Below are 54,893 nucleotides of genomic sequence, written 5' to 3' on the forward strand. Positions count from 1 at the left end.
GCTTAAAAATAAGCTGCTCATGGTACCATCGTGTTCCAGATTAAGTTCTTCAATTGCACTGTCATCATTCGTCATCTTGTCAGGCCGTCCGAGCTGGCATATATCATTTTTGAAAAAACTTTTAGCAGCTTAGTGCCGACCTGCAATACAGTTAGCTTACCAGGCTAAAATATAGAGTTTGGAGGGTATACCAGAGGTGTCTTTATACATTTTGTATCTCGGTAACTAAGTGGTAGTAATACATCAATTGCAATACAACACATCAAGGAAAGTGACAACCTTTGAAGCGTTGATTAGGACTCATAGTGACTACAAAACACCCTTGATATCGGAAGAAATATCATTCTAAACTAAACTTTGTAACAGAGCCTCTGTGGTTGGTTACTTCTACTTTAATTTCCTTATTTTTCTTTAAAAATCAGTAAAATTCCCTTCAACTTGTTGCTTACTTTACGGCAATATCGACATGATTTATTGTCTTTCAGTAACGCTGCTGAATGATTATGAATCATTGGCAAACAGCTCTCGTAAAATAGCTATTATGAATAGTGTTTCACACAGCATAACTGCAATTTAAAAGGAAAAATAAAATGTTTACTAAAAACAAAAATGGTTTACTTAATAAGCTTCAAAAGCTAACGTACTCTTTACTCATCGTACTAGGTAGTACACTTATAATATCGCCAAGCTATGCATCTAATACGAGAAATGTTGAAGAAGATTATCAGATAAAAGATCCGAGATATATTGATAGTGAATGGTTTTTATTTTCCAACGCTCAATGTGAGGATAAATTAACAAGTATGACTGGCATGAATAATTTGAAATACGTTTTACCGTTAGAAGTACGAGCTAACGGGTATTGGAACTGGTGGAAATACATGCCGACTTTAGAATGGAATGGTTGGATAATTCTGCTAGACCAAGCTGTATACGCACCCAATGGGAAGTCATTTACAATTATGGTAGCTGCTGGCGCATCAGGGTGGTTACAAGAAGGTAATAACGCAGGCCGTTTTCAGTTTCGCGAAATGGGAACGGGCAGCTATTTTACATGCGATAATAGATAGTACTTGGTTTAGTTTAGCTAATTGAATATAATGTAACGCAATGCTCAACTTTTTAGCCTATTAATTTAGCCCATTGAAGTTGAGCATTGCCTTGGTTCCTATTAAATAATACACATAAACTATATGATAATAACTTTCGGGTAATTCGATTAGTCAAGCTCTATATCGTTCTGCCTTTGGTTTGCTGAATATTAAACCTTTCTACAAGTTAACCAATGGTTGTCTCAACTCGTCGTCGTAACCGATTAAGCTGGCTCCTCCAGTATTTGAGTAAAGGATCAACCATATTACCTTTAACAGGTGTTTCTAGCTGAAGCGCTTTTAACTCAAGCAAGTCAGCTTTAAATTCAGCTCCTAAATACCCTTTATCTCCTAACAACATACCTGACGATATGTCTTCTATTAACTCCCATACAGCTTCCCTTTCGTTTTCACTTGCTGGGATTAATGTAAATCCTGCGATGGCTCCATGAAAATCAAGAATAAGGTGCCCTTCAAAACCATAATAAGTTTATCCTTTGGATGCACAATAGCCATACTCATCCTCTTCTTTAAAGCGGCTACAATTTTTTGCACGCTTAAAATGGCTTACAGATAAAGGAAAACCATCGACAATATGTATAGGGGCATTGATCGTACCCAGTTCGGTTGTCACTTGTTTTTGCAACTGTTGCTTTATTGCCCACAAATTAGCGGCTTGTTTCGCAAACTGGCTTCTCGACCCTATGCTTGGAAAATAAGCTTTCAAATGCTCTTTGAAATATTTCCAGATCGCTGTATCGGCATCAAAGTCCTGAAACTCACCAATCAACTCTATGGTAATCATTTCCGCACCGGACAATAATGAAGACTTAATTCTTCGCTAACGTAATCGCTGTTGCTTTAATAAATCACTTAAAACATCATCGACCGAGCAAAAAGCTGTTATGATAAACTCTTCCAATGACATACCCTTTCCTTTATATCCCTGTTTTCGCAAAACTTAGGATTAGATTAGGGTTTGTCTTTTCAAGTTAATAAAAGTCGAGCATCTCGTTAATGTATGTATTTATCGTTTTAAAGATCGCTCCTTTTGTTTGACTGATAGTAAGGGTAACAATAAAATTTCTATGGTGCCGTATGAAATATTTACAGATCATAACGAGTTGAATGGCTAATATCTAATCAACTATTCTTGATGGCTTACTCCATCAAAATAGCCGATAACCCTGCGAATCGGCTATTTTCACTCAGGGGCGGATGGATCAAAATTCATTATCCTAACGGATAAATTAAATGAACCGCCCTGTGCGGACCAGCATGCTGGGTGGTGTGGGGAGAGCTGGGTAGATACCAGCTCTTACCCGATTAGTCGAACCAATTTAAACATTATCCGCTTTGCTTGAAGGGTTCATCAATCTGTAAAGATAAGGTTTATTATTCATTATGCTTTCCCTTACGTGTGACACCTGCCATAAACAGACGGTCTTATCTTCGCTAATTCCAATAAGCCTTGTATGTAACGAGTGTATTCCAAAAGTAGCCGTAAGATCGCGATATTCTTCGCTAAACTCTATTTTATCAACAGATTTATATTTATCCTTCAAGCCCGTATCTTCATAGCTATTGGTGAGCGATAGAACACCTTCGATTTCAGATACGACCTTTTCTAACTCTTCAACACCACCACATATCAACAGATAAGCGTCGGATTTTAAGACCTTTGAATAAATTAACAGCTTGGCAATATCTTGAAGTATTTTCTTTGATTGATAATCAATTAACTTGCTTGCTTTTTTAATCTCAATCATCACCCGGGGATTGTTTGACTCTGGCTCGAATACAACTAAGTCACACTTTTTTTCACTTCCTGATTTATGAATACCAAGACGTTTCGAAACTTTGAATTCACTTTTAAATAGATCTTTAGCAGGAAAAGATATACTAAATATTTCCTCTATCAAACCTTGGATCTGTAACTCCCATAAATCTTCATCATTTTCTCGTCCTGAGGCAAATTTCGCCGTACGAATCTTTGAAGGCAATACATTTAAAATGTCTTGAGTCCAACGGACAGGACGATTTACGTGATTTGAGGCAATATTTTTAGCATCGTCTATTTCTGCAATATTCTTTTGCACTTCTTTTAAATCTATTACCTCCGGGTCTGCAAAGAGGTCAGAAAAATCAAATCCAGTGTTTTCCTGTATAAAGCTTTCAGTTGGCCTACCGTGCCAACTAGGATCTTCATAATCACCCATACTTACAAGTTCGAGATCGTCTTCATCATTCCAAAACCCCGCGCCTGCTGGGTATCTCTCTATCCAAAGTATTTCGTTGAAAATTTTCGGAATATCTAGATACGTATTCTTAAACCTTTTTTTATATTTCTTAGGTTTTAGTTCTACAAGCAGCTTATCTATCCAAGAAACATCATCGTGCCATCTTTCATAAGTCGGTTCTATTGGTAACGTAACATCTTTTATTGTTCCATTAACCACATCATAGAAAAATTTCTTAGCTATTAATTCCACTGCATTTGTCGGTGAAGTACCGTAATAATTTTTATACTGTGAACATACAACAACCATTTTTGAATCAGGTGTTTTTTGAGCAATCCTCAAATGGCAATACCCATCCGACCCATGAAAGCCTACAAAATTAAAATGCAAATCTCTAATCACACTATCTATATCCTATTGCAATACTCGAAGAATGGGCGGTTAACTACTAATGAACGTCACTCTGACGCAAACCTAACCCCATTGTAGGCCTTATGGTTAGCGGCATCCAGCGGGTAGATACCAGCTCTTACCTGATTAGCATGTTAAGCTTTTTTTTACTTTTGCAATCGTTGTTCTTGAGCACTTAACCGTCCGTATGATTTGACTATAAGATAACCCCTTGGTTAAAAGTCGCTCAATGTTTTCTTGCAGCTCTTTATCTTGTGGCCGTCCCTTGTATTTACCCTCAAGCTTCGCTCTCTGTACCCCCTGTGATTGCCTCCGCTGCCTGTCTTCATAGTCCTTACGAGCTACTGCAGCTAACATATCAAGCATCATGCCGTTGAGCGCTGACAACATCCGCTCTGTAAACTCGTCGGAGCTATTCATAAATTGGTGGCTAGTGGGCAGGTCAAGAGAAACTACTTTAATTCCCTTGCTTGTGATGGTCTGTTTCAACTGTTGCCAATCTTCAGAATTTAGGCGGCTGATACGGTCTACTTGCTCTACTAATAAAATATCTCCTGGCTGGGCAATCTCGATAAGCCTAAATAGCTCTGGCCTTTTGAGTCTTGCCCCTGATTCATGCTCAACAAACCAGTAAGCGACAGTTAAGTTATTTCTAGCAGCAAACTCTTCTAGCTCATTTTTTGCACGACTAGCGTCTTGCTCATTAGTTGATGCTCTTAAGTAGCCATAAACACGCATACAACCCCTAAATAGTCCATTATACATTGGTACACATATAATGGTCCATTATACATAGTATCTTGCTATTTAGTGTACTGGCTTATAGGTAGTCCATTTTAGGTATACCCTAAGTGCACCAGAATTTAAGGAAGATGAAAGAAACTGCGAGCTGAAGTTTCCTTTGTTAGAGGGGGTTGAAGCCCAATGGAACGAAAACGTACGCTAAGCTCCAACTATCTGATATATCAAGAGTTTGTAGATGGATGAATCAAGCGGCTTGGCTGTGTTTACTAAATCGTTTTTAGCTAATTGGTAGACAGTAGTGTCTCCAAATCGATTTTTTAGACACCAAAAGAGGGGCTAACCTTTCTTAACGTACACTTTTGTACTGTTGGACTTCAAACCCCTTAGATATCTCAGTTCAATAATAGGGCTAAAAACCGTTTTAATGATTTTTTAGTCCTATTGTTATGGGTTAAGCCGTTGCAGTAATTCGTTTTCAACAATTAGTTTTCGTAGTGACAATCTATATATGCATTTTATAATGAATAGCCTGTTCCTCTTTTCTTTTTTTCTTATTATTCGTGGTTCTGACTTTGTCCTTCAAATATGCTTGATCGCTTCCGTATGTTGTAGATTGATTTTTGTTTTTTTGACCACTAGCGTTTGTTCTTGTATTTTCATCTTTTCCTCTTCCTTCAATCCATCTTGCTACTATACTAATATCTGTGTCAGGATAATCATTTTTAATATTATCCTTCCATCGCTTGAGAGCTTCCTGACAGTCCTCGCAAGTCGCTCGTGGCCCTAGTAATTCTATCCTTATACTTATTCTGCTTTTTTTAATTCCTAATTTAGTTAAATACTCCCTTAAATCCTTATTAAGCGTCTCTAATAATCGTATTTCCCCATCACTACTAGTTAAATTTAAATCGTTTTTCCCATGATTAGCTCTAACCTTCTTTTCAGAATCTTTATTAGCTCTCACTAATCCATACTCATAAGCTTTATCTTTTGGTGCTTGGTTAATATTAAGTCTATCTTCTCCTCTCGCGCCAAGTTCAATTATTCCTAATGACTCTGGAGTATAAGTTCCTATAAGTCCATCTAAAGAAGAATACACATTACAAGAAATTAGCGCAGCATTGGCCCAAGTATAATGTGAATGATTGAGATTTTTACGTAGCTTATTGATTGACTTAATAGTTAATGCTTTTCTTACATTATATTTTGTTTTGCTTTCATTTTGTTTTTTATTATCAATAGTAACTTCCACCAGTTTATCGCCAGAAGCTAATCTTAACTCTTTTTCATCTCTCCCTTTTTGTCTATCTCTTTTTCTTTTACGAGCCAGTTGTATACTTTTATTCTCTTTTGGCTTTTTTACTCGTTCATACATATCTCAAACCTTTTAAATTTGTCTTTATTCGACAGTATAGGCTGTGTTTCATTGCCTATAACATATTCATTAAATGACCTTTAAGTTTTAATGGTGGCTGATAATTTCCTTATTTGGTGAGATATAGGCCACTTTTATAAAATAGTAATTTAGATATATTTACTTCAAGGTTTTTCTTAATTATTACTACAATATACAACTATAATCCTTTATTTATCCATATTAACCAGTTTTTCAGTTAGATAAACGATTAAGTTATTTAGGCCATTAAAAGCCTATAGACGGTTGAAGTTAGCCAATATCTTATTTCTAAGCTGATATACCATGTAAAAACTATAGACCACTTAAAAAAATATAAATTTTTAAAATGCTAATAAATCATTATAACGAGGTAACAACAATGGCATATTTGCTGTGAATTTTTTATTTAAGCTGTTATGCCTGAAAGGTGGGTTGCAGATGAGACATTCTAAATGTGTGGGTGGTGCATTATAGGTGTACCCTAAATAGACCACCCAACCTCCTTCGATGTAGCTCTACGTAACCCTTTGTATTCGTGCGGTCTTTCTCACATCACTAACTAAGCGTCAGTGCTAACATTAGTCATCACTGAAAGAAAGGAGACGTGATGAAGCGCTTTATATTTGGGTTGGCTCTAGTCTCTATGACAGCCATGTCATGGGCTGGGCAAGCTGAAACGATTACACCTCAAGACCTGTGTACCGAAGATGTATGCAATAGTATCGTGACTGAATCAGATTGGAAGTTTCCTGAAGCCAAGAAAGGCGGTGTTATATATGGTACTATGTCATACACTTTTCGATTGAATAATACACCTGTAGCAGTTCGTAGCTCGTTTGGCGTTGATGGTGGTGTTACTGTATTAAAGCTCAATAATGGCTACATTGGCTTTACACGCCTTTTCAAGGATGGAATTGACGATATCCAAGCCCCTTTTTTATATGCATTTAAAACTCCAGTAAAAAAGCTGCCTAAAAAACTACCTTTTGATAACAACGCCCTTGTATATAGCTACATGTCAAAAGGTATGCAAGAAAAAAACACAACATTAAAAGTATATAAACAGAAAAACCTAGCTGTGATAGTTGGGAATAATAAGGAAAAAACTAACATATATGTGTTAGACCCTCTAATGCCTGACAGTATATTACACATAGTGCTAGCTAAAGAAGGGGTTAAGTATTTAGATCAGATTTTAGGCACCATTAATCACGACATTAAGAATTAAGGAATGTGACATACTCCCACCACTAAACGACTGTCGTCGCTCTAGTGGGGGCTTCTTGTGACCCAGATGGTACTGATACCACCCCTTTCGCTGTAGCACCTACGCTGATAGGTATTGCTACAGGGGAACTCTTTACACAAGCGCTATGTCCTAGCGCATCAGCTAAAGCAAACTGTTTTATCATGATGGCGGCGTTATGGTCTCTATCGTGTATAGCTCCACACTCACACTGCCATTCACGTATTTTCAAAGGCATTTTTTCTTGCTTCAGACCGCAACTGCTGCATGTCTTAGAGCTAGGCGCGAAGCGGTCTATAGTCAATAGATTTTTACCATTCCATTCGCACTTGTAACGTAAGGTTGTGATGAACATACCCCAACCACAGTCGCTTATTGCTCTGGATAGCTTACGGTTTTTTACCATGCCTTTGATATTGAGGTTTTCTACAGCAAAGCTCGTTGCGTGGTTTTTGTCAGCCAGTTTTGCTGTTGCTTGATGAATAAAGTCATAACGTTGGTTAGCTATTTTTTCATGCACGATAGCCACACAACGTTTTTGTTTTACTCTATTATTTGAGCCTTTCTTTTTCCTCGCTAATATTTTCTGTTCGATAGCAAGGCGGGGTAATGAGTGTTTTTGATAATGTGGGTTATCTGTTTTATTACCCTCACTATCAATAATAAAATGACTAATTCCTACGTCCAAACCAAGTGTTTTATCGTCTTCAATAACGGTAGGGATGGGTGCTACAAAGTTATTATCAACCAAAACACTAACAGTATATTTACCTGAAGGTGAACGCTTTACCGTAACGGTTTTTATTTTGCCTTCAAAGCATCTATGAAGCTTGATTTTGATGCCTTTTAGCTTGGGTAAATTGATTTTATTGCTCTCAAAATCAATCGTGACGTGCTGAGGACACTGGAAAGACTGCCAGCCAGAGTACTTTGATTTGAACTTAGGGAATTTTGCACGCCCCTTGAAGAAGTTGCCAAAGGCCGTTTCCAGGTTCAAAAGTGATGCCAGTAAGGTTTGGCTATTGACCTCACCAAGCCAGGGCTTATCCGCTTTTTTACTCGCGACAATACGTTTTTGCAATTCACTTTTAGAGAGACTTTTGCCTGTCTCCTTATAGTGCTTGTCTTTTTCCGCTAAAGCCCAGTTGTAGATATGACGAGCGCAACCAAAGTGCTTATCAATCAGCCCCTTCTGTTCCTTGTCTGGGTAAATTCTGTATTTGTACGCTCTCATGTCGTATATCTTGCCGAACTCTACTTGCAGACTGCCCGCTATCCATCTCCACCCAAACGGCAAAGCGATGCAATGCCGCTATGGATGGAGAATTCCACGGGTTTTGTTAAAAGATCCTTTGCAGGGCTTCTCTGGCTCAACACCTTGAGCTTTGCAGTCTTCTAAGTAGTCGTCAACTGCCTCCTTAAATGCTTCCTGAAGCTCTTTAACGGTTTCCCCTTCATAATTAACCAGAGGGCTAATAAAAAGCACTTTGCCGAATAAAATATTATCTTCTGTGCTGATCTCTACAGAGCCGTGGTAGCCTTTATAGCTTAAAGTGTTCATTGTTAGCACCCCTGCGGTTTATTATTAGTTTTTTTGCACTTTCAGAAGCTTATTAATTTTCACAAACTCTGCAGCTAACCTGTCGTATTCTTTCTTCACCGCAGGGTTTTTAAGCGCTTTTTTCTTCAGTTTATTAAGACTGTTCGTCATCACTTTACCAGCCTCGAATCAAACTCAAATTTTACAATCTTGCCTATTTGAAGCTTATCAAAATCGGGGTGCTCAGGGTTTAAAAGATAGTTTGATTCTTCAGGAATAATAACACTTGGCACCTTAAGCAGCAGAGATAGCTTGTTTTGCACCCAATAGTCTCCTGTAGCTTGGGTTTCTGGCTCCATCTCATAAGACTGCCAGTTCGATGGCAAGCTGTCAGTGTCCAAGTCCATCACTAATGAGCTATCAAACGACACTGGTAGCTTGTGATAACGTTTGAGTATGTCTGACTGCTTAAGATGTACTAATAACTCCATTGAAGCTAGGGCTAAGCTCTCAGCGAGATATACGACGCGTGTTCCTTTTGAGTTCCAGCGACCTCCAAATAAGTACGCTCCTTCGCCGGAAAGCATTTCATGAGGTGTTTTTGCATAATCGGGTGCTGCTATTCTCCAACCTTTCTGCATTAACTAAACACCCCATGCCGAATACGTCCGATCAAGTCCTCTACTTCCTTCGCTCCAAACTCTGTCCGAGCGTGCTCTAGCGGGGTTTCACCTCCAAATAGAGGTTCTGGCGTTTGCAGCCAGTTTCTGGCCTTTACATCATCATCCAGCATCATAGCTTTTGCTAAGTCGTATAGCTGAGCAAACCGATACACCTTGCTAGACTCGTCTGGAGTTAAGCGCCCCGCCTCTTTACGACGGCTAAAGGTAGCCTTTGACATGCCAGATATTTGTAAAAACGTTTTCTGGTCTATGCCTAGCGCTTTCTCAATAGCAGCTATCGCCTTAACTGAAAGACCTTCGAGCAAGGAGTTTTGCACTTCTACCCGGTTAGAGCCTATGACGCGAGCAATTAGCTTTCCCTTTCGTGGTGTTTTCGTTGGGTTAAAGTGAAGCTTTGAGCTTCCGTTTTCTGCGTTTCTAGAGGCTGTCATGATACCCTCTTTTGTTTCATATGATACTTTACAGTATATCATATGATTCATTTGCTATCCTAGTAAAGAAAAATAGCTATAAATCTATAGAAAAAATGCCTAGAGACTTAACCAAAAAAGAAGTGATTGTTTCAATCTTAGGCGTTGCCTGGGTTGGATTGGCATTATATGTGGCAAAAGTGCATTCAAAACCAGCCGCCTACATAATGATACTAGCCTTGCTAGTAGCGTCAGTAGTTGAAAGATATATCACTTATAAACTGGCAAAAACCGGTGATGAGAATGCACTTAATGATCTTCAAAACTATTTTTCAAGAGTGCCTATAATTGTCCAGTGGCTCACTATGATTAGTGTTTTATTTGCTGCTATTTACATCGCCTAAGTACAAACTATTGAGGGAGAGCTGAGTAAATACCAGCTCTTACCCGATTATACCTCCTTCACATAGAATTCTGAATTTTTCTTGACCGCTCGACTTAGCTTTATCCCAACTTCGCCATTTTTCACTTCGTCAACTTCTTGGTCGTTAACTTTGATGGACATTATTTTGACTTTCTTGTAGTCACTATTTTTTCTTACGTACAAATCCATGCCTTTATTCAAGCAAACATCACTCAGGCTAATTATCGCGACAGTACCTGAAGCAAAGTATTCTTTAGGTGCTCCTAGCGATATTAGGCCTTTAGGTCTTAGCTCAACACGACCATATTCAAACAAGCTATCGCGCACCTCACTTTTTGATAAAACTCCACTTTCAATCATAAAATAGGCTTTGTATAAATCATATGTAGTGAGCAAACCACGCTTATCTAGAACTGCGTCTTTTATTTGATTGTCAGTGAATGGGGGGTTGTTTCTTGTCTCTGGGGGAATGTAACGCTGATGGTTTACAATGTAGAGGCCATATACGTCGAATTTGTTTCTTTGTTCAGCTCTACGATACCTAATTTTACTTACCTGCGAGCAGTCTTTATCAGTTGAAGTTCCACCAATTCCCTTGATTTCAACAACTAGAAATTTGTCTCCGCAATCAACCTGAATATCCTCTTCCAAGACATCCGGATTTGTCTCGTCAAAATTGACTACACTTGGAAACTCTAGCCACTTAAAATAGTGCTCAACAGCAAAAACAAGTTTATCCCCAGATTCGGATATTAGATCACGAAGGAATCTAAACCTCCCTTTAATACTTTCTATTGCTTTTTCATTTTCTTCAACTTCTGTCAAATAACGTTTTTCAATGGCTTCTCTTTCGCCAATCAATTCAGCCTCACCAGGAAGCAGATAGTCACCATTGTCAAGCCATCCAAATTGACCATGGAAAGGAAATAGATTTGGAAATATTTCCGACAGGTAATTGTTAAAAAGCTCAAGTAAAAATGATTTCTTATCTTTGATGCACGGAAAAACAAGAACAGCACCTTTTGAGTGAGCATGATAGAACGAAACAATTTCATCATCGTTATTTAAAAGTAGAGGAATGAAATTGTTGTCTTCTACCTGTTTGTTATTATCCCAATGTTTTGGATGATGAAATGCTAAATTATACTTACAGTCATTTGAGTATTTAAGCAAAAATGGGGTAATCTTTGTCACTTTGCCAGGTGACTTAATTTTTCGCCCGGTTTTGTTATGGCAATATGGAAAACCATTATAAAAGCATGTGTTATCCAAATCGTGTTGATTAATTATCCTGTTTTCGTATGAATTAATCTCGACTTCTTGGTAGTGAACACTTTCTTTTGAGCTTGCAAATATAATTACTATCGATTCTTTTTTTAGTATCTCATTAATCTCCTTAGAGAGAATCCATGTTGAGTATGGCCTTGGATTAAATATTTTTTCTGGAAATTCGCTAAGTAACGCGTATGTAGACTTACCTGTTACATTTTCCAGAGAAACTTGATAGTCTTCATGCTCAACTTCCTCATAGAAATCCATATTGAACACAAGTATGTCGTACTCATGAAGATTGACTGGACTTGATAAGTTCAATCTCAAAAAATGTTGTTTACCCCTTGTATTGTTGGGTACTCGAATTAGACGCCCTAACGAACCTTCATTGCAGTTGTAGGCAGCTGCTTTAAATGAATCAACAATAGACTTATCAAGGTCAAAGAGACAGATTTGCGGCGAATCGTGAACAACTTGTGCTTCTTTTTCCATTTTAACGCCCTCATTCTCTTGGGCATCTTGTTTCTTTTTTTTGAACATCTATGGTCCTTCTAGAAGGTATAACTATTAATGAACACCACTCCGACACCACACATTATGTCACTTTAGGAAAACCAATCGTTAAGACTCATGAGTTCCAAAAACAGCCCTTTTTCATTTTCCCTCGTGCACAGCGTTGGCTCTACGTAACCCTTTGTATTCGTGCGGTCTTTCTCACATCACTAGCTAAGCGTTGGTGCTAACATTAGCTGAGTTGAATTTATAGCTGATGGAGTAGTATCTTGGATTGTCCACAAATCGCAGGTTTAAAGCTTGATGCAGCTTCTTTGGAAGGCATCGAGAGGATGAAACATAAACACCAGCTCATGAAGTATGGTGCAATAGCTATCACTGCAGGCACTATTTATACACTTTTCTTTCGTAACGCTACAGCTAAAGCCCTCTATGATGTTGAGGAATATGACTGGCACGGATTTAGTCAAACTATGGGCGCTCTACCAGTGATAACACGTAGAGCACTGCAAAAAGATGCAAAGCTACAAGCTTTAGATCACCACCACGACCCCAAACAACAACGTTTTTGGAACGCTGTAGCGGATGGATGCAATGTCAAATAAATTAGCGACACTAGCAGTTGCACTGTGCTTACCACTAGCAGCATGTGCTAATGACAAGCTGAAAGAAGAAGAACTTTATCAAGCAGCTAAAAGCATGGCTGTGGCGATGTACGAACTTGGAGAAAAGATTAAAGAGTGCGAGAAAGATAGACCAGTTTTGCCCAAAAGCTTATTTAAAGATATCAATTTAACAAATAAAGAAGCCTTTACAGCTCTACTTTATTTCGAACAAATCAATGAAATTGAATGCTTAAAAGAAGCTGACACCAAATTTATAATTACTAATTTGGTATGGTCTGATGCTTTAAAAAACAGTAGCGATGAACCTCTCGAAGGGTTTGACAAAGAAAAAGTCGAAGTCATGCAAGACATTGCTATTTCAGCTTATAAGAGTATGAACAAGCTTAAAGTTAGATATGCAAAGATTCCGGCAGAGAAAAGAGAAAAGCTAGATAAGCTTAAAGAGCTTAAAGCACCTTTTGATGCAAGCGCAACATACAAAGCATTAAGCAAATAGATTCAGCGGATTTTAACAAAGGCTTAGCCTTGCGTATGCTTCAGCATTTATCTAAGCACAGCAAGCAGTTTTACTAAAACAACAAAAAAGGGGTATCTCCCCTTTTTTGTTAATGCTCATCCGTATTACTTTTCACTGTAACCTTAACTAAGCTGTGATCTTATCGCGCTTAGGACTACTATTCGTTTTTTGTCTTACTGTTGATTTAGCAACAGTTTTATTCTTCTTCTTTTGGGGTTTAAATATTATCGTCATACCTAGATTTTGAGCTATCATAATCAAGTAATCTTGTTTTTCTTTTTCGCTTTCTAGAAAAGTTTCTGCTTGGATTGATAGCACATCAAGACCACCTGCATCAGCTAAATTAAGCAGCTTTAAAGATGCTCCGCTGGGCTTTTTTGCCCCTTGCTCCCACCCCTTAACTGTTGAGGAGCTTGTATTTAAGAATGCAGCAAATACACTCTGACTAGCATTGCACTTCTGTCGTATTTCCTTGATTTCTTTAGCGCTGTAGGTTTTGATGCGGGGTAAACAAAGAGCGTCAAACTCGCGCATTGTAATATCATTCATTAAACCCGCGTTATGCAAGTCTTTTGCGCCTTCGTGTACAACCTCTAAAATTGATTTATCCATCGTCCTCTACCTCTACTAATGCGCCTTCATTTACCGCCGTGTCCAAGTCTTCACCGCTGTAACCTAATAACTGTTTAGCGTACATTTTTAGCGCTTTAAGCTCATCATCTTTAATATTAGCTTTTACGTTTTTGGCAAACCCATATATAAAAAAAGCATTATTATCCTTTTTGTAAGCAATCAATGTTCTAAACCCGCTACTCTTGCCTTTTCCAGGGATAGCTACCCGCTTTTTAAAAACATGGCCTCCAAGGTTAGCATCTACCAACCCTTTCTCTATCTCTGTAATAGCTTCTTTCAAAGTCTCGTCTTTAAGAGATTCTTCTTTTGCCCAGCTATCAAATGCCGTAACTTTAAATATTCGCATTAAAATCCCTTTTACTATACTACCAAGTAGTATAGTAGCAACTGTGATATGGGTCACACTTTCAACAACTCCCTAACCTCATCTACCGCCTGCCCGGACTCTATCAACTTGGCATCACACCGATACACCCGCCAGCCTAGCATCAGGGCCGCGTGTGTGCCTGCCATTGGACCAGCCACCCCCCTCAACTTCTACGGCCAGCTTTCTATCGGGCCAAGCAAAATCAAAGCGCCAACAGCGTGAGGGGTGGAATATGTACTCTGTTTCGGGCTTGGGGAGCTTCATGCCTCTGATATGTAACTCCAGTGTTGCTTCTAGTTTGCTTGGCCCGCTCAAATTAAAAAACCCAATCTTGAATGACTGCTTAACCAATAAAATTCTGTATTTAACTGCCTAATCTCGCTTTTTAACTGGGATTTGGCTTTAATCGCTTTTAAAATATCAAAATTAATATATTCGTCTAGTTTCTTACGATCCTGCTTAGCCCTGCTTATGTCGTCTTTACATTTTTTAAGATCTTTACTGCTAAGCTTTTCTATACCCGTATCATGCCATTGAATCTTAAGCTCTGCTTGAACCTGCAGCTTTGTAATAACATCTACTTTCTGCGTTATGTCTTTTAAGCTTGTATTTTCTATTTCTTCAAACTGCTTTTTTAATGCTTCTAGTTTTTTCTCAAGTCGATTAATTTTACTTTTTGTCGCGCTAATAGCTGTTGCGAGTAGTTCAGTCATTCGCCTCCTCCATTGGAAACACTTCATCAACTTTATACATTGCTCTTTCTGCAGACCTAAACCCCCTTACTTCGTCAGTACCATAAGGACCAAAGCCTATATAGGTCTTAGATAGCTTGTCTCCTTTAATGCCATGGCAAAGAGTTACGCTAGCTTGATCTAGACGGGTATACATGTAATGGGGATCTCCTAACCCACACTGACAAATTGTTTTTTTCCATTCCATCAAAAAGCTCTCACCATATCCCTTATACGGCTCAATGCGTCTTTCCCCTTCAACCCTGTTAACCCCTGCTTTTCGACCCTCTCAGCCAGTGCCTTAGCGTTATATTCCTCGCTTTTCTCGGCTAACGTCTTCTGTCGTGTTCCTGGTAGTGCTTTATGTATTACGATTTCCTCCCCGGCCATCACCTTACGGCAAGCTATCTCATAGTTACGCTTGAACAGTGGTAGTACTTCCTTTTCTGTCCTGCTTCTTAGCTCAAACCACCCCGTAGCCCTTGCTGCTGCATATATGGCGTTATGGGTCCACATGGCACTGGTTGGATTGTTAGCGTTTTGGCAGGCTTCATAGTAAGCCGTATGAACCATTGGCAACCCAAAGTCTTCTGGCCCAGGCTGGCACCATTTCATAAACTGCCCGACAGATGGGAAGTATCTATCTTCATCCTTACGAGCCTTGGCAAAGCCGTGTCTCAGATGCTCTATGGTATTTATTCCGTTGTCAGCAAACGCTTTAATCCACTCTTTTTTGGCTATTTTTTCTGCATTTTCGTCTGGTAATGACAGTCTCCAAGCGGGTTTAATGCCTTTCAGTTGCTCAAAAACACGGTTAATAATCTTTGCGGTTTCGCTTTCAGCCTCCTGCTGTCGTGGGTTCTGTGCTTGCCGTGCTCCTGGAACAGGGTTGAGATTTGTAACTAGCTGCTGTGCTGATTTCATCGTTAGAAGTCTCCCAAGTCGTGAACCCAGTCGGTTTGCTCTTCGATCTTAGGCTGAGCCATGCTGTAACCGCCTGCAGGCATCACCCTTGCCCCTCGCTCCATGGCAAACTTCTGAGCGTTGCGAATCCAGTTCCGCCAAGCTGAAGCCCAGCACTTGAACGTTGAACCCTTGGCCCTGTGGTAATCCAGAAACTTAGCTGTTTCGGTTACGAGATCCACTTGCAAGCCGTTGTCATTGGCCCACTGAACCATGTCCGGTGTAATCGGGAGTTGATCAGGCGTAGCCGTAGCCCGTTTTTTCGTTGCCTTGGGTTTGGCCTTGCCCGGTTTTGATTTTTCGCTGGTTTGCCCCTTGGGGGGACTAAGGGGGGTAATATTATATTTAATATTTTTTTTATTATTTTCTTTAATATGTTTCCCAATTTCAGGAAGTTTTTTCCCAGATTTAGGAAGATTATTCCCGGCGTTGGGAAGATTCCCGGATTCGGGAACCTCTTTCCCAGATTTGGGAAGCTTTTCTATTTGTGCCCATTCTTCAATGTTTGGGTTAATACCAATTTCCCTTACACCCCCAGAGCCGGACACATTCAGTATATTTTTTTCTGATAGCTTTTTAACGAGCGTTGAAATATGGCGCTTAGCAATACCACTTAATTCCTCAAGCTTGCTCCATGAAAGTAAGGCCGCTTCTTTGTGATAGCCGTAAGCCTGACGAACAATAACAAGCAATATCCTTAGATCTCTTGCGCTCAAGTCATCACGCGTATAAATAGCTTCCAATAGTTTGTTTTTGAATTGGGTGTAACTGTCTTGTGATTCGTTTTTCACTTCATTAACTGCCGGAAAGCTTACAATATTCATCGCGAGATCCTTTTAAACCGTCGTACTCCAGTTGTGGCGGCGGGTTTTTTGGAAAACATGAGAGAACGTATTTTCTATAAACTCGATAGCGCCTAGCGTTGTACCTGCTGACTCTTTTAGCTCTCTGTACGTTGTTCTAATCTGCTCAATACTTGGGTTTGGTCCCAGCTGAATAACGGCTATTTGCGCCTCTGCATTCTCTTTAGTGATCGAGGCCGCCACCTGTCGTATGCCATTCTCACCCCCTGGCATATTTGGCTCGTCACCTTTTCTAGTACCGATATACACACCAGCAGCGGCGTATACTTCATTGAGATAAGCCAGCTTTAAATCATTGGGCATTGCGGCAACAATGGCAGGCTCTAGCGCTATGATTTTCTGTTCGCTTTTGAATTGCTCATCGTAGAAACCTAACCACCTAAAAAACTTCTGAGCGTTTACCCTCATAGCTTGCTCGCAATTTAAACAGTCTGAATCTTTAAAAGTTATGCCCTGATCGGTTAATATTTGGTCAAAACCAAAGTCAAAGAAGGCGGTTACTACTTTATCTGTTAGAATCGCCCGACTTAACTTAGGTAAACTTAGCCAGTGATTAACGTATTTCTGGATAAGGCCAAACCGTCCCTGTGATTGTGAGTTCATTAGCCGTTAGCTCCTTACATTATAATTTTCTTGTTTGCTCTCCTTGGATGCCCCAACACTTAAAGCCCCACTAGTTAATCTTTCTATCTGAAAAGATCTGAGAGGAGGAATAATTTCATCCCACTGACATACTGCGGAGGGCTTAATACCTAGCGCTTCAGCTACTTTTACTTGAGATCCAAAATAACTAACAACATCAGACTTTCTCATAAAACATTCTCCTATTAATAAGTTTTCTTACATATTAATAGATAAAGATATCTTATTCAACTCACTGATAAGATTACTTACATGAAAACACTAGGTCAGAGACTGCGCGAAAGGCGCAAAGAGTTAAAACTCACTCAAAAACAAGTAGGTAAATATGCTGGAGTTTCAGCAGTTTCAGTCACTCTGTGGGAGAAAGATGAAACAGCCCCAACAGGAGAAAAACTTTTAAGAACAGCAAAGCTGCTTCAATGTAGTCCAGAGTGGTTACTTTATGAAGAAGGAAGCTTAGGCCAGCCTGTTGAAGGGATGCCTATCAGCTCAATTTTAAGAGTTCCTGTTATATCTCAAAAAGATGGCTCAACCACAGAAGACTGGCGAGAAACAGTAGCCAATATTGGGGGCAATGCTTTTGCTGTTAGGGTAGTAGGTGACTCAATGGTTAACCCGATAGGTTATCCATCATTACCAGAAGGAAGTATTGCAATAATTGATGTTGATGCTTCTGCATCAACAGGAGACATTATTGCTGTGAAGGTAGAGGAATCAGGCGAGATTATTGTCAAAAAGCTCGCTAAAGACGGCCCTCACTTATATTTAATGCCACTAAACCCCAGCTACAAAGCAATAGAGATGAATGAGCATTACAAAGTACTTGGAGTAGTAAAAAGAGTAGAAGCAGACCTTTGAGCGCTTTACTGCGCTCTATGGCTATCTATGTATTCTCTAAGAGCTTTGTTTATGCCCGTTTGGTAACGGTCATGGTGATCCTTAAACCACTTAATAATGTCTGAGTCCAAGCGTAAAGAAACTTTTTCCTTTATTGGACGGTAAAACTTCCCGTGCTCTGCATTAGACCAGTCAGTAATAGGTGGAATATCACTAGTATCAATCTCACTATCAGGCTTTGCAGCTAATGCGCGTAACTCTTCTATTTGCTCTGGCGTGAGAGGGTCAAATGGGCTTCCATCAAATTCTACAATTTCAGAATCAATAGACTTTTTGTCTTTTTTTCTAGCTTGATTAGAATCTGTATTTTTCTTGCTCATAACATCTTATCTCATGTTTTTCGGCTCTTCGTGCTGAAATGATGCGTACAATCTCCTCGCCACCCTCATCCTCTTTAATAGTATGAGCTACAAGAACTATAGCAACACCGCATATTTCACCTGTAGTTTGCCAACGCTCTTCACCATCAACATAACGGTCTTGAATGCTTAATTGGTGCGGATCGCTAAAGACTCGCAAAGCAAGTTCAAAGCTAAGGCCGTGTTTTCTCTGGTTTGAAGCGTTCTTATTCTTATCCCAGATAAATTTCATTTGTATAGACTAATTTGTATAGACTAATTTGTATAGACTAATTTGTATGGACAAATATGTAAAGACTTAAGCAGCTTACCAAACTCATACCAACCACAAATAATAAGTTAACTTATTTTAATGTTGACTTTAAAAATAAGTTAACTTATCTTTAATCCCACACCAACGAAACACTTCAACGGAGAAGAAGTCATGTTATGTGGGAACAGTGCAGCTCTTAACGAGTACGAAATCAAACAAGCCCAGTCAGAAGACAATAGCTACATAAGAGAACAGGAAACACGCGATATTGCACAGGATCTGCTAGACGGTGAGGAATACACCCAGTGTGGCAAAACATGGTCGATCAAAGATGTAATGTTGTATGCATCAGAGGAAGACGGCTTTGATGAGATCCTTCAGGAGTTAGCCCAAGCCAGAAACAACCCTTTCGAACAAATGAGCATCTTAAGACGGTTTAACGAGTTTGTTTCAGAGCAAGCTTATTACATCGCTGATGGGATGGGGGTTTAAGTCATGGCTATAACACTCAACGAGCAAATCAAACAACACAATGCGTATATAAACCGCGTAATACTGAGCATCCCTAACTTTGGGATGCTCGAAGGCGAGGAAAAATTTCTCGCCAATCGCCGCCTAAGTATCGGCGGTAGTGATGTAGGGGCGATCTTGGGCATTAGCAAATACAAGACACCTTATGCAGTATGGCTAGAGAAAACAGGACGGGCAGAGCCTCAGAAAGAAACAAAACACATGCATTTCGGCAAGGTGCTTGAAAGTGTCGTAGCTGATGAGTACGAAAGAGTTACAGGCAACAAAGTACATAAGGTTAATCAAACCCTGGCGTGTAAATCAATGCCATGGCTTACCGCTAACTTAGACAGACGTGTTGTATATCTGCAAAAGGTTTTAGAGTGCAAGACAACTAACCCCTTTTCATTTAAGCGTGACGACTGGGGCGAAGGGAACCAGTACACAAAGACAGACCATCCTAACACACCGGCTAAACCTGTCGTGCTTTGTGATGGTATACCAGACATGTACTTATTACAGTGCCAGCACTACTTGACTGTTACCGGCTATTTAGAAGCTGATTTAGCGGTGCTCATTGGCGGTAATGATTTGCGTATCTACACAATCGTACATAATGAAATGCTTGCCGGGATTGTTGCACAGCGGCTTACTGACTTTTGGTTTAACCATGTCATAGCAGACGTACCACCAGAACCCACAACACCGCTAGAAGTTGATGAGTTTTATGGAAGCAAACACGACAACGGCGAAAGTATTACCGCTACAGATGAAGTACTAGAAGCCCTGGAGGAACTAAAAAAGGCTAAAGAAGTAAAAAAAAAAGCTGAAAATATCGTCAAAGAGAAAGAAAGCATAATCAAAAGACACATGGGTGAAAATCAGCAATTAATAGACGATAGCGGCAATAAATTAGCAAGCTGGAAAACCTATATTAAAAGTAGCTTTCAAGTAACAAAATTTAAAGAAAATCACCCGGAATTAGCAATTAATTTCACCGAAAAAACAGAAAACCGCACTTTTAGAGTTTAGTTTTATCCTTAAAAATAAGGATATTGATACTAAACCAGGTCTTGAAATTACAACTTAAAACCAGATTTTAAAAGCATAAAAAACACCTCTTAATTATTTTTTTGGACATTTAATTATGAATAATTCACCTGTTGCCGTACAGAGCAACCTGTTTTCGCTCGCCCCTCGAAACCTGCAAGAAGCCATGGAGTACGCCAACTTAATTGCACAAAGTTCAATGGTTCCAGCGGCATTTAAAGGTAAAGCTGGCGATGTACTCGTAGCCGTGCAAATGGGCGCAGAGCTTGGCCTACCCCCAACCCAAGCATTACAAAATATAGCCGTCATTAATGGCCGCCCTTCCCTTTGGGGTGATGCAGTCCTGGCCGTCTGCAAAAGCTCAAGCCTATGCGAATACGTGCGTGAATACTGGGACGATGAAAAAAAAATAGCAAAATGCGTTGCCAAGCGTCGCGGCGATGATGAGGAAGTTGTTAGAACCTTTAGCTTTGAAGATGCTAACCAAGCAGGATTACTCAACAAACAAGGGCCATGGAGACAATACCCTCAACGCATGGCCCAAATGAGGGCTAGATCCTGGGCTGTAAGGGATGCTTTTCCAGACCTGCTAAGGGGCATCGCTGTCAGAGAAGAACAAATAGACGCCGAACAGCCCAAAGAGAAAGACGTAACCCTGTCAAAGCCTGAAAAATCAAGGTCTGAAGCCCTTTTAGAACAGCTACAACAACAGACAGAGCCTACCCCAGAATCAGGGCCAAGCGATGAGGAAAAAGCACAAGCCGCGCTTGATACCGTGCTTAATGCCATTAATCACGCTCAAAGCTTAGGGGATCTCGAAACGGTTGGAGAAAGCGCCCAACAGTTGCCATATGCTTATCGCGAGCCTGCACGCACTGCATACAAAGCCAAAAAGACCGAGTTAGAGCAGGAGGCGGCATAATGCATTGTCCATACTGCAAAGGCCGTGCAGAGCTGGTTACAGGTCACAAGGTCTACCCGCACAACAGAAAGCTACACCATAAATTCTTTTATTTGTGTGAGCCTTGCAAGGCTTACGTAGGCTGCCACGGAACAACACGCAAGCCGCTTGGCCGGCTTGCAAACAAAGAATTGAGACGCGCCAAACAGGAAGCACACAAGTATTTTGATAGGATCTGGAAAGAATTACCGTTTAAGCGAAGCGATGCCTATCAATGGCTTGCAAGGCGCATGGGGCTTGGCTTTGATGAGTGCCACATAGGAATGTTTGACGTAGCACAGTGCCAGCAAGTCGTAAGAATTAGTAAAATATTTCTAAATGCCGCAAGGAAGTAGCGAAATGATTAAACATACTAGCAATGATGAAATGTGGGTTAATATATCCGCTAAATATCAACGCAAAAAAATACAAAATATCGAGACAAGGAAAAAGCTGAAAAAGGCTATAGAAGAAGCTCGAAAGCGTATTGATAAAGACTTATAGTTATACAGGTTCGGTTTGTTTTTCAATGCTGGCCAGCATTTTTACATTTCTTCTCTTTAAAGAAGCATATTTTTTGAAGGTGTTTGTATAGTCAAATATAAGTGCTCCAGATCCATTATTGTAGAAATCTATATATTTAATTAATAAGTCAACATATTCTTGATGACAAGAGGTCCCATGATAAATATTAATATAAAACAGCAGAGTTATTAACTCATTATCTGATAGTAGGCTATTAATAGTATCTATGTATAATTTGTTGTCAAACTTGTTATCATCAATAAACCTAATAATGGTTGCTAGAATTTTAACGTAATACTCTACAGTCTGAAAAGACCTCTCAAGAACATAGTTAATGCCACTAATATTTTCATCATCTAGCCTCCTCTCTATTTGTTTAAATGCTTCTCTCCCCGTATACGTAATATTTTTTCTGGGTTTAATTTGAACACGCTCTACAGCATCATTAAATAACTCAAGTAGTTTAAAAAATGTATTTTCAAAGCGCTGAAACTCTAGGTTTCTTTCTTGCCCCCTTAATGCCTTTGCTGAAGCCTCAAGTTCTTTTCGTGTAAGACTCAGCTCTTTTTGTTGCAATACAATTGTGATAATCAGCCCCACAAACATTAAAAGTGTAAATAGAGGGTTTAAAGCACCTCCAAGGAAATCACCAAAAGCTCCAAAATCTCCACTTTTCCCAGCTAAAAGAGCAAATATATCTATAACTACAAGTAAAATAAGCGCATATGATGCCCCTTGAGCCAATCTAAAAAGGAATCGTGATATTTGCCTAGAGTAACCAAACATGTGGAGATATTTTCTGTAACAACGTCTTAAGCCTTTGGTGTATTTTAACTGGTAGGGAGTTAAAAACTGCTTGATTTTAGAGTAATACAGGCTAATTTCCATTTTTTAAAATCACACTCCAAATAAATACAACATAGGCCTTATAACTTGAGTACAGATTACCATTTAGAGCTATACCCCATATACCTCCATATGAGTGAAAACGGCACTGCCAGCGGTTTTGCACCCAACGTTCCAGGGCTTTTCTTTGCTGGAGACTCTATCAAAGAGTGCATAGAAGATGCTAAAAGCGCTTTTGTTGCACACTTTGACTTGCTGTTTGAAGATGGCCAGCCAATACCCAAGGCTACAGAGGTCGAGGATCACCTAGACGATGAAGATTGTGTAGGAGGCCTTTGGTTTTTGGTTGAGGTGGATACAGCAAGGTATCGAGTCTAGTTACAACAACCTTCTTCTATTTCTTGAACAGTATCATTATTGATACTACAATATTCTCATGACTAGGATTGAACAACTTATAGCAGACTGGCGCAAAAGCCCGACAAACGTAAGGTTCAGCGACTTAGTAAAGGTGTGAATAGAAAAATTAGAGGGTTCGAGCAATGATTAATTATGAACACTACACGTACCGGGTAACCTGGTCTGAAGAGGATCAAGAATTTGTAGGGCTGTGCACTGAGTTTCCTAGCCTTTCTTACCTGGATGAAAAGCGTGTAAATGCACTAGAAGGCATTTGCAATCTAGTAAAAGAGATCATCGAGGATATGCAGGCAAACGGTGAAACCGTGCCAGAACCAATCTCAGAGAAAGCTTACAGCGGTAAATTTATGGTACGTATTCCACCAGAACAGCATCGCTTGCTTGCAATTAGAGCCGCTGAATCTGGTGTAAGCCTGAATAGGTATGTTAGCTCTAAGCTGGTTTAAAGAACCCATCAAGAGTAGCGAAGTAGTGCCAGAACCAATTTCACTGAAAACATGTAGTGAGTTTATACTCCCCAAGTGGTTTAACCCTTCTGAAGAGCTTTACGCATTTCTAAAGCAAAGCTGGAATAAAAAATACAGTGGACTATTTGAAGGTGGCAAAGATGACTTAAAAAGCACTGTAGCCAGCTTACTATCCTTCCTGGAAAACAATGAGGAAAAATATAAATCAAGGTGCTTATTGTTTTGCTATGTATGTTGCTTGGCGGCAAAAGATACTGTGGAAGCATATGCACCAAAGGAAGTTCGACACTTAAAGTACTCAACTACCTTGAAAAGGCTTTAAGCCAACAGAGTGAAATCGAAGGGAAAGCAGAACTAGATAGGTTTAATGAGCTTGATTACTCCCCCTACTCTTCAGGTTTAACCGATTCCCTACAAGTTTATTCTCATACCGTAAGCTGTATATTTAGTGAGCAAATTTTAGAGAACATCCAGGAAATATTTCTGATCTGCTGCGAAGATGATGCAATTGCTCCTGGTGATTACAGACCAATATTTAACTGGTTATTAACTGAGGCTTTCCCTGCCGCTTACGCACTGCGCCTACCCAGGTTTATATTCACCCGAAACACTCATATGCAAGAAGGGTGGCAATACAAGCAAGCTTAGCGAATGCGTCTTATAACCCTACCAGCATAGAGCGAGGGTTTACGGCACTTTCGCTGCAATCTGCAGTTCTGGCCGTTTGTAATAAATATCAAAAGCATCAAAAACAAAGTACTTCGATTCACAAGGCTATTTTTGAATATATGAAAAGAATTACAAAGATGGCAGCATTTATATAAAAAAGAATAGAAGACACTTTAAAAGACTGGCATGCTATATTACCAAGGCGTTTTATTCTTTCGTTATTTTCAGTTAAAAACTCTTTTTTATCGAAATAATCTTGCAAGTGACCTTTTTCCTGGCTGCTTGAGAAGTACGGGTTTAAACCCCATATTGTCATTTTTTTCCATGCAGCTTTATTCACAGATTTTAGCTTGAATAGAAAAAAAGAAATTAATATTGGTGAGATAATAAAGTGAAGGAACATTGTTAAAAACAAAAATGGTATATATACATCAATAAATGTCATGGTAAGTCATACTGTTAGCTTGTGAATGCTCTTTATTAGGAGCAAAGAAGAGAGGTATATGGATTGTCAACTTCTTTCTTGTTATATGTTGGCCGGCATAAAAACATTGTCTTGATGGGGTAGGTACTAGCTCTTGCCTGATTATGAGCTGCTAATTTATATATCTTTCAAGAGTTTACTCTTGGGTATTTTTAAACTGTAATGTTTGATGATCTATCTCGGGTGCTTTTTTTGGGCCTGCATTATAAATATCTTCTGGTATATGATATTTCAAGGTTTCGTGTTCTACTGGGCTATAGTTTTTTAAAAAATAGGTCATTTCACAAAGATAGTCATACACAATCTTTCTATAGTTTTCGGTAACTGGCTGCGAACCGTTTCTATCCAATTCCGCAACCGTACGCTTGATAAAAACTGGTATTACTTCGTAGTTACTACTAAAAAACAACGCAGCTATTTGACTGACATATGACACCAACGGGTAATTATGGTGATTACGTCGGTAGCATTGCTCTGGAACTAAGTTAGCTTGATTTAATGAAACATGAAACTTCTTAATCTCGCTTCTAGCTTCCTTAGCACCTGCCAAAGATGATGTCATATATTCTCCTTACTCATAATGTCACCAACAGGATTCCGCGTAGCGGGTCACTGCTTGCTTGGCCTTGTTATGTCTTTTCATTGGCACCTTTGCTCTCCAAATATGCGGCTAGTTTGCGTGCCTCGACCTCTGACAGCGCAACGGAGATCATTCGGTAGCCTGTTGCGCCGCTGGCTCGGAATTCCAGACCAATAGCTTTTTGGTCGTTATTGCCTCCGAGATTGTGGAGCTTAACAGAGACGTTCTTGACCCTGACGCTTGTTGCGGAAATCTCCCCGAAAACGCCTAGATCTGGCACTCCAAACATGGCCGCACTTGATCCTCCACGGCGCACGTGATTCACGAGATAAACAATCAGTGGAATGACAATCACAACGGCCAAAATTAGGTATGGCTTAGCGCTCTCCATGCTTCTTTCATCCCCCATTAAATAACTATTAATAAACGCCACTCTGACGCAAGCTTTATCTCATTGTATGCTTTGTGGTTCGTGGTATCCAGGGAGTAGGTCTTAGCTGATTATGTTTTAGGTGACATTGCACCTTATAAGGCTATCTTTGAACATTATTAGAAATGTATAAACCTCCCCTCTCCCATTCGAATAGCAAACCACAGGATCATCATTTCTATCTGTAGATTTAACACCTTGAACACTTAGCTTTGTGCTCCCAGCTTCACGTACCCACAGGCCGTACAGCCGAGATTCCGATTGATACTCACAAGTGACGCTTAAAGTTGCATCCTGTGGTTCAGAAATATCAAATTTCGAAGACCAGCTATCTCCCAAAGGAGATAACTCAAATAAAAAATATGCATCGTAGTTAGCTCGATGCTCACCTTCATTTTTTCTATAACACCTTATTACCACTTCACTCATAGCAGAACATAATTACTAATAAACACTACTCAAACACGAAGCCTAACCTCATTGTAGGCCCTATGGTTATTGGTTTCCAGCTAGGTGGGTAGATACTAGCTACCCCATTAGGCACCTATTCTTCCAGCCATAGATTTAAGTCTGCTAGAATCATTTTCATCAATTTGCCATTAGCTTTGTGTCGAGCGGCTTTGAGATAATTATCAAAAATATGAATCACTTCCGACACCCTATTCGACTCAAATACATATCGACTTTGTTTTCTTCGATCGGGCGTTTCAAGTGTAACAATTACATCCATGTAGTAAATTGGTACTTCGCCCTCTTGCTTTGTCGAAACGAAATTTACATTTAGTTCTGAATCACAGCACTTGTTGCTGTTATCAAGATCTACTGCCGTGCTACTAAATACACTATTATTATCTAGTACAACCTTTAAATCTTGAACAAAGGCTTCCTGATCATTACGCCCATATGCCCACTCCGGTTGGCCGCTCCCCGCCACTGGAACATAAATATTGCCTCCCGCTGGCATTAAGATGCTAGATGTTCCATATTCGATCTTGCCAGTAGTTAATGTTAAGCGAACTGGATAATTTACATTAGCTGTAGTTACATATGTCTCTGGTGAAACACGCATATTGGTTGACATACAGCCCGGCAAAACGGTTATAAGAAAAATAAATAGCATGATCTTGTTCACAGTAACCTCCTTATGCCTAACGTATAAGGGCACTGGCGACGCTTTTGGGCGTTCATGTGGTCCGACTAGTGTACGCCCGGCATGGGCATTGAATTTATGGGGTGAAAGTCCCCTGTAGGAAGATCACCATGACACAAGCCTAACCCCATTGTAGGCCCTATGGTTACTGGTATCCAGCGAGGTGGCTGGTTATGATTTACTAAGTGAGCATGTAGGCATTTCATCTCCTCCATATTTTTAAAATATATGCTGCCGTAAAACTTGCTGCAACAAAATTCAAAAATATTTGAAAGTAGTACCAGCTTATATTTAAAGTTGGGGAATAGATAACAACACCAATAATAAAACCAGATATTAGGGGGAATAAATGTTTAGCAGAATATCTTTGATTTTTGATTAAATTTGATATTGAAAAAATTATGACTAAGGCTATCACCGTGCAGATGAAATCAAATAGCCCGAAAAATATTGTTAAATTGAGTTTGGTCCTTGTGAAATCATGCTTTGGTAACCAAGGTATTATATATGCTGCCCCAATACCTGTGATAGGTATATAGAGATATCCAAGAGCAACACCTAGTACTGTATGAAGTAATATATTCTTTGTCATGGTGATTTAATAAACTTCATTCTTGCGCGAATCATAACTATTTTGTAGGGCTTATGGTTACTGCATTACAGCAATTTGGCTGACTAGATATCTGCTCTTCTCTGATTAGGTTTCAATTTCTGCCCTAATTTTCTCTATTACCCCACCATTCCCATAGCTCAGAGACTAAAATCCACTGAATTAACCCTGTAACTCCAGCGACAGCTATGCCTGTTAGTGATGCATGAGGGAAACGCCAAGAGATGAATGTAGAGAGGCACTCCTGTTACAGAAAGCAAAAGATGTGAAGATATGCTGTACTCACCATGACCAGAAAATAACGTGCCGTAAACGCTGAAAAGGAAAAGCGCTGCTGCCCAACCTCCATAAATTAAACTTATTCCCTTCGTGCGGCCAACCATTCCAAAACCTAACTATTAATGAACATCACTCTGACACAAACTTAACCCCATTGTAGGCCTTATGGTTAGTGGTATACAACGGGTAGATACCAGCTCTTACCCGATCAGCCATTGGAAGCCACAACAGACAAGACAAAATCTTTCGGTGGGCTTAGCTGACAGTTCCGCACGCCCTCTGCCGACCCCCATCCAAACCAGACCCGATTTTCTTTCTCTGCCATTTGACCTAATAAAAGCTGGAAACTGCTCTGCAGCGCCAAAACCTCACCACTTTTATAGTCTTCAATAACGAAAAAAAATTTTCTCACGTCGAATCTATTTCGTGGACCGTACCGGTATCGAATAACGACATCAGATACATCGGTTTTGCTTTGTCGTTGCCAATGATGCTCTTTTCCTCCAACCATCCCGCACAGCCCTAACTTAAGCTGATCTTTATTGGTAGCTGAAATGATAAAGCTTCCTTCACAAAATAAATCATTCCGAGGCCTTGAAGGACTCAAATCATCGCTGTTGAATAAAAGTTGCACGGTTTGAAATCTTTCCGGCTCGCTTAATAACTCCGCAGCCAATTTAGTTGGATAGTAGTTTCGTTCAATTACACCTGAAACGGGGTAATATTCTAGAGCAATGCTATCCGAACTTACCTTCGCAAAAACTTGTTCCTGCGCACCTCGACATGCTTCCTCAAAGTGAGCGAACCTCTCATCGTCCGTAATTCGATTGGTCAACCATGAAAAGAAAGCAACCAAGAAAGTTGCAGCTACAACCATTGCAAGAGTGACTCTCAAAGAAGCTTCCCCTCAGTTTTTGGCTAACTATTAATGAACGTCACTCTTACGCAAAACCTAACCCCATTGTAGGCCTTATAGTTATTGGTATCCAGTGAGGTGGGTAGGGAGCAGGTCTTAGCTGATTAAGAATTTTTTTATTTAATAAGCGAGTCTAAATAGTTTACAACTTCACAGTGCCAATTTACTAATACGTCACGTTCACTTGGCCCATTATTAACCCAGCTCTCGGCGAAATTCTGCTGCATGAAGTAAGTTTTTACCCCGTGAAGCTCTCCATCAATACCACCACCTGACTTAGATGGAACAACTGATAAATCGATGCTTTCTAGAAAATGAAGCCAACCCTCAATGTGGTTTTGAACTATACCTGTAAACTTTATGTATTTCGGTGGATTTTTAAATTTTAGCAATGGGACAACCTCCGATGTTTCTGAACCCCAGTGATACTTACAAAAATACACACCTTCACTGGCCTCGAAAACCACATATGAAACTCTTGGGAAACAAGGGATTTGTATGAAGCTATACAGGCAAAATACAGGAATGATTTCAGAGCCAAAATCTCTGTATAATAATTCAACAGGATCTGCTAATTCACTTTCTACTCTTTTTTGAATATGTAGTAATTCCATAACTCTGCCAAAAATACATAACTACTAATGAACATCACTCTGACGCAAAAACCTAACCTCATTGTAGGCTTTATTGATCATGACATAGCGTGGTAGCAGTGTTTGGCTGATTAGTTTTTTCTCCAAAACTCATTTAATGACCTTGTGATATGAGCCTTTTCATAGTGGTATTCTTCTTGCCAGGCACACCATTCTAAAAATTGGGACACAGCTTCTTTCTGGGACTGGTTAAATAATTTAAAAAGTTCCGGATTAGATATTACGGTTTGAGTTAAGTTATATAATGGGCCAGTATTAGTTTTTCCTTCAATTTCCGCAATGATGAAAGCAGGAATATGGAACCTTAGTCCTTTCTCATCCATAAATGACAAACTACTGTCGCAATAGAAAATATCGTCATAACTAATATTTTGCCAGTCTATTTTTTCATCTTTTTTTCGTGCTTCGCGCTGTATATCCTTTGGTTCATAATCATCTATTGCTTGCGCCTCCCAAAGACCTATACCATCCTCCAGCTCCACGCCTTCAAATGCCTTAATAATATCCTCTTTAATATATTCGAAACACATATTTTGATTAAAACTAACTACTAATGAACGTCACTCTGACGTAAAACCTAATCACATTGTAGGCCTTATGGTTAGTGGTATACAACGGGTAGATACCAGCTCTTACCCGATTATACATTTTACCTTGGCTAGTCGCCTAAATTTGATTTGATCATTTTTTTATTTAGCATAAAGAAGTAACCATATTCAAAAATAAGCCCTAATACACCCAGAAGTGCAAGCTTAGTTATCCCCGCACTCTCTCCCTGCAAAGGAACTGAGAATATGCCGGCCATTAGCGCGAGAAATATAACGACAGCAACAAACAGAACCATATAACTAGATCTGATTCTCTCGGCACAACCACTACATTTAACACTAGCCGGATTCATTGCTTTAAGCATGTCTGAAAACTTAAACTCTGTACCGCAGTTTTGGCACTTACTCATTACTACCCCTTTACCAACATTCTTAATGTATAACGCTCAAAGCTGGCGAGCGTTTTTTTGCGTCGCTAGCCTTTGCTTGTTAGTTGCTAAGAATAGTTCCACACTCTGATGCATATACTGGCTCCCCATCCTTCCTCAACTCCCAGCTCTCGTAGTCACCTTCGCCGAAAAAGGACTCAAATTTATTGGAATTCTTTAACTCCAAAGTAATAGAGGCATTCTCACTAGATATAAATGCGGCTGTTACTTCCTGCCCCTCAATCAATGCTCGGACCTTTTGTAAAATATCACCACTAAAGTCAGAACCCACATACTCATATGAAGATATTACTTCATCTGAGCTTGCGCTTAATGACCACGCCCCCTCAATCAAAAGAGTATATTTTTCATTAAGCTCAAGAAACAAATTCACCCGGCTATTTGCATCTACTCTTTCTATGGCTTGTATTGCAGAGCTTAAATTCATGGTTGCAACTAACTATTAATGATTGTCACTATGACGCAATATATTACATCACTTTAGGGTAATTAACCGTCGCTATTTATGAGGGTGATTTTTAGCCAGCCCCCGCACCAACTCCGCACTCTTGACGTATTCTTCCGGCCTACCCTTCCCGGCCACGGTGTTGTAGTGCTTTTTCCAGTAGTTAGCCCTCCCCTCTAGCGTTTCCGGAATTGCACCCGGTCTCAGCTTGTAATGCAGACGACAGAAGATAAACGAGAGTAACGGGGAGTATGCTAAGTCTCTGTGCTGTAGCGTCTTCAGGTCAACATTAAACGACTCTTTCAGCCTATCTCTGTCTGCGGATCTCACACGGTTTTGAATGTCCTTGAACGAAATCGGATCTATCTGGCATAAGCCCACACCCGCGCCCATTGGCGTCCTATCGGGAAAATTGCCAAGTTTGGTTTCCTGGGCAGCTGTCTCTAACAGCAAGTTAACAGCATGGCCACCACCATTTCCCAAAACCTCACATACTTTCGTTGCAAACTCTAACGCTTGAGTTGGGGAAACAAGGCCGTAACCGAAATTTTTACTACTCACAAAAAAAATACTCATTCAGGAAAATCTAGAACGAGCATTCTAACAAACATGAAAAAATAATCAGTTTAATTCAAACTTGATTTTATTTGCCCAGGACACATCTAATAATTCATCAACTGTATTTTTCTTATGGTTAGCGTAGTTTTCAACTATAGCTTTCTTAGTATATTTACTGAGGTTAGCTATTCTAGGACAACCTGGATCTTCAATCCTATCTAGAATATATGAGATATTTGCTTCAATCTGACTTGGCAATACTTCACTCTTATCATAAAGCTCAATTACTTGTTTAAAGTCATGCGGAGTTAACATAAGCTCTAATTGCTCACGCCAATTTAAGGCATCTTTAATTTTCTCAATCAGTTCTAGTAGTTTGTTATCTTCAGTAATTTGTTTTAAAGACTTTTTAACCCATACATGGAAGTTTATTGACGCAATTTTTCGCCCTACTTTTATAGGCTCATAATCAATCTTTAAAGTGTCCGTTTTATTTATCTCTTGCTTAGAGCTTTCTAGAACAAACTTTTTAAAGTTATCAAACCGACCATTATACTTACCAGCAATAGCTAAGTATTCCTTAAGCTCATCTAAGTCAATATTGAAGCTAAAATATTCCTTACCTGGTCGAATATATAGCTTACACAGCTCATATACACGCCAACCATAAAAGCTTCTAATCTTTTGAATTTGTTTGTCTTCAGTCTTAGTAAACAGAGCATCAATAGATGATATATAAGGAGCTATTGAGTTCGTAAACTTAAAATAAACTCTATCACTTGCAAGAGCTGCCACCTCAAATATATTAATGGATATAAACTCCCCAGTAGGCTCTCTACTTTTTGAGAGTTTTTCGAGTGTTAATCCCGTTTTACGAAGCTCTACAAGTATTTTTTTTGTATTCTTATAAAAGCTACTATCGTCGATTACGCCTTTTAAAGCTTTACATAGCTCTGCACGAGTAAATGAAATTTGGTTATCAGGTAGAGGTTTGTATGGATTTATATGGGCTAATAAGAAACTAAATATTTGGAACGCTTCAACTCCAAGCTTTTGATCAAATTTCGCTCTAATCAGCTCATTACGTTTAACCACCCATAGCGGGTTATGGTCTTCTTTTATGAGGTGACTATTTGCCCACTTAGACATAAAACCCCTAGTAAGAATTAACCTTTAAAGTATTACTAGGTAATAATAGTCTTATTCATCTATACATTCAACTAGTGAAGTATAGCCTACATGAATATGCTAGGGGATTTAAGAAGCGGTTCTTTTCCAACATTGAAGGCGTCCCTGTAACCCCCTAGCTTTTTCCGGACCTATCTTCTTTATCAAAAATCACCACGGAAATAACTAGGGATATAAAGACTCTACCAGAGTACACAAAGTTTAAATATCTGTAATGCCACTGGTATAGGAACGGTTACGGTAATTCCTAGGTAGTAAAGTTATGTAACTCTCACGGAAATTTCTAGGGTGGTTACTTGGAGATATGTTACGGAGATCTCTAGGGGTATTAATGTAAAACATCCTACACATGCTTGTCATGCGAATTCCACGGCAATTTCTAGGTAGTTGACTGTATGTAGAAACTACGGAGATAGCTAGGGGTTTATTTGAGGCAGAAGTAACGGAAATTTCTAGGTGCTTAATGTGCAAGCATGTCACGGAAATATCTAGGGGGATCACTGAAGTTCAGTTCTACGGAATTTACTAGGGGTATTAAGAGACGATGAAGTAACGGAAATTTCTAGGGGGGATAATCTGCTACCCATTACGGATATTTCTAGGGATGTGAGATTTCTGCATGTATTACGGAAATTGCTAGGGGAGTTAATGCATGAACATGTTACGGGAATTTCTAGGGGTGTTTAGCACATTGAAAATGTCCCGGAGATTCCTAGGTAGCTAGAAATTTTAATATACGGAAATAGCTAGGGATTCCGGAGATTTCTAGGTAATAACTGGAAATAGCTAGGTGTATAACGGAAATTTCTAGGGAAGTAAGCGGGAATACCTAGGGGTTTTACGGAAATATCTAGTGATCAAGCGGATATATCTAGGTTTAAAAAGTGACCACTAACCTTGAAACTCAATAATAATAAAGCATAAGTAAACATTTGTTTATTAACAAACAAGATAAACAAGTATTAAACAAGATAATAAAACAAGTATTAAACAAGACAAACATATAGAGCTGCCTTGTTTGTTCTGAATGATGATAGCTATTAGGGGAAAATTGTTTTTGAAACTAATCGTTTACTTAAAAAGAAGTTAAGCAATGCAATATGTGTGGGTGATATCAATAGCCAGGTTACGGGCTACACCTGCTAAAAGGCGATAGAAATGACATTTGCTCTATCTTGGTAAATCGCAGTTGGTGGCTTACTTTCAAGTTTGAAGATGGCATTAGACCAGTACACTTCTTAAGGTCAATGACATTATTAACTTCAATACCGTTGCCCAAAAGGCTGGCGTCTCTAAAGCTTGGCTTTATCGCGAGACAGATATTGCAGGTCGTATTAAGCGGTTAAGAGATCAGCAGGCAAACCAAGAGCCGAAGGCATACAAGGAAACACAACGCGCTTCCGATGCCTCTAAATCAGCTTTGGTGAAGACTCTTAAGGCTCGAATCAAAGCGCTTGAGAGTGAAAACAAAGAACTGAAAAAGCAGCTTGAAGTTGCCTATGGGAAGCTTCATGATTCTACATCATAGCCATGTCTACATTGATGATTTCAGCCAAATCGTTGACAACTTTATTGTCATGTATTTGGCCCGACAACATAATGGCTTTTGGCAAGATCTAGGTCGATCATGCCCCAGTGACTTGAACAGCTTTTACCCAAAAGTTTTCCATGTTCAATCTCTCCCCATGGCTGATAAATTCACGCTTTTAGCAGAAATCAAAAAATGCTTAAAAACCATATCAGCCTTTTCCTCAACTTCCTCCGGTACAAAGCTAACTGGCAAGCCTGTGTTTTCGTCCCATAAGAAGTCCTTTATTTTTATTTTTATTTCATCTCGGGTGCTTTGTTTTGCAGCGAAATTTTGGATACGCTGAAGTTCTTTGTTAAGGCTTTTATAAAGCTCTTCCGCAACTTTCTTGATTTTATCTATTTCAGCTTTTGATAGGTCTGGTTTTAGCAGAAGATCAAAAAGTGCTAACGACTCTTCACTTAATCCTTCTTTAACTGCTCGCTGCTCTTCTTCGCTCAGCTCATCTACCAGTTTGAGCAAGGCTTCAAACGTAGCTTCTATGGTTACGCGATCCTTCTCGTTGTTGTAGTCATTAACGATTTCCTCGTAGTGCTTTTGAAAATCCGTTCTCGTCGGATTTTGCATGAGCATTTTAAGAAGCTTTTTCTCGATGATTTCTTTTAGGCTTTGTACAGTTGTGTTTTTGGCAGGTGAGTGCTCAAATTCCTTTCGCAAGCGTTCAAAATCGATCTTACTGATATCGTAAAGCTTGCTTGGCTCTTTTACGCCACTTGTTGGCTCGATACTCTCTTCAATAACGGAGTGAAGCTCGCGCATAATGTCAGAGATATCTACTTTCTCTAAATCATCTTGCAGACTCTTGTAAATGATATTGATTGCATCGTAGGCTGTTCGGTAGTTGTTTATAGCTTTGATCGTTAAGCAAGCCTTGAACTTTTTGAAGACTTCGCGGCAGATAATCTCAAAGCGCTTGCGGGTTTCATCGTTTTGGTTGACGACTTCTTTTGCATCAATGATGGCTTTATTGCGCTCAAAGCCTGTCTTCTCCAGCACATCTTCCAGTCGGAATTCCTTTGCTGCCAGAAAGGCTCTTACGGCCTCGATTGTTTCTTCGAGGTCTGCCAGCAATTCTTCTTCCGGCCTCACTGGATCAAGCTCTGGTGGCGGCTCATCACCTCCACCTTCACCGCCAGCATGGCCAGCAAAGGTTGCGAGGGCTTTGCGGAGATTTTTCAAAATACCGCAGTAGTCAACGATAAGTCCGTTATTCTTGCCTTCGGCTACACGGTTGGCGCGAGCAATGGCCTGCATCAAGGTGTGTGCCTTGAGCGGCTTATCAAGATAAAGCGTAGACATGGTTGGCACATCAAAGCCAGTGAGCCACATGGCACATACGATAGCGACGCGGAATGGGTGCTCCTCTTTCTTGAAAGCACTCTCCATATCAATGCGCTTGCCATCCGGCGTTTCAAAGCCTTCCTTAATCAGCTTGCGATGCGGCGTAATATCCAGCTCCCACTTGCGGAACTTATCAACCTCGCCTTGCTCTTCACTAACCACCACGGCCATGATGGTCTCACACATCCAAGCAAGCTTGCGCTCCATATCCATGATGGCTTGTTCATCAGCCAGCTTGCCTAGCTCTTTTTCAAGCTCTGCAATTTTAGCCTGCCACTTCTCAAGGATAATCTGTTGCATTCGAACACAAGTAATCTTATCGATGCAGACCAGCATCGCTTTACCGTTTTGACCGCCAACGCTGTAATGATCAACAAAGTCTTCGGCGATCTGCTCTAAACGGCTTTGCGCGGTGATGATGTGATAATCACGTTTCATCTCGCGCTCTAAGCGTTCGGCTACATCCTGATCTTCAATTTCGATCTCTTCCAACTTGGCTGCAATCTTTTCATTAAGGTCATTGGTGGCAATACCAAGCTTTTCGCCCCTCGCATCGTAGTACAACGGAACGGTGGCTTTATCTTCAACAGCGCGTTGGAAGTCATAGGTGGAGATATAATCCCCGAAGACGCGGCGGGTGATTTCATCATCTTTGAAGAGCGGGGTTCCGGTAAAACCGATATAGCTCGCATTTGGCAGCGCATTTCTGAGGTTCAGTGACAAGCGACCATATTGGGTGCGGTGCGCTTCGTCAGTAATGACGATAATGTCGTTTCGATCAGAATATGGATCGTTGGGGTCAACATCCTTATTGAACTTCTGCACCAACGTGAAGACATAGGCTTTGTGCTGGTTTAACAGCTTTTGCAAATGATCACCGGATGCAGCGCGGCATGGGTCTTGGTCATTATCGGCAAGGCCGCACCCTGCGAAGGTGTTATAGATTTGCCCATCTAAGTCTTCACGGTCGGTACAGATCAGAAAGGTAAAATTGCCACCCAGCTTGCGATGAATTTTGCGTGCGAAGAAAACGATGGAATAAGATTTGCCCGAACCTTGGGTATGCCAAAATACTCCAAGCTTGCCTTTGCGCTCTTCACGGTTCTTTACAGCCTCAATAGCACGGTTCACACCAAGAAACTGATGGTTACGGGCAACAATTTTGACCAGCTTGCCTTTGCTCTCATCAAAGAGAGTGTAGTTTTCAAAGAGATCAAGAAAATCGCGCTTTTTACAGATACCCTTCAGCAAGGTCTCCATATCCACTACGCCAGGATCATCTTCGGCCAAGCGCTTCCAGTCATTAAAGTGTTCGAATTTGCTGGAGATCGAACCAATCTTGGCATCCACACCATTACCCAAAATCACAAAGGCGTTGTGGTGAAAGAGATGCGGCACGGTATCTTTATAATCGGATAGGTTTTGTTCGTAAGCATGACGGATGTCTTTGTGAATAGTCTTACACTCGATAAACATCAAGGGAAGGCCATTTACAAAACCAACAATATCGGCGCGGCGGCGATATATATCACCGCGCACCCATAACTCTCGAACACAGAGGAAGTGATTGTTTTCGGGGGTATCGAAGTCAAAAACTTTCAGGCGTTTTTTCTCAAGCTCGCCTTTAGCATTGCGAAACTGAACCAACACGCCGCTTTTGATCAGCTCATACTGCTCAAAGTTAATTTGCAGGGTATTCTCGGTAACAGGCGCTTCGGTAATTTGGCGCAGCGCATCTTGATAGGCTGCATCCGGCAAGTCTGGATTGAACTTTACAAGCGCTTCACCCAAGTAGCGGGTTAGCACAACCTCTTTGTCAGACTCCCTACCAAGCGTGCCTTCTTTGCCAAAGGTCTCATTGTTATAGGCATAGATACTCTCCCAGCCTAACCGCTCCTCCAAATAATCAGCAGTAGTTGCCTGAACCAGCGTATCTTCATTCAGCGGAGCCATCATAGAGCAATCTCCCCGCTCATCAGCTTTGGAAGGAGGAGATCACGTGCTTGAGTAAGCTTAGAATTCATTTCGATGAGCTTTTCCATCTGAAAGAATGTCTGGTCTACAACATCATGAAAACTTTCAAGCAGGCTTTCTGACGGAAGAAGTACTTCCATTCCTGAAAACTTAGATTTGTTAACATTTGGCATCGTCGCGCCCCCACCAATGGCCAACAATTTCTCTCTAAAACCTTTGAGGGTCAGATAAGAGTAAAACGTATAGATTTCGCTTTTTGGAATAACCGCGTTAATTTGCTGGTTCGTTTGACAGCGGCGAGCATTTAAAGAAACAACTCCCAAACGCGCCCCTATACAAGCCACTAATATCGAGAACTTAGGAAGGTATTTGTTTGCTTGGCAATTAGCACCTCGCTCAGACAGATATTCTTCAGGCTCGGTAATTATTGAAGAAGCGTGCATATCCGGTGTTTTGATAAAGGGAATTTCACCACCGAAGTTTTCTTTTACCTTGGTCGAAGGGGTTTTTCCTGTAACCACCTTTCCTAAATCACTGACACACCCCTTGCTCCACCCCTCCGGTACGCCATCGATGATTTTGACATGTTCATGGCCTGGGAAGCGAAAACGCACAAACCATTCTCTATAAAGCTGCCGCGCGGATTCCTCTAGCAATTCAATCCGCCGCTTATTGTTTTCGATGAGGTCGTCGTATTTTTCCAAAAGTGAGGATATTGCTTCTTGCTCAGCTTTATCGGTGGGCACTTTGAGCTTAATATTACCGAAGGTGGTTTTATTTATGATTGGTGTTGCCGCACCTCCACCCATGCCAATTCCTCGAACCAAGTTTCTATTGTGATGGAGAAGATAATATAAAAACTTAGGATCATGCTCATCATTAGCAACAACAGAATTAATTTGTTGGTTCGAGATACACTCTTGAGATGCTATAGCACATTTTCCCATCGTATTTCCGATGCAAGTAAATAGCACTGAATCTTTCGGGATAAACTGGTTCTTATGTTTGTTCTTTGCTTGCTCAGTTACAGTGATTTCTGTAATTCGAACGTAATAATGGCCATAGTCAATATCAGATGGCGTGACGAATGGGTATTCTCCGCCAAAATATTCTAGAACTTTTGTGCTTGGCGTCTTACCAGTAACAATATCACCCAGCTCATTTATTTTTCGTTCAGCCCAACTCATATACCTAATTCCTCAAAATTCTTTTGGATTTGGGCGGCGAGCATTGCTGCTTCTTCATTTAGTCCTTTTAGCTCGATGTGGATATCGCGAAGCGTTTCTTCAAAGTCAAAATCTTCGTCCTCTTCCTCCGGTGCGACCCCGACATAACGTCCTGGCGTTAAGCTCCAGTCATTGGCTTTGATCTCTTCGATATCCACCAGCTTGACTAAGCCTTCCACATCGGCAAGCTCAGCATCAGGGAAGCGCTCTTGTAACCAGTGGGCTTGTTTGAAGAAGTAACGGATCAGTTTTAACTGCTCAACGGCTTCTTTGCGCTGTTCATCGAGTTCTTTGATTGCTCTGTTTAACCCTTTTTCTCCGGTTTCCTTAGCTTGTTTTTCAACAAACTTATAGAGCTGGTCAATCTGTTTAATCAGGTCTCGGCTGGTTTCCGCCTGCGGCTCGATAAGGTCTGAGGCTTTATGAAGCCCATTATTGTCACTTGGCAAGACTTCCCATTTTTCTGCAATTTTTTCGCTGTTGTAGGCAAAGCTTTTAACATCATCACACAACGTTTTAAAGGCGCTCGTGGTCTCACCATCGACTTCTTTGAGCTTTCCAATCACACCATCAATATCAGCAATAAACTTATCAAGCGCTGAAACTGAGTTGTCAGTTTCATCCAATGAACGACGTTGGTAGCTTTCTACAAGCTCCAAGAAGCGCTCACTCTGGCCACGATAGAGCCAGACAATAGAGGTTAGATTGGCCAGTTGCTCTGATGAGAAATCGTAAATCTTACGCGTGACCTTGGTATAGACATTACGCGCATCAAGCATCAAAACCTTGTCTTTCATCTGCTCAGCTTTATTCTTGTTAAAGAACCAAAGCTCACATGGGACTGTGCGGGTATAGAAGAAGTTTGAACGGATGGCGACCATTGCACCTACATGTCCACTCTCAACCAGCTTGCGGCGCACTTCCGCTTCCTGCCCTCCGGCACTTGAAGCTTGCGAGGACATTACAAACCCTGCACGGCCTTCAGCATTCAGGTAGCTATAGAAATATGAAATCCAAAGGTAGTTGCCGTTGGAAACCGATCCTTTCTTATTTACCCCTGGCAGACCAAACGGCAGCCGAGGATCGTTTTTGATCTTCTCCGCATCCACGTCATCGACGTTGAACGGCGGATTAGCCATGACGAAGTTGGCTTTACCTAGAAAATCGTGCGGGTCTTCGTAATAGGAAATGGCCTTCTGGATTTTTCCTTCAAGGCCATGCACTGCCAAGTTCATCTTGGCAAGGCGAATGGTGGTAGGATTTTTCTCTGCGCCATAGAAGGTAGCGACATCTTGCGGATTCTTGTGCATCTTCTCGATAAAGTGTGCGCTTTGCACAAACATACCGCCAGAACCACAAGCGGGGTCTATAACCGAACCATGATCAGGCTCTATGAAGTTCACAATCATCTGCACCAGTGAAACAGGTGTGAAGAATTCACCACCGTCATGAGCGCTTTGGTTGGCAAACTGAGTTAGGAAATATTCGTAGATGCGGCCAAAGATGTCGCCAGTCGCCTTTTTAAGTGCTGGATCGTTGAAGGTGCGGAGAAGATTCCCAAGCACGTCATTGTCCAGCTCTTGGTATTCGCTCTTGGGCAATACGCCTTTGAGAGTTTCGTAGTCTTCTTCAATGGCCTCCATCGCATCAATGATGGCCTGTGCTCTATCATCGCCCTCAGTCAGATTGACCAGATAATCGAACTGGGCTTTTTCCTGAAGGAATATAGCGCCCTTACTGGAAAAGTCTTCCTTGGTGAGAGGTCGGGTTACACCGCCTCGGGATGGCAATGAAGCTTCGATTTCCGGCTTTACCATCAGAAAACGGCTATAGGCATGGCGGAGGAAGATAAGCCCCATAACGGGCATGAAATATTCGTTGCTGGCGTAATTGCTGTTGGCGCGAAGGTTGTCGGCGCTGCCCCACAGTCGTTTCTCTATTGCTTCTATATTCTCTAGCTGAGCCATTCGGCTGTTACTCCGTTTCTTTCTTCTTCTGCTCTTCAATCCAGCGATCAATATCTTCCCGCTTGAATCGCCAGCTACCGCCTACTTTGAACCCAGGCAATTTGCCTTCGGCTGCTAGTCGATAGGCAGTTTTCTCAGCCAACTTGAGATAGTCAGCGACCTCTTTCAAAGTCAGAATTTCATCAGACATAGTTTTACCCGTCATGAGACTATTAGGGAGCATATGAGAAAATTGGGGAATTAACAATAAAGTGAACTCTCACACTAAGAAATTCTTCTTCAATTCCCGCATTAGCAACTTTCCTGAGCTTTGCATATTCTTGAAATGAATAGTACTGACGGGATTTAGGAGTGGGTTAAGAAGTAGTTTCAAATTGAGATATACCGTTACGTTATATACATGTCTACAACGTGTAACACACTGTATTTTTTAGTTTATGTATGTCTATAAGTTCTGTTTGTTTAGATAATGATAGAGACATTAATGCGGCGGTTAATTTAAAACAGCAAGGTATCGTAAAATTAAAGGCGGAAGGACTGTCCGTCTCTGCTGATGGAGGCTGTGTAAGTCTGGCTAATGCCAGCTGTAGCCCATGAAATCAGAAGCCTCGCCCGATTAGGGCGGGGAGCAGTCACCAAGGACCCTCATTCAATGTGAGCAGGGATATAAGCATCCTGCCGTAAGGCGGGCATAACCACAGATTTATCTATTTACAGAAAAAATTTCTGTAAAATATGTCAGATATTGAATTAATAGATGTTCCACAAATATGTTCCACGCGGAACATTGATATCTATACTCTCTTTCAGTCGCCCTTTGAATACTATTAAAACGTAGTAGTTACTGGTTTTTAGCTTAGTTTTTCAAAACAATTGAGGTTAGATCTTGGGAAGATGTTCTGGTATGGGAAAATAAGTCAGATTCAATATGGTTTTGAAGTGGGAGGCGGCCTAAACAACCGCCTTAAATCTTCAGTTTTGCATGCAAAACTAGCTACGATTTTTGTAGTTTTAAACCTTTTTTTAAAGCAGTTAATGCATCATCAGTAAGACTAAAATTTAAGACTTTTTTATCTAAAGTCACTTTTAACTGAATATCTCCACCCTGCTCAACAAGTTCAGTCTGTTTTACTATTGGAATAGCCTTAATTGTTGCCTTTTTCTTTTGTGGTCCTTTCTTTGAACTTTCTGCAAGCTCTCGACTGGCTTTTCTTAGTGTTCCAATTAGCTCTCCAGATTTCCACTGATTAACAAGGCTGTCTACAGCGTTTTGGTTTTTTTGATAAGCCCTGGTTAAATCATATAATGTTACTACGTCTTGCGTTTCATTATTCAACGATAACTGTTTTATACTATCTGGTGCTTTAAGTAGAGCTAAATATTTACTTAAATGCCCCTTACTTACACCTAAAATTGAAGCTGCATATGCTTGATCGTTACCATTGATTTTACAAATATCTACAACTCGCTGCATAGCTTCAGCGTTTTCAATCGCTGGCACTTGTTCACGTTGGTTATTTTCATCAATTTGCATCAATAGCAGTAAGAGCTCATCAGAAGCGCCAGATCGAACTATTGCTGAAACAGTTTTGACTGTTGATGAGTTGCTTATTGCTCTCCAACGTCGTTCACCAGAAATAATTGGATACTTACCACTATCACCCTGCTCTCCAATCAAAATGGGCTGTAACTGTCCTCTTGCTTCAATACTGCGCTGAAGGTCCTGTAAGCCTTGCTCATCGAATGTTTTGCGAGGCTGGTTAGGATCAGGTTCTAATTGATCAGGACCTAACTCAAGGTAGCGCCCTTCACTTTTAGCTATTGTAACAACTTCATCTCTGACCGCTTCGAGCTGAGCTTTAGTTGCACCCTTTTGAACTTTAAAACCTTTCAGCATTATTTTTACTCTGCCAGAATATTTAAAATTTCATCAACTAGTTGGTTTGCAGAATCAACTGCTTTCTGATTTTTCTTCACATTTGCATCAAAGACTGAGCCGCCAGCGATCGCAGTTTGTTTGAAAATTTCTGAATCAGGAATGCGAGTGTCCATAATGGGTAAGCCAAACTGCTCTAATGCTTCCTGAATCTCGCGGCCTAATATAGTGTTGCCTTTAGTACGACTAATGAGAATTGCGGCTTTAGGTAAGCCATCTGTTATTTCTCTGCGGCTTTGGATCATTTCCACAACAGCAGCTGAGTCTTCAATATCATAGGGGCTTGGCTGAACAGGAACTATTGCAAGGTTTGATGCTTTGATGATTCCTACAGGAATGTTTAGGTTTTCCAGTGAGCCAGGTGAATCAATAACGATATACTCAAAACTATCTTTGTAACTCTTGATTTCATCTGAAACAGTGGCGCGAGGGACTGAAACTACAGTTGGTAAATCATCAACAGAAAAACCAGATTCCAATGCTCGAGCATAAGCTTTTGAAGCTGTTGCTTGTTGATCTGTATCGATAAGCAAAACTTTTTTGCCACGTTTACGTAAACCGTAGCTTAAAGTTATAGCATTTGTGGTCTTTGTTGATCCGCCTTTTTGATTCAAGAACGATATAACTTTAGCCATTTAGCCCCCAAAAATATACCTAGCAAGTGGGTCCAGTTTTGCATGCAAAACTGCCAAGAGTTGTAGTGTAATTTTTATCAGTTTTGCATGCAAAACTGAAACTGTCTTGTAGTGATTCTAGTAACAGTTTTGCATGCAAAACTGAATACCGCAACTCTCTTATATAGCTTATAAATACATTGTCAGTAGCAGTTGAGTAGCATTTAAAAAAAGGAGTGTCACTCAGTAGCAGGGTGAGGGTGACACCTCATTTAGCTATATATTTTGTGTTTTGTGATCGCAAGTTCAACAGTTCAGACTAGAATCAAATACAGTAAGTTAGGGAAAACTTGGAGCTGTTCGAATGATTCTAATGCATAAGATCAACGCCGAAACGAACGAAAACAAGTACTACAGTTTGCACATACAGCCGGATTTGTTCGGGCATTGGTCATTAATGCGGTACTTTGGCCGGATAGGAAAAAACGGACAACTGAAGGTAGACAGCTTTGAGTCTGAGGAAGAAGCGAGAGAGCTATACGACAAATTAGAAGCCAGCAAAAAGGCGCGGGGTTACTTCGAAGTTTAAAAACCGCCACTGGCTAATATACCGCGTGATTACTGGCTCAGTGGCACTTTGAGTTGCAGTCCAGTTGCGTTTTGAGTGGCACTATAAAAGTGCCACTGAAGATTAGAAACGAACTTCAACTGGAACGCATCGTGTTGAATGATTATGATCAACATCGCCACAACCAACTCCGTGCATCCACCCCGAATGTAAAACAGTACCGTCCTCGGTTATTAGTTCCAGCACCCAGCCATCCGACCAACCGCGCATATTGAAATCCACGATTTTTTTGTGAGGGTGGGGCGTAATCATAAATTTAACTACTTGTTCGTTATTTGTTGAGTTGCCTACACCTAGCTGTTTGGAAAGATTGGAGCCACTTACTTTTATATAACCATCATGAGTTAAGCCAACAAGGCAGGGCGTGCCATAGGGAATAAATAGCTTAACTTTTTGTATGTTGTCCATACCTGGAATAGCAACGAATTTGTGCACTTTGGATGTATGGCCTTGGCATAACCAACCGGAACGATTAAACCCAGTGCCATGCACTTGGCCGGTGCTATCAAGTGCAACTAGCCCGCCATCAATCGAACCGATACCATTTACATCAATAATGGTTTTACCTTCAACTGAGCCTAGACACCTTGTAAAAGTGCTCTTATCTACATAGTCACCAACACCTAACTGACCCTCAATATTGCGGCCCGCAGCATATAACTTGTCATCTGCACTAATGAATGCCGAAAAACCATAGTAGTAATTATTGTTACCACTAGAGTACCGGCCATTAGTAGTGAAAACCTTTTTTGCACCTTTAATATTTGGCACTTCAACGGGGGTTGCTCTGTCGTTTAGATCACCTAAACCAAGCGAACCGCTTTGACCTTCGCCGCACACCACAATAGAGCCATTGCTACGTAAGCCTAAAATTCTGGCGTGTGGATTATCTGATGCGGCTATTTGAACAATATCGTCTTCAACGCCCCACCTCGTAGGTGTTAGCAAAGTAAATGGGTTAGCTTGACCAGTACCCGCACAACCAGACCAAATATAACCACATGTGTACACTAACAGTTTATTTTCAGCGGTTTTTACTCGGAACACGCTGTATTCTTGCGTCCATTCGTGGGTAGCGCCACATGTAAACACCTCAATCACTTTAAGATTATTTTTTTCAAAAAAATCAATTTTTTCTAAAAAAGGTGCACTTTCTGTGTTGCCTAAACCACGCTTCCCGTTAGTGCCATCGCCACCAGCCCATACCGTGCCGTCATCAAAAAGAACCAGCAAAAATCGGATACCTGCCGCAATTTGAATGATGTTGGCTTCAGGGTTAGGTAAATAATTCCCACCAAATGATTTTAAGTTAGGGGTATAGGTGACATATATATCCACATTTGCGTATACCCCTTCATTTATACCGTAACCCTTAATCGAGCCGTCTTTCATGACATAAAAAAAGCTACGACCTAGCTGGGTAGAGGTTTCATTTTTTAGCCAGTTTTTAACTTTTTTGCTGCCAAGTTGTGGCGATAACTCACTAGGCTGACCATTTTTATCAAAGCCGATGATGTGGTCAGCTTTACCGGGGGCTAGTTTGTTTAGTGAAACGGCTTCGTTTGCTATGGCATCAGCAGTGACAGCGCCCAGTGCAATGTGCTGGGGTGTTATTTTTTTGGTTGTTGCAAGCTCGGTTAAGCCTAAATTATTTCTTGCCTGTTCAGCGCTTATTGCGCCCGTGCCGCCCATGGTGAGCGGGGTTACTGCACGATTATTTTTAGTATCAATTTCTGAAATAGTAACGTCAGTGCTACCGGTAAATAGTTTTAATTTCCATATGCTGCCGCCGCTGTCGTCTATCCATTTCATGCCCGCTTGAATATAACCGGGACGTTTTGGCCCTCGGTGACAGCTATTAAGCGCGTCTCGCCACTGGTTTAAATGGTCAGCTAATTCTGTGCCGCTGGTTTTGTTCGGATCGATATTTTTAAAATCGTACTGACTCATAACACCCAAGCCTAAAAAAATAATTATTATTTAATTGCTGTAGCCGTAGCCTTTCGCCAAGTAGTCAAAACTACGGCTAACAGGCTGGCCTTTACTGTCTAAGAACTGAATAAAAAAGCCGGTTTTGCTTTGCTGAGTAACGCGCTTTGTGTCACCAGGTTTTAGTTCCTGCGCGTCAATGGCAATCGCGGGTCGCGCCCAGAATGCCGGCTTAAACTCAATAAATGCGCCTTCTGTTGGGCAGGTAAGATCTGCCTTACCAATCACTCTATCCGGCATATCAACAGTAATTTCTAACTGCCGTATTTGTGCGGCAACTGCCGGATTATGACTCAATAGCAAAATCCGCCATTGATATGCTCTGGCTGTGTAATCCCCAACAACAAAATCTTGCCAATTACCCCAGACATTAGCGGCGGGATCGTCTTTTGTGGTGCGTATTTGCATCCGTACACCCCAATCACTGGTGGTACTTTCTAGCAAGTTATTGCTGAGCTGGGCGAGGGTAAGCCAGGACGCCATAACGCTAGTAATTTTTGCGCCCTGAGCGCGTAGTTTTGCGGTGACGCGTGATGTATAGATGTCGCCTAAATCCAGCGTTTTGCTGATGGTATAAATGCTTTCAGGCACAACGCCATTGTGACCATAAGTTAAGCTCGATATTTCGGCCAAACTGCGCCAGTCGCTTAAATTGTCTTTTGCTCCAGATTGCAATTTATTTTGTGTGATAACACATTCGTTTTTATCACCTAAAAACAACGGGCTTTCGACAATATTCTCTACAACATTAAAGCCTTCAATACTGGTAATAGATGAATTAATTAACGCCTCGTTAATGCTTTCAATACCGCGAAAATCGATAGCCTTAATCATATACGTGCCGACCATGGCCGGGACGCTGAGCGTTGTACCTGTGGCGTTAACCGCTAAATCAACGCCATCATTCCAGCTTGCCCCCTCATGAGCTGGGGTAAACTTAATATGATAATGGGATAAATCCAGGTCGGGCACCGCATCCCACGTCAATTGAGTATTAGAACCCGTCACCCGAATAGCAAAACCTTCAACATCAGACGGTGGTGCACTAAGTGCAAGCAGTGAGCTGGTAATCGTTACCCATGGCCCGGCCAAGCCGAATAAATCAATAGCTCTGACTCTAAACGAATATTCGCCTTCTGTAGTATTTTGAATATCAACCGTTGGCGCACTGGTTGTGGCTAGATTTGAATAATCAATGTCATCCGGCTTTTTGATTTGCACGTCATACAGCTTAACGCGAGGATCTGTTGAAGGCTCCCATGAGAGCGTTGCAGCCGCTAAAACTGCAGCGCCGGAACGATATAAATACTCATAAATAGATACACCACTTACAGCGGGTAAAGGCCCGTTGATAATATCCTGATAGCTATCTTCTTCTAAATAAATACCTTGTTCTACGCGCTCAAATTTTTTGGGGTCATGGAGGAGGGCGGTTATTTCAAAGATATGTTTATCTGATTCGCTTACAGAGACCACCCGAAATAAACGCGGCTTTACATCACTTGCCGTTAATACCCACATCGCCGCCGGTTGTGGTGTATCGGTAAATGCTTCGTTAATCGTAATAACCGCTGATTCAATTTCACTATTATTTTCGACTTCCCGCGTCTCAATTTCTCCGCTTGGCAATACAACAGATAATTGATAATGCTCTGAGCGTTTTAATTTAATGGCATGATCAAGCGTGACACGGGTATCCACCACACTTGCAATACGGCCACCAAAGCGCACGCCTGCATAGCTGGAATCAGCCACTGCGATAATATCACCGGGCCTTACATCCGCGTGGTCAAATGATGCTTTATAGGTAACTGTTTCTGTCTCGTTTTTTTCGCTGTCCAATAGCCAGCGGCCTAGCCGGTGCGCTTGGCCTCGACTAGTACAGCCAAAAGCGGCAACGTCGGTTTGATTCCAACCGTATTTTTTAATTTGCTCAGTGTCTTCTACAACTTCAATTGCTGATTTATAGCCGTCTTTCGGGTCGTTCCAGGTCACTAACGCGACACTATGTCGGGCCTTTAAGCTGGTACCCGAATAATGAAACTCACCGTTAATAACATTGGACGCATTAACTAGCTTAACCGGGTCGGCTGGCTTATCTTGTACCGCTACAATGGCACCACTAGACCAGTAAATCATGCCGCGAAAAGCCGACGCGACAACGTTTACAACTTCGTAGGCGTCTTTTTGCGAGTTAATAACGACATTTAAGGTAAAGCGCGGCTCTGTGCCACCGTAGCCGTCACTGACAAGCTCATCACAATACTGAGCAATCGCATATAAACCCCATTTATCAATTGCATCAGATAATATTTTATCACCTAGGCCGTAGCGCTCATTAGTGAGCAAATCGTATAAGATCCATGCCGGATTATTCGACCATGCAAGCCTAAATGTACCGTTCCACAAGCCTTTATATTCGCGGGTTTCAGGGTTGTAGTTGGTGGGTAATTTAATTCGAATTCCTTTAACGTCATAAGACCGCTTGGGGATCTTCGAACCAAATTCCTCAGCATTTAGCACTAAGCCAATCAGTGCCGAATCTGGATAAATGAGCTTAGCGTCAGTGAGTACAGTATATGACGCAAAATATGTCTGGTTACGTACTTTGACTTTTTGACTATCCGGCGTGATTCGTCTAACACGTATTTCCCAGGGGCCAACCGTCGCGGGCAATTCGACACGATACGAGCGCTCATAATTGCTCGTTGTTTTACCGCTGATCACGCAACGTTTAACGCTGACAAAGTGGTCTGTATTTGCGCTTTTTACATCAATATACAGCTCTACTGACGTGCCGTTTAAATCGCCGTTACTGGCTTGCGCTGTCAATGCCGGTAAGCGAATTTTTACGCGTACTGCATCGGCGTCAGCATTTGTAATTGTGCGTACAACAGGCGTGTTGTGTTTTATTTCAGTACCTACGGCTACCTCATGCTCTACCGCTGGAATACCTGGAATATGCTTTTGATTAGGCGTTCCGGTGCGTTCTTCAAAATGAATACCGGCAAAATTATTACTGCCGTCTGAATTCTGCAGCGGCGTATCGTCTAAATAAATAGACTGCGCACCATTCACCAAGCCCTCTATTTCTCCCTCAGAAATAAGGTCAATAATTCGCGCTGTATTGCGGCTTTGCAGTGTATTCGGTGCCTCTTTAGGCACATAAGCGGTCGGCTGCTTACGCTTTCCGCCTTTCTCGCCGTGTATCATTTTAATGTGAGCTGACATTTTTAGACTTCTTCTGCTGCAATACCGGCAGAAATAACCACCGATCCCGTGCGGATCTGACCATAAACAAGCGGCACCGCTGCCCCTTGCTCAGATAAATTAACCGGGCCATCAAATAAGAATGATGGTCTTTCTTCCGGGGCTTCGCGCCTTGAATAACTGTCTACTTGCGGGGTAGGGCTTAAAAAAGAAGACGAGCCTATGATTGCCATACCTGCACCAAACAAGGCCATTGATGCGCCACCCGTTAGCGGGGCCAATGCAATTAAACCCATACCCACAACGGATTTACCTCCGCCGCCACCTTTGGCACCACCAATAACAGGTTTAATATGTAATTCACTGGCATTTCCTAAATTAAAACCAAGCTGACTTTCATCTAAATCAATCTCGGATTGTTTAGAAACTCTTATGACTCTGTATTGGCCTCCTTTTATTGCTTCCTCAAACCCCTTAATTTGTAGGCTTAACGCTCTTATGCATTCGGAAACGGTGGACACATCAAGCATGAATTCAGTGCCGAATTTATCAGCTAAAAAGCCGTGCAATTTAATTTTTCTCAACATACCGAATCCAGTGAGTGATAAATTTCTTCCAACGATAAACCGGCTCACGTACACTTAAACGGCTTAAATCAACGGGGTCATGAGCGGCCAAATGATGCAAAATTAAACCGTTACCTAAATAAATGCCGCCATGGTTTGGCACATCTGAGCGAATTTGCGCTAAAAAAACATCACCAATTTGAATTTCTGATTCATCAACAATAATAAAAGAAGCTGGTTTTAAACCGTCTAAATAAAGGTTTTGTTTTTGATTCCACCAGTCCCAAGACCTTGGGAATTCTTTTAATGAAATATTTTTTTCTGCTAAATACCAATCGCGAATTAATGCATAACAATCTGTCACACCATGACGAAAACCGCGACTAATTAAGGGTGCCTTTTCTGCGCTATCACCAAACCAGACAACATCATTGCAGCCCTTAGCCGATACATAAACAATTCCCCAAGCCAGACCAGACGCGACTTGCTGCGCCATGTCCGCTTCGCTGGGGTAGTCGGGGCCGTCGGGGTGGCTATGAACAACCGCAACGATTTTACCGATTTTTTCAGCGGCGAGCTGTTCTTTTACTGCAATTAAAAATGTATTTTTTGGATCCTCGGCAATATTTTTACAGGGATAATAACCGTAATTTTCAATCACAAAACCGCAACTTTCTTGCGGGTAGCAGTTATGCGCATGGTGTTGTATAGCGGTTTCAATGGATAGGTCAAACATGCTAATAACTCCTTATTTTTGCGACACCAGGAAAAGCACGCGTAGGTAATTCCGCATTTTGACCAAAACGTTTACGACAATCAGATAGCTTTTTGCTGCAAAAGTCTTGGGCGGACCCGCATTGATTGCCGGCATGATCGAAACAGGCTTTTCCAGTATATGGACAAGTGGCCCGGCTATAATCAAACTCACCTGTTGTAGTGTTATATGTTCGATAAACGTGCGTACAAGCATCGCGCAACACTTGCCGTCCTGGTAGCTTTCGGCCTTCCTGGTCGAGCAAAGCGGACATTTCCCATTCAACGTATACTTTGTTATGAGCGGTTTTTTGCTCAATCCGGTAAATATCGTCAGCAAACCGGGCGTCAGGATCTGGATCAGCGCCGTTGTCGAGAAACTGCGAGAACGTGCGAATTCGGGTTAATTTACCGCCTAACAAATCGTTATAGTTTTGCATGGCTGCACTGGCTATACGCTCCGCGTTACTTATGCGTAACGTCGGTGTAGGCAGTGCCCCGCGCCCGTTACAGTCAAAGCCGTGCGCCTCGATCTCAACAGGTAAATAACGATACCCGTTAAAATACACTGGGTCGGGTACATCAATAGTCGATGCAAAGCGCAGTACTTCACCACCGAGCATCGTTAAATCAAGCTCGTAAATAGTTATTAGCTCGCCAGGTGCCAGGGTTTGCACAGCAGAATCTAGGCTCATAGCTCGAATACTTCTTTAAATGACGCCTCTAGCGTGTAAGTATCTGGTCCCGCTGGGGTGGGGCCGTCGAATGCTTTACAGATCCATTTGCGCGGCTCAACTTCACCCGGCGGCGTCCAGTAAAAAGCCTGGAATCCTCCCCGTGCTTTTAAGAATTTAACCAGGGTAAATATGTCGGCAGTATCGCGGTTTTCCCAAGTTACAGACCATGTGTCTCGTATATTATTAATACCGTCAGCGGCCCGCTGGGTGTAACCGTCGCCAAAGTTCGCTTCTAGTACGCGAAACTCTGTACTTGCTGAGCTGCCATAACTGACGGGTATATCGGGTAATGTTTCCATTAATATCTACCGCCTCGATTAAGCATTCCACCAGGGCGCTGCTGCTGTCGAATAAACTTAGCCATAGAGTGTTCAAGCACTCGTTCAACTTCTACGCTGATCGTTTTAGCTTGAGCTTGGCCGGTCTCGTCGTCTTTTGCTTCGACATGAATAGTTATCACGGGGGCAAAGGTATAATTTCCGCCGCCCTCGCTTAGCATTTTCGCGGTATCTTTACGGCTTGTGACGTTTACCGGGCCATTGATTAATTCGGGTCCGTATTCACCCACTAGCCCAAATTTCCCAGCTGGAATATTCCCGCCTTTGTCGAATGCTCCGGCGAAATTAGCGCTTTGAATGGTGGACATAATGCTTGCACCCTCTGACGCAACAATTGCCATTTGCGCAAAGTTGGCAGGCACCGGAAGCTTTAAAGCCTCACCCATAGCGGTCGAAATATTCATAACAGACTGTGCTATAGAGAAAGCTTTAGACGTTGCAAAAAGTGCTTTATAAACGCCAGATTGTTCGCCCACAAACGTTTTTGCAATATCGCCCAGACTGCCAAATAATTCCGATGACGATTGCATTAACTGCTGTTGCCGCTGGTTTTCTAGAGCATTTAATTGTGTATTGCGCTCGCTAGTGAGTTGTAGCTCAAGATCGGTGCGCATCTGCTCAGTCAGTGCTGTATTACTTAAAATACGTTCACGTCTTATGCTGTATTCTTCGTCGATCTTGGCGGCTTTTGCTTCGAACGTGTCAGACTCATTAACAAAACCGTCTAGCGCTTCAGTTGCATATTTTTGGTCTAGTTTGCCTTTAAGGTCTGCGCGCTCGTTTGGTTTGCCTTGGGTATTTGCCTCAATGATTTTAAGTCGAGTCTGGTAACTCTCTAAAATCGCTTCTTCTTCAGACTTTAAATATTCCTGAAGCGTCGTAAATTCTCGCTCACGAATTTTTGCCAGTCGGCTGGCTTCTTTTTCTGCGTCTTTATCTACTACCGCCGTAGGTTTCGTATAGTTTATTTTTGGTAGGTCAGTAGCGGCGGCTGATGCTTTCTCTTTTTTTATTTTTTCGAACTTTTCGCGTAAATCTTCACCTAGCTCTATTTGATCTTTATATGATTTTTTTGATGCATCATTTTCGGCAATTATTGCTGATAAGCTGCTTAAGCGTGCATCATTAATAACCTTAAGGCGCGCTTCTAAATCAAAGCTTTCCTTTTTCCAAAACTGCAAATTATCCATAATTTCTTGACCGTAAGCCGCCGATTTATCAATAAATGCGGCTAGCTCAACGGTCATTATTTGGATGAATGCGCGAATATTTTCGGGTAAATCTCTAAAAGCATCTACTAGAAATGTAGATAATTTCTGTCCATTAACGCTGATATTTCCAAAGGCTTCGTTAAAGATATCGCGCAAAACATCAAGCGTTGTCGCAATATCTTTCCCAAACCCACTAAATTTATTAGCAATAGCCTCTAAATAAGCTTCCATCTGGCCCGATGCAAGCATGGCATTAAGCTCTGTGAGTGCGTCGGTTGCTCTTTGTGTGCCTTCAGTAAATGTAGGTGCGAACTCAGCCGAGAAGCGATTAGCTAAGCCTTCTAATGCCGCGTCAAACTCATCAGATGCTATAGCAGCCTCTTTAAGCTTGGCGGCATCAATGTCATTAAGCACTAAGCCTAATTCCCTAGCTTTTTCCGCTTGCTGCCTGAAAGCTTCACCGTTTTTTTCAAGCAAAGGTGTTAATAACGATGCATCGCTGGCAATAGACTCTAAGTAAAACACCTGCTCGGAGGCGCTGACATTAGCGTCATCAAGGGCTTTTTTAACGGCTATTAAAGCGTCTGGCCCGGACAAACCTTGTAACGCTTCAGCGGTTAACCCGACTTTAGGGGCAACATTTTCGAAGAAGTCAGCAAACTCGCCGCCACCCGTAGCAATAAAATCCCCTAGCTTGTCCTGTACATCCTTTGAAATATCCGCCAGAGCTTCAGCCGACACGCCTACTTGCTCCGTAGCGTATGCAAAACCCTGAAACGCTTCAAAACCTGTATTCGCTACCCTGGCTAAGTTTTGCATTTCCTTAACCTGGGCGGCTGAATTTCTAACAAGTGCGACAGTCGCAGCAGCAACAGCAGTCGCGGCAGCCGTTGCACCTGCTACAAATTTAGTAAATTGGCGGCTTAGCCCATCAGTTGCCCGCTCTGTGCGCTGGCCTTGACTGGTAAGCCTTCTTAGCTCACTAGTAGCTGATGTTACGCCGCTAGTTTGAACGGCTATCTGTAGCTGTGCTGCTGTTGTCATTTATCGTGTTCCAGTAAATTCGGTCTAATGATCGAATTAAGTCAACTTCCCAAGCTCTCAAATTTTTATGCGTCAGTTGCGACCAGTTTTGTAACTCAGTAAAGGTAAGGGGTTCAGAGCCACGCACCTCTAACCACCATTGCAAGATATACTCAAGCTCTCGCGGGCATTCGGGTTGCTCGGTTAATTCTTTCGGCTTTTTGCCTGTGGTTTTATAAACCTGTAAAAGCTGTTTTTTTAAGGGTGTATCTGATCCAACAGGGCAGCGGTGCAGTTTAATTTCTATTTCAAAATGCTGTGCTAGCTGCTCTGTTTTTTGCCGAAAAAAAGCGCGCGATCTCCTGCTAATTTATCAATCTGTTTAGCAATTTGTGGCGCTTCTTTTAAAAAGTTTTTTATATTTTCGGGTGTTAATTCTTCCTCAAACGACCAGCCAGCAACAAGGCTCACAAGTACATCTAGCTCAGCTTCAGCGGGGTCATAGTCTGACGTATCTTTGCTTGATTTAGCGAAAATAGCTCGCTTAGCTTCATTAATGGCTGTCTGATAATGATCGGAATCAATGCCGCGAATCATTAAATATTCATCGGTTGGTGTGCCATCAGGCAAAGACAAAGGCAATTTAATGCCCTCGTTTGCTTTTTGACGGGTAAAAAAAGATTGCATAGACGCCATTATGCGGATTTCCTTCTAATTAATAAGTTACTACGGGTTGTCGCATCAAATAGCGCTTGAAAAGGCATTGTTAAAATAATGGAACCAGCCCCTGACACGTCAGGTTGACCGCCAGTGTATTTAATGCGAGGCAAAATAAAGGTGTATTCATTGCCTGCGCCGTCGGGTAGCGTAAACTCGATACTCGATTCAATTTCATTAATAAATTTATTAATTAATGTTGAGTCTTCAAAATAAGCACTAATTTGGCCGGAAACATTAGACTGATTAATTGATGGGGCAATGCTTTCCTTGGATCCCACCACGTTACGCGCTTCTAAACCGTTCTCTAGGTTTAACTGAATTTCAGTAATGACAGCAATAGCCTTGCCTGCTTCTTTCAAAGAGCCAGTAAATGAGTCTAAAGGGCTTGTTGTCGCAGGTTCTTTATAGGTTGCATCAGTAATCGCATCACCCGCCGTACTCATACCGCGACCAATAACGCCTATAGTACCTTTAACCATGGCATCAGCGTTTATCTGCAGCTTGAGCGAATTAAACTCCACCCCAGTAAAGCGG

General features: G+C 41.2%; 64 protein-coding genes and 2 pseudogenes (1 of these 66 running past the window's edge). 17 read left to right on the forward strand and 49 right to left on the reverse strand.

Features of this window, described 5'->3' with window-relative positions; translation table 11 throughout:
• Positions 1-590 precede the first annotated feature (590 nt).
• Positions 591-1,070 carry a hypothetical protein gene (locus tag ACQ96U_RS22690; protein WP_431723559.1) on the forward strand — a complete coding sequence of 160 codons (480 nt, stop codon included), beginning with the start codon at positions 591-593 and terminating at the stop codon, positions 1,068-1,070.
• 52 nt (positions 1,071-1,122) lie between these two features.
• Here the strand turns inward: ACQ96U_RS22690 and ACQ96U_RS22695 are convergent.
• The 4 genes and pseudogenes from ACQ96U_RS22695 to ACQ96U_RS22710 all read right to left on the reverse strand — a co-directional run bounded on the left by ACQ96U_RS22695 (position 1,123) and on the right by ACQ96U_RS22710 (position 5,861).
• Positions 1,123-2,019, reverse strand: a pseudogene (locus tag ACQ96U_RS22695) (IS982 family transposase).
• 412 nt (positions 2,020-2,431) lie between these two features.
• The gene (locus ACQ96U_RS22700) at positions 2,432-3,733 is read right to left on the reverse strand and encodes a hypothetical protein (protein ID WP_431723560.1); all 1,302 of its coding nucleotides are present in this window, start codon (positions 3,731-3,733) and stop codon (positions 2,432-2,434) included.
• 135 nt (positions 3,734-3,868) lie between these two features.
• The gene (locus tag ACQ96U_RS22705; RefSeq protein ID WP_431723561.1) at positions 3,869-4,480 is read right to left on the reverse strand and encodes a recombinase family protein; all 612 of its coding nucleotides are present in this window, start codon (positions 4,478-4,480) and stop codon (positions 3,869-3,871) included.
• Positions 4,481-4,988: 508 nt separating this feature from the next.
• Complete coding sequence (locus ACQ96U_RS22710) at positions 4,989-5,861, reverse strand: hypothetical protein (RefSeq protein ID WP_431723562.1); 873 nt, start codon at positions 5,859-5,861, stop codon at positions 4,989-4,991.
• A gap of 628 nt (positions 5,862-6,489) precedes the next feature.
• Here ACQ96U_RS22710 and ACQ96U_RS22715 point away from each other — a divergent pair.
• On the forward strand, positions 6,490-7,110 hold the full coding sequence (locus ACQ96U_RS22715) for a hypothetical protein (RefSeq protein ID WP_431723563.1): 621 nt from the start codon (positions 6,490-6,492) through the stop codon (positions 7,108-7,110).
• A gap of 22 nt (positions 7,111-7,132) precedes the next feature.
• Here the strand turns inward: ACQ96U_RS22715 and ACQ96U_RS22720 are convergent, their stop codons facing one another.
• The 4 genes from ACQ96U_RS22720 to parS form a co-directional block, all read right to left on the reverse strand.
• Positions 7,133-8,362 carry an RNA-guided endonuclease TnpB family protein gene (locus tag ACQ96U_RS22720; protein ID WP_431723564.1) on the reverse strand — a complete coding sequence of 410 codons (1,230 nt, stop codon included), beginning with the start codon at positions 8,360-8,362 and terminating at the stop codon, positions 7,133-7,135.
• Between the two features lie 78 nt (positions 8,363-8,440).
• Positions 8,441-8,689: a type II toxin-antitoxin system HicB family antitoxin gene (locus ACQ96U_RS22725; RefSeq protein WP_431723565.1), complete on the reverse strand. Its 249-nt coding sequence runs from the start codon at positions 8,687-8,689 to the stop codon at positions 8,441-8,443.
• A gap of 149 nt (positions 8,690-8,838) precedes the next feature.
• Positions 8,839-9,309 (reverse strand): RES family NAD+ phosphorylase, encoded by a 471-nt coding sequence (locus ACQ96U_RS22730; RefSeq protein ID WP_431723566.1) that lies wholly within the window; start codon positions 9,307-9,309, stop codon positions 8,839-8,841.
• Positions 9,309-9,782 carry a type II RES/Xre toxin-antitoxin system antitoxin gene (parS, locus tag ACQ96U_RS22735; protein ID WP_431723567.1) on the reverse strand — a complete coding sequence of 158 codons (474 nt, stop codon included), beginning with the start codon at positions 9,780-9,782 and terminating at the stop codon, positions 9,309-9,311. The genes ACQ96U_RS22730 and parS overlap by 1 nt, the downstream gene beginning before the upstream one ends.
• 95 nt (positions 9,783-9,877) lie before the next feature.
• Between parS and ACQ96U_RS22740 the strand changes: the two genes are divergently transcribed.
• Positions 9,878-10,165 carry a hypothetical protein gene (locus ACQ96U_RS22740; protein ID WP_431723568.1) on the forward strand — a complete coding sequence of 96 codons (288 nt, stop codon included), beginning with the start codon at positions 9,878-9,880 and terminating at the stop codon, positions 10,163-10,165.
• Between the two features lie 47 nt (positions 10,166-10,212).
• Here the strand turns inward: ACQ96U_RS22740 and ACQ96U_RS22745 are convergent, their stop codons facing one another.
• Positions 10,213-11,997, reverse strand: coding sequence for a hypothetical protein (locus tag ACQ96U_RS22745; protein ID WP_431723569.1), 1,785 nt, complete (start codon positions 11,995-11,997; stop codon positions 10,213-10,215).
• A 242-nt stretch (positions 11,998-12,239) separates the two neighbouring features.
• On the opposite strand from ACQ96U_RS22745, the gene ACQ96U_RS22750 reads away from it, so the two are divergent.
• A complete protein-coding gene (locus ACQ96U_RS22750; protein WP_431723570.1) occupies positions 12,240-12,575 on the forward strand; it encodes a hypothetical protein in 336 nt (111 codons plus the stop codon).
• The gene (locus ACQ96U_RS22755) at positions 12,565-13,092 is read left to right on the forward strand and encodes a hypothetical protein (protein ID WP_431723571.1); all 528 of its coding nucleotides are present in this window, start codon (positions 12,565-12,567) and stop codon (positions 13,090-13,092) included. The genes ACQ96U_RS22750 and ACQ96U_RS22755 overlap by 11 nt, the downstream gene beginning before the upstream one ends.
• A gap of 147 nt (positions 13,093-13,239) precedes the next feature.
• Here the strand turns inward: ACQ96U_RS22755 and ACQ96U_RS22760 are convergent, their stop codons facing one another.
• The 9 genes from ACQ96U_RS22760 to ACQ96U_RS22800 are packed head-to-tail and all read right to left on the reverse strand — an operon-like array spanning position 13,240 to position 17,483.
• Positions 13,240-13,725, reverse strand: coding sequence for a helix-turn-helix domain-containing protein (locus tag ACQ96U_RS22760; RefSeq protein WP_431723572.1), 486 nt, complete (start codon positions 13,723-13,725; stop codon positions 13,240-13,242).
• On the reverse strand, positions 13,718-14,149 hold the full coding sequence (locus tag ACQ96U_RS22765) for a type II toxin-antitoxin system RelE/ParE family toxin (RefSeq protein ID WP_431723573.1): 432 nt from the start codon (positions 14,147-14,149) through the stop codon (positions 13,718-13,720). The genes ACQ96U_RS22760 and ACQ96U_RS22765 overlap by 8 nt, the downstream gene beginning before the upstream one ends.
• 57 nt (positions 14,150-14,206) lie before the next feature.
• Positions 14,207-14,428 (reverse strand): hypothetical protein, encoded by a 222-nt coding sequence (locus tag ACQ96U_RS22770; RefSeq protein WP_431723574.1) that lies wholly within the window; start codon positions 14,426-14,428, stop codon positions 14,207-14,209.
• A complete protein-coding gene (locus ACQ96U_RS22775) occupies positions 14,425-14,826 on the reverse strand; it encodes a hypothetical protein (protein ID WP_431723575.1) in 402 nt (133 codons plus the stop codon). Before ACQ96U_RS22775 ends, ACQ96U_RS22770 begins: the two co-directional genes overlap by 4 nt.
• Positions 14,819-15,052, reverse strand: a complete 234-nt coding sequence (locus tag ACQ96U_RS22780) for a hypothetical protein (protein ID WP_431723576.1) — start codon at positions 15,050-15,052, stop codon at positions 14,819-14,821. Before ACQ96U_RS22780 ends, ACQ96U_RS22775 begins: the two co-directional genes overlap by 8 nt.
• Positions 15,052-15,768, reverse strand: a complete 717-nt coding sequence (locus tag ACQ96U_RS22785) for a replication protein P (protein WP_431723577.1) — start codon at positions 15,766-15,768, stop codon at positions 15,052-15,054. The genes ACQ96U_RS22780 and ACQ96U_RS22785 overlap by 1 nt, the downstream gene beginning before the upstream one ends.
• Positions 15,769-15,770: 2 nt before the next feature.
• Positions 15,771-16,631, reverse strand: coding sequence for a replication protein (locus ACQ96U_RS22790; RefSeq protein WP_431723578.1), 861 nt, complete (start codon positions 16,629-16,631; stop codon positions 15,771-15,773).
• Between the two features lie 12 nt (positions 16,632-16,643).
• Complete coding sequence (locus ACQ96U_RS22795; RefSeq protein WP_431723579.1) at positions 16,644-17,273, reverse strand: hypothetical protein; 630 nt, start codon at positions 17,271-17,273, stop codon at positions 16,644-16,646.
• Between the two features lie 6 nt (positions 17,274-17,279).
• The gene (locus tag ACQ96U_RS22800; RefSeq protein ID WP_431723580.1) at positions 17,280-17,483 is read right to left on the reverse strand and encodes a Cro/CI family transcriptional regulator; all 204 of its coding nucleotides are present in this window, start codon (positions 17,481-17,483) and stop codon (positions 17,280-17,282) included.
• An 81-nt stretch (positions 17,484-17,564) separates the two neighbouring features.
• Here ACQ96U_RS22800 and ACQ96U_RS22805 point away from each other — a divergent pair, with 81 nt between their 5' ends.
• Positions 17,565-18,170 (forward strand): S24 family peptidase, encoded by a 606-nt coding sequence (locus tag ACQ96U_RS22805; RefSeq protein WP_431723581.1) that lies wholly within the window; start codon positions 17,565-17,567, stop codon positions 18,168-18,170.
• 5 nt (positions 18,171-18,175) lie between these two features.
• Here ACQ96U_RS22805 and ACQ96U_RS22810 read toward each other — a convergent pair whose 3' ends face one another.
• Both ACQ96U_RS22810 and ACQ96U_RS22815 read right to left on the reverse strand, forming a co-directional pair.
• A complete protein-coding gene (locus ACQ96U_RS22810) occupies positions 18,176-18,529 on the reverse strand; it encodes a BrnA antitoxin family protein (RefSeq protein WP_431723582.1) in 354 nt (117 codons plus the stop codon).
• Positions 18,504-18,800 carry a BrnT family toxin gene (locus ACQ96U_RS22815; RefSeq protein ID WP_431723583.1) on the reverse strand — a complete coding sequence of 99 codons (297 nt, stop codon included), beginning with the start codon at positions 18,798-18,800 and terminating at the stop codon, positions 18,504-18,506. Before ACQ96U_RS22815 ends, ACQ96U_RS22810 begins: the two co-directional genes overlap by 26 nt.
• Positions 18,801-18,992: 192 nt before the next feature.
• On the opposite strand from ACQ96U_RS22815, the gene ACQ96U_RS22820 reads away from it, so the two are divergent.
• The 5 genes from ACQ96U_RS22820 (at position 18,993) to ACQ96U_RS22840 (ending at position 21,825) form a co-directional block, all read left to right on the forward strand.
• Complete coding sequence (locus tag ACQ96U_RS22820) at positions 18,993-19,313, forward strand: hypothetical protein (RefSeq protein ID WP_431723584.1); 321 nt, start codon at positions 18,993-18,995, stop codon at positions 19,311-19,313.
• A 3-nt stretch (positions 19,314-19,316) separates the two neighbouring features.
• Entirely contained in the window at positions 19,317-20,363 is a 1,047-nt protein-coding gene (locus tag ACQ96U_RS22825) for a YqaJ viral recombinase family protein (RefSeq protein WP_431723585.1), read from the forward strand.
• Positions 20,364-20,478: 115 nt separating this feature from the next.
• Positions 20,479-21,303, forward strand: a complete 825-nt coding sequence (locus ACQ96U_RS22830; RefSeq protein WP_431723586.1) for a recombinase RecT — start codon at positions 20,479-20,481, stop codon at positions 21,301-21,303.
• Positions 21,303-21,677, forward strand: coding sequence for a zinc-finger-containing protein (locus tag ACQ96U_RS22835; protein WP_431723587.1), 375 nt, complete (start codon positions 21,303-21,305; stop codon positions 21,675-21,677). Before ACQ96U_RS22830 ends, ACQ96U_RS22835 begins: the two co-directional genes overlap by 1 nt.
• A 4-nt stretch (positions 21,678-21,681) precedes the next feature.
• On the forward strand, positions 21,682-21,825 hold the full coding sequence (locus ACQ96U_RS22840) for a hypothetical protein (protein WP_431723588.1): 144 nt from the start codon (positions 21,682-21,684) through the stop codon (positions 21,823-21,825).
• On the opposite strand, the gene ACQ96U_RS22845 is transcribed toward ACQ96U_RS22840, so the two are convergent.
• Positions 21,826-22,734, reverse strand: a complete 909-nt coding sequence (locus tag ACQ96U_RS22845) for a hypothetical protein (RefSeq protein ID WP_431723589.1) — start codon at positions 22,732-22,734, stop codon at positions 21,826-21,828. It abuts the gene before it with no gap.
• Between the two features lie 45 nt (positions 22,735-22,779).
• On the opposite strand from ACQ96U_RS22845, the gene ACQ96U_RS22850 reads away from it, so the two are divergent.
• The 3 genes from ACQ96U_RS22850 to ACQ96U_RS22860 all read left to right on the forward strand — a co-directional run bounded on the left by ACQ96U_RS22850 (position 22,780) and on the right by ACQ96U_RS22860 (position 24,227).
• Entirely contained in the window at positions 22,780-23,070 is a 291-nt protein-coding gene (locus ACQ96U_RS22850) for a type II toxin-antitoxin system HicB family antitoxin (RefSeq protein ID WP_431723590.1), read from the forward strand.
• 164 nt (positions 23,071-23,234) lie between these two features.
• Complete coding sequence (locus ACQ96U_RS22855) at positions 23,235-23,558, forward strand: type II toxin-antitoxin system HicB family antitoxin (protein WP_094789871.1); 324 nt, start codon at positions 23,235-23,237, stop codon at positions 23,556-23,558.
• A 231-nt stretch (positions 23,559-23,789) separates the two neighbouring features.
• Positions 23,790-24,227 (forward strand): hypothetical protein, encoded by a 438-nt coding sequence (locus ACQ96U_RS22860; protein ID WP_431723591.1) that lies wholly within the window; start codon positions 23,790-23,792, stop codon positions 24,225-24,227.
• A gap of 118 nt (positions 24,228-24,345) precedes the next feature.
• Here ACQ96U_RS22860 and ACQ96U_RS22865 read toward each other — a convergent pair whose 3' ends face one another.
• From ACQ96U_RS22865 to ACQ96U_RS22920, 12 genes are all read right to left on the reverse strand, one after another.
• The gene (locus ACQ96U_RS22865; protein ID WP_431723592.1) at positions 24,346-24,588 is read right to left on the reverse strand and encodes a hypothetical protein; all 243 of its coding nucleotides are present in this window, start codon (positions 24,586-24,588) and stop codon (positions 24,346-24,348) included.
• 280 nt (positions 24,589-24,868) lie between these two features.
• Positions 24,869-25,294 (reverse strand): hypothetical protein, encoded by a 426-nt coding sequence (locus tag ACQ96U_RS22870; protein WP_431723593.1) that lies wholly within the window; start codon positions 25,292-25,294, stop codon positions 24,869-24,871.
• Positions 25,295-25,361: 67 nt separating this feature from the next.
• On the reverse strand, positions 25,362-25,703 hold the full coding sequence (locus ACQ96U_RS22875) for a hypothetical protein (protein ID WP_431723594.1): 342 nt from the start codon (positions 25,701-25,703) through the stop codon (positions 25,362-25,364).
• A gap of 583 nt (positions 25,704-26,286) precedes the next feature.
• The gene (locus tag ACQ96U_RS22880) at positions 26,287-26,874 is read right to left on the reverse strand and encodes a hypothetical protein (protein ID WP_431723595.1); all 588 of its coding nucleotides are present in this window, start codon (positions 26,872-26,874) and stop codon (positions 26,287-26,289) included.
• Positions 26,875-26,939: 65 nt separating this feature from the next.
• On the reverse strand, positions 26,940-27,098 hold the full coding sequence (locus ACQ96U_RS22885) for a hypothetical protein (protein ID WP_431723596.1): 159 nt from the start codon (positions 27,096-27,098) through the stop codon (positions 26,940-26,942).
• Positions 27,099-27,989: 891 nt separating this feature from the next.
• Entirely contained in the window at positions 27,990-28,676 is a 687-nt protein-coding gene (locus ACQ96U_RS22890) for a hypothetical protein (protein ID WP_431723597.1), read from the reverse strand.
• A 137-nt stretch (positions 28,677-28,813) separates the two neighbouring features.
• Entirely contained in the window at positions 28,814-29,311 is a 498-nt protein-coding gene (locus ACQ96U_RS22895; RefSeq protein WP_431723598.1) for a hypothetical protein, read from the reverse strand.
• A 110-nt stretch (positions 29,312-29,421) separates the two neighbouring features.
• The gene (locus ACQ96U_RS22900; protein WP_431723599.1) at positions 29,422-29,880 is read right to left on the reverse strand and encodes a DUF6714 family protein; all 459 of its coding nucleotides are present in this window, start codon (positions 29,878-29,880) and stop codon (positions 29,422-29,424) included.
• A gap of 128 nt (positions 29,881-30,008) precedes the next feature.
• Positions 30,009-30,308, reverse strand: a complete 300-nt coding sequence (locus ACQ96U_RS22905) for a hypothetical protein (RefSeq protein ID WP_431723600.1) — start codon at positions 30,306-30,308, stop codon at positions 30,009-30,011.
• Between the two features lie 79 nt (positions 30,309-30,387).
• On the reverse strand, positions 30,388-30,774 hold the full coding sequence (locus tag ACQ96U_RS22910) for a hypothetical protein (RefSeq protein WP_431723601.1): 387 nt from the start codon (positions 30,772-30,774) through the stop codon (positions 30,388-30,390).
• A 72-nt stretch (positions 30,775-30,846) separates the two neighbouring features.
• Positions 30,847-31,368, reverse strand: a complete 522-nt coding sequence (locus tag ACQ96U_RS22915) for a hypothetical protein (RefSeq protein WP_431723602.1) — start codon at positions 31,366-31,368, stop codon at positions 30,847-30,849.
• Between the two features lie 45 nt (positions 31,369-31,413).
• Positions 31,414-32,499 (reverse strand): replication initiation protein, encoded by a 1,086-nt coding sequence (locus ACQ96U_RS22920; RefSeq protein ID WP_431723603.1) that lies wholly within the window; start codon positions 32,497-32,499, stop codon positions 31,414-31,416.
• A 1,285-nt stretch (positions 32,500-33,784) separates the two neighbouring features.
• Here ACQ96U_RS22920 and ACQ96U_RS22925 point away from each other — a divergent pair.
• Positions 33,785-34,066: pseudogene (locus ACQ96U_RS22925) on the forward strand (DUF6262 family protein); the annotation flags it as partial.
• Between the two features lie 144 nt (positions 34,067-34,210).
• Here the strand turns inward: ACQ96U_RS22925 and ACQ96U_RS22930 are convergent.
• Genes ACQ96U_RS22930 through mads1 form a run of 4 tightly spaced genes read right to left on the reverse strand, consistent with a single transcriptional unit; the run spans position 34,211 to position 40,824 of the window.
• Complete coding sequence (locus ACQ96U_RS22930) at positions 34,211-37,423, reverse strand: type I restriction endonuclease subunit R (RefSeq protein WP_431723604.1); 3,213 nt, start codon at positions 37,421-37,423, stop codon at positions 34,211-34,213.
• A complete protein-coding gene (locus tag ACQ96U_RS22935; protein ID WP_431723605.1) occupies positions 37,420-38,628 on the reverse strand; it encodes a restriction endonuclease subunit S in 1,209 nt (402 codons plus the stop codon). The genes ACQ96U_RS22930 and ACQ96U_RS22935 overlap by 4 nt, the downstream gene beginning before the upstream one ends.
• Positions 38,625-40,634, reverse strand: a complete 2,010-nt coding sequence (locus ACQ96U_RS22940; RefSeq protein ID WP_431723606.1) for a type I restriction-modification system subunit M — start codon at positions 40,632-40,634, stop codon at positions 38,625-38,627. Before ACQ96U_RS22940 ends, ACQ96U_RS22935 begins: the two co-directional genes overlap by 4 nt.
• Before the next feature lie 7 nt (positions 40,635-40,641).
• Positions 40,642-40,824 (reverse strand): methylation-associated defense system helix-turn-helix domain-containing protein MAD1, encoded by a 183-nt coding sequence (gene mads1, locus ACQ96U_RS22945; RefSeq protein ID WP_431723607.1) that lies wholly within the window; start codon positions 40,822-40,824, stop codon positions 40,642-40,644.
• Positions 40,825-41,075: 251 nt separating this feature from the next.
• Here mads1 and ACQ96U_RS22950 point away from each other — a divergent pair, with 251 nt between their 5' ends.
• Complete coding sequence (locus ACQ96U_RS22950; RefSeq protein WP_431723608.1) at positions 41,076-41,231, forward strand: hypothetical protein; 156 nt, start codon at positions 41,076-41,078, stop codon at positions 41,229-41,231.
• A gap of 397 nt (positions 41,232-41,628) precedes the next feature.
• Here ACQ96U_RS22950 and ACQ96U_RS22955 read toward each other — a convergent pair whose 3' ends face one another.
• Complete coding sequence (locus tag ACQ96U_RS22955) at positions 41,629-42,531, reverse strand: ParB/RepB/Spo0J family partition protein (protein ID WP_431723609.1); 903 nt, start codon at positions 42,529-42,531, stop codon at positions 41,629-41,631.
• 5 nt (positions 42,532-42,536) lie between these two features.
• Positions 42,537-43,205 (reverse strand): ParA family partition ATPase, encoded by a 669-nt coding sequence (gene parA / locus ACQ96U_RS22960; RefSeq protein WP_094789628.1) that lies wholly within the window; start codon positions 43,203-43,205, stop codon positions 42,537-42,539.
• 343 nt (positions 43,206-43,548) lie between these two features.
• Between parA and ACQ96U_RS22965 the strand changes: the two genes are divergently transcribed.
• Positions 43,549-43,773 carry a WGR domain-containing protein gene (locus ACQ96U_RS22965; protein WP_094789627.1) on the forward strand — a complete coding sequence of 75 codons (225 nt, stop codon included), beginning with the start codon at positions 43,549-43,551 and terminating at the stop codon, positions 43,771-43,773.
• Between the two features lie 102 nt (positions 43,774-43,875).
• Here ACQ96U_RS22965 and ACQ96U_RS22970 read toward each other — a convergent pair whose 3' ends face one another.
• The 10 genes in view from ACQ96U_RS22970 to ACQ96U_RS23015 are tightly spaced (at most 30 nt apart) and all read right to left on the reverse strand, a layout consistent with a single transcriptional unit that may run on beyond the window.
• On the reverse strand, positions 43,876-45,762 hold the full coding sequence (locus ACQ96U_RS22970) for an RCC1 domain-containing protein (protein WP_431723610.1): 1,887 nt from the start codon (positions 45,760-45,762) through the stop codon (positions 43,876-43,878).
• Positions 45,763-45,792: 30 nt separating this feature from the next.
• The gene (locus ACQ96U_RS22975; RefSeq protein ID WP_431723611.1) at positions 45,793-49,032 is read right to left on the reverse strand and encodes a host specificity protein J; all 3,240 of its coding nucleotides are present in this window, start codon (positions 49,030-49,032) and stop codon (positions 45,793-45,795) included.
• A 2-nt stretch (positions 49,033-49,034) separates the two neighbouring features.
• Positions 49,035-49,598, reverse strand: coding sequence for a hypothetical protein (locus tag ACQ96U_RS22980; RefSeq protein ID WP_431723612.1), 564 nt, complete (start codon positions 49,596-49,598; stop codon positions 49,035-49,037).
• Positions 49,582-50,313 carry a C40 family peptidase gene (locus ACQ96U_RS22985; protein WP_431723613.1) on the reverse strand — a complete coding sequence of 244 codons (732 nt, stop codon included), beginning with the start codon at positions 50,311-50,313 and terminating at the stop codon, positions 49,582-49,584. The genes ACQ96U_RS22980 and ACQ96U_RS22985 overlap by 17 nt, the downstream gene beginning before the upstream one ends.
• A 1-nt stretch (position 50,314) precedes the next feature.
• Positions 50,315-51,025 (reverse strand): phage minor tail protein L, encoded by a 711-nt coding sequence (locus tag ACQ96U_RS22990; RefSeq protein ID WP_431723614.1) that lies wholly within the window; start codon positions 51,023-51,025, stop codon positions 50,315-50,317.
• A complete protein-coding gene (locus ACQ96U_RS22995) occupies positions 51,022-51,366 on the reverse strand; it encodes a phage tail protein (protein ID WP_431723615.1) in 345 nt (114 codons plus the stop codon). The genes ACQ96U_RS22990 and ACQ96U_RS22995 overlap by 4 nt, the downstream gene beginning before the upstream one ends.
• Positions 51,366-53,660, reverse strand: a complete 2,295-nt coding sequence (locus tag ACQ96U_RS23000) for a hypothetical protein (protein WP_431723616.1) — start codon at positions 53,658-53,660, stop codon at positions 51,366-51,368. Before ACQ96U_RS23000 ends, ACQ96U_RS22995 begins: the two co-directional genes overlap by 1 nt.
• On the reverse strand, positions 53,620-54,009 hold the full coding sequence (locus ACQ96U_RS23005) for a phage tail assembly chaperone (protein ID WP_431723661.1): 390 nt from the start codon (positions 54,007-54,009) through the stop codon (positions 53,620-53,622). Before ACQ96U_RS23005 ends, ACQ96U_RS23000 begins: the two co-directional genes overlap by 41 nt.
• Entirely contained in the window at positions 53,961-54,335 is a 375-nt protein-coding gene (locus tag ACQ96U_RS23010; protein ID WP_431723617.1) for a phage tail assembly chaperone, read from the reverse strand. The genes ACQ96U_RS23005 and ACQ96U_RS23010 overlap by 49 nt, the downstream gene beginning before the upstream one ends.
• Positions 54,335-54,893: the 3' portion of a phage tail tube protein gene (locus ACQ96U_RS23015; RefSeq protein WP_431723618.1), read on the reverse strand. The gene runs 380 nt beyond the window's last position; only the last 559 of its 939 coding nucleotides appear in the window; the start codon falls outside the window, past its right edge; the stop codon is at positions 54,335-54,337. The genes ACQ96U_RS23010 and ACQ96U_RS23015 overlap by 1 nt, the downstream gene beginning before the upstream one ends.

This window comes from Zooshikella sp. RANM57, assembly GCF_050749885.1.
Lineage (GTDB): Bacteria > Pseudomonadota > Gammaproteobacteria > Pseudomonadales > Zooshikellaceae > Zooshikella.

Coding starts and splice junctions, on each gene's coding strand:
- ACQ96U_RS22690 (WP_431723559.1), top strand. CDS start 591: ATGTTTACTAAAAACAAAAATGGTTTACTTAATAAGCTTCAAAAGCTA.
- ACQ96U_RS22705 (WP_431723561.1), bottom strand. CDS start 4,480: ATGCGTGTTTATGGCTACTTAAGAGCATCAACTAATGAGCAAGACGCT.
- ACQ96U_RS22710 (WP_431723562.1), bottom strand. CDS start 5,861: ATGTATGAACGAGTAAAAAAGCCAAAAGAGAATAAAAGTATACAACTG.
- ACQ96U_RS22715 (WP_431723563.1), top strand. CDS start 6,490: ATGAAGCGCTTTATATTTGGGTTGGCTCTAGTCTCTATGACAGCCATG.
- ACQ96U_RS22720 (WP_431723564.1), bottom strand. CDS start 8,362: ATGAGAGCGTACAAATACAGAATTTACCCAGACAAGGAACAGAAGGGG.
- ACQ96U_RS22725 (WP_431723565.1), bottom strand. CDS start 8,689: ATGAACACTTTAAGCTATAAAGGCTACCACGGCTCTGTAGAGATCAGC.
- ACQ96U_RS22730 (WP_431723566.1), bottom strand. CDS start 9,309: ATGCAGAAAGGTTGGAGAATAGCAGCACCCGATTATGCAAAAACACCT.
- parS (WP_431723567.1), bottom strand. CDS start 9,782: ATGACAGCCTCTAGAAACGCAGAAAACGGAAGCTCAAAGCTTCACTTT.
- ACQ96U_RS22740 (WP_431723568.1), top strand. CDS start 9,878: ATGCCTAGAGACTTAACCAAAAAAGAAGTGATTGTTTCAATCTTAGGC.
- ACQ96U_RS22745 (WP_431723569.1), bottom strand. CDS start 11,997: ATGTTCAAAAAAAAGAAACAAGATGCCCAAGAGAATGAGGGCGTTAAA.
- ACQ96U_RS22755 (WP_431723571.1), top strand. CDS start 12,565: ATGTCAAATAAATTAGCGACACTAGCAGTTGCACTGTGCTTACCACTA.
- ACQ96U_RS22760 (WP_431723572.1), bottom strand. CDS start 13,725: ATGGATAAATCAATTTTAGAGGTTGTACACGAAGGCGCAAAAGACTTG.
- ACQ96U_RS22775 (WP_431723575.1), bottom strand. CDS start 14,826: ATGACTGAACTACTCGCAACAGCTATTAGCGCGACAAAAAGTAAAATT.
- ACQ96U_RS22780 (WP_431723576.1), bottom strand. CDS start 15,052: ATGGAATGGAAAAAAACAATTTGTCAGTGTGGGTTAGGAGATCCCCAT.
- ACQ96U_RS22785 (WP_431723577.1), bottom strand. CDS start 15,768: ATGAAATCAGCACAGCAGCTAGTTACAAATCTCAACCCTGTTCCAGGA.
- ACQ96U_RS22790 (WP_431723578.1), bottom strand. CDS start 16,631: ATGAATATTGTAAGCTTTCCGGCAGTTAATGAAGTGAAAAACGAATCA.
- ACQ96U_RS22795 (WP_431723579.1), bottom strand. CDS start 17,273: ATGAACTCACAATCACAGGGACGGTTTGGCCTTATCCAGAAATACGTT.
- ACQ96U_RS22800 (WP_431723580.1), bottom strand. CDS start 17,483: ATGAGAAAGTCTGATGTTGTTAGTTATTTTGGATCTCAAGTAAAAGTA.
- ACQ96U_RS22805 (WP_431723581.1), top strand. CDS start 17,565: ATGAAAACACTAGGTCAGAGACTGCGCGAAAGGCGCAAAGAGTTAAAA.
- ACQ96U_RS22810 (WP_431723582.1), bottom strand. CDS start 18,529: ATGAGCAAGAAAAATACAGATTCTAATCAAGCTAGAAAAAAAGACAAA.
- ACQ96U_RS22815 (WP_431723583.1), bottom strand. CDS start 18,800: ATGAAATTTATCTGGGATAAGAATAAGAACGCTTCAAACCAGAGAAAA.
- ACQ96U_RS22820 (WP_431723584.1), top strand. CDS start 18,993: ATGTTATGTGGGAACAGTGCAGCTCTTAACGAGTACGAAATCAAACAA.
- ACQ96U_RS22825 (WP_431723585.1), top strand. CDS start 19,317: ATGGCTATAACACTCAACGAGCAAATCAAACAACACAATGCGTATATA.
- ACQ96U_RS22830 (WP_431723586.1), top strand. CDS start 20,479: ATGAATAATTCACCTGTTGCCGTACAGAGCAACCTGTTTTCGCTCGCC.
- ACQ96U_RS22835 (WP_431723587.1), top strand. CDS start 21,303: ATGCATTGTCCATACTGCAAAGGCCGTGCAGAGCTGGTTACAGGTCAC.
- ACQ96U_RS22840 (WP_431723588.1), top strand. CDS start 21,682: ATGATTAAACATACTAGCAATGATGAAATGTGGGTTAATATATCCGCT.
- ACQ96U_RS22845 (WP_431723589.1), bottom strand. CDS start 22,734: ATGGAAATTAGCCTGTATTACTCTAAAATCAAGCAGTTTTTAACTCCC.
- ACQ96U_RS22855 (WP_094789871.1), top strand. CDS start 23,235: ATGATTAATTATGAACACTACACGTACCGGGTAACCTGGTCTGAAGAG.
- ACQ96U_RS22870 (WP_431723593.1), bottom strand. CDS start 25,294: ATGACATCATCTTTGGCAGGTGCTAAGGAAGCTAGAAGCGAGATTAAG.
- ACQ96U_RS22875 (WP_431723594.1), bottom strand. CDS start 25,703: ATGGAGAGCGCTAAGCCATACCTAATTTTGGCCGTTGTGATTGTCATT.
- ACQ96U_RS22885 (WP_431723596.1), bottom strand. CDS start 27,098: ATGAAATGCCTACATGCTCACTTAGTAAATCATAACCAGCCACCTCGC.
- ACQ96U_RS22895 (WP_431723598.1), bottom strand. CDS start 29,311: ATGGAATTACTACATATTCAAAAAAGAGTAGAAAGTGAATTAGCAGAT.
- ACQ96U_RS22900 (WP_431723599.1), bottom strand. CDS start 29,880: ATGTGTTTCGAATATATTAAAGAGGATATTATTAAGGCATTTGAAGGC.
- ACQ96U_RS22905 (WP_431723600.1), bottom strand. CDS start 30,308: ATGAGTAAGTGCCAAAACTGCGGTACAGAGTTTAAGTTTTCAGACATG.
- ACQ96U_RS22910 (WP_431723601.1), bottom strand. CDS start 30,774: ATGAATTTAAGCTCTGCAATACAAGCCATAGAAAGAGTAGATGCAAAT.
- ACQ96U_RS22915 (WP_431723602.1), bottom strand. CDS start 31,368: ATGAGTATTTTTTTTGTGAGTAGTAAAAATTTCGGTTACGGCCTTGTT.
- ACQ96U_RS22920 (WP_431723603.1), bottom strand. CDS start 32,499: ATGTCTAAGTGGGCAAATAGTCACCTCATAAAAGAAGACCATAACCCG.
- ACQ96U_RS22930 (WP_431723604.1), bottom strand. CDS start 37,423: ATGATGGCTCCGCTGAATGAAGATACGCTGGTTCAGGCAACTACTGCT.
- ACQ96U_RS22935 (WP_431723605.1), bottom strand. CDS start 38,628: ATGAGTTGGGCTGAACGAAAAATAAATGAGCTGGGTGATATTGTTACT.
- ACQ96U_RS22940 (WP_431723606.1), bottom strand. CDS start 40,634: ATGGCTCAGCTAGAGAATATAGAAGCAATAGAGAAACGACTGTGGGGC.
- mads1 (WP_431723607.1), bottom strand. CDS start 40,824: ATGTCTGATGAAATTCTGACTTTGAAAGAGGTCGCTGACTATCTCAAG.
- ACQ96U_RS22950 (WP_431723608.1), top strand. CDS start 41,076: ATGTCTATAAGTTCTGTTTGTTTAGATAATGATAGAGACATTAATGCG.
- ACQ96U_RS22955 (WP_431723609.1), bottom strand. CDS start 42,531: ATGCTGAAAGGTTTTAAAGTTCAAAAGGGTGCAACTAAAGCTCAGCTC.
- parA (WP_094789628.1), bottom strand. CDS start 43,205: ATGGCTAAAGTTATATCGTTCTTGAATCAAAAAGGCGGATCAACAAAG.
- ACQ96U_RS22965 (WP_094789627.1), top strand. CDS start 43,549: ATGATTCTAATGCATAAGATCAACGCCGAAACGAACGAAAACAAGTAC.
- ACQ96U_RS22970 (WP_431723610.1), bottom strand. CDS start 45,762: ATGAGTCAGTACGATTTTAAAAATATCGATCCGAACAAAACCAGCGGC.
- ACQ96U_RS22975 (WP_431723611.1), bottom strand. CDS start 49,032: ATGTCAGCTCACATTAAAATGATACACGGCGAGAAAGGCGGAAAGCGT.
- ACQ96U_RS22980 (WP_431723612.1), bottom strand. CDS start 49,598: ATGTTGAGAAAAATTAAATTGCACGGCTTTTTAGCTGATAAATTCGGC.
- ACQ96U_RS22985 (WP_431723613.1), bottom strand. CDS start 50,313: ATGTTTGACCTATCCATTGAAACCGCTATACAACACCATGCGCATAAC.
- ACQ96U_RS22990 (WP_431723614.1), bottom strand. CDS start 51,025: ATGAGCCTAGATTCTGCTGTGCAAACCCTGGCACCTGGCGAGCTAATA.
- ACQ96U_RS22995 (WP_431723615.1), bottom strand. CDS start 51,366: ATGGAAACATTACCCGATATACCCGTCAGTTATGGCAGCTCAGCAAGT.
- ACQ96U_RS23000 (WP_431723616.1), bottom strand. CDS start 53,660: ATGACAACAGCAGCACAGCTACAGATAGCCGTTCAAACTAGCGGCGTA.
- ACQ96U_RS23010 (WP_431723617.1), bottom strand. CDS start 54,335: ATGGCGTCTATGCAATCTTTTTTTACCCGTCAAAAAGCAAACGAGGGC.